Here is a 57,671-nt window from a genome sequence, read left to right as displayed (position 1 = left end):
ATGATATCGCGCTGATCTTCACCTCACAGAACTTAGAACAGAGCGTCAATGTTATCGAGAGCCTGGTCACGATGCACAACGGCTATCGCAGCAACACGCGCATTGTGGTGTTCTATGACGATGAGCGGGTGGTGAACCTGTTGTCGGTGCTGGGGATCACGGTTGAACTGATCCCCGCGCGCATGCCGCTTTATTCGCTGCAAGAAAAATTGCAGCAGCTGTTTGAAAGCCGCACGCCCGGCGGCATCCGGGTGCAGAAAACCCGGGAACTCAGCCCGGCGGAAAGCGATGTGTTGTTCAACCTGCTGCGCGGCGACAGTCTGTTGCGCATCGCGCAAAAGCGCGGCACCCATCCCAAAACCATCTTTTCACAGAAATACAGCGCCATGCGCAAGCTGCGCCTGCGCAGCATGAGCAGCATTTTTGTTGCCGCCAAATAATCTGAAGGGGCGTTCTCACGCCCCCTTCCTTCCAGCCTGCCCGCCTGATAAACGCGTCTTCTCCGCCGCCGGTTAGGTTAAATTAATGTAACAACAGGTAAACAAGCAGTAACAGCCACATCCTGCCGCCGCAATTTGGTTACTCTTCCACCACGGGATTTCCCGCTGGCATGATGGCGCTTTCCGCTTTCTTCGCCGCTTCTATCAGCATTGTCGTCTGGATTAAAAATAAACATCAGGAGATGTTAAAGGTTGATGACACAGTTGTCTGATATCCCGAGATACCCGGGCCTAGCATAACGAGGGGCGCTCCGGCGGCTAACGCCGCTACGACCCCATCGCCACGCTCTCCCTAATAACACGCTTTGTCAGCTGTCTGAAACATCAGGAGATGTTATGAAATCATCCTTATTCAGCCGTTATACCTGCTTTATGCTGAGCATTATCTTGGCGCTGGCCTTCTTTTTTATGGCCCTGGACCAGCCCTGGTTCTGGCTGCCCGCCCTGTTTTTCATTGCCCTGACCGCGCTGGGCCTGTATGACCTCAGCCAGCAGCGCCACGCCATCTGCCGCAACTACCCGATCATTGGTCGGCTGCGTTTCTTCTTTGAATTTGTCCGCCCGGAACTGCGTCAGTATCTGCTGGAAGAGGATGACGAACAGATCCCCTTCTCACGCACCCAGCGTTCGCTGGTCTACCGCCGGGCGAAAAACCAGATGGGGGATAAACCCTTCGGCACCATTATCGACGTGTACAAAACCGGCTATGAGTGCATCGGCCACTCCATGTGCCCGGTGCCGGCCGCCGACCCTACCAGCTACCGCATCACCATCGGCGGCCCGGACTGCACCCAGCCCTATTCGGCCTCCATCTTCAACATTTCTGCCATGAGCTTCGGCGCGCTGTCCGCCAACGCCATCCGCGCGTTAAACCTCGGGGCGGCCAAAGGCAACTTCTACCACGACACCGGCGAAGGCAGTATCAGCCGCTACCACCGCGAGCACGGCGGCGATCTGGTCTGGGAGTTGGGCAGCGGCTATTTCGGCTGCCGCACCGCCGACGGCCAGTTCGATCCGCAGCGCTTCGCCGAGCAGGCCGCCAGCCCGCAGGTGCGCATGATTGAAATCAAGCTCAGCCAGGGCGCCAAGCCGGGCCACGGCGGCATTCTGCCGGCGAAAAAGGTAGATGCGGAAATCGCCGCCACCCGCGGCGTGCCGGAAGGACAGGACTGTATTTCCCCTTCATCACACAGCGCCTTCCGCACGCCGATCGAAATGATGCACTTTATCCAGCAGCTGCGGCAGCTCTCCGGCGGCAAGCCGGTCGGCTTCAAGCTGTGCATCGGCCACCCGTGGGAGTTTGTCGCCATTGTCAAAGCGATGCTGCACACCGGCATTCTGCCGGACTTTATCGTGGTCGACGGCAAAGAGGGCGGCACCGGCGCCGCGCCGCTGGAACTGTCCAACTATATGGGCATGCCGCTGCGCGAGGGACTGCTGTTTGTGCACAATACGCTGGTCGGCTGCGGCCTGCGCGACCGCATCAGGATCGGCGCCAGCGGTAAAATCATCAGCGCCTTTGATATCGCCAGCGTGATGGCGCTCGGCGCCGACTGGGTGAACTCGGCGCGCGGCTTTATGTTCGCCGTGGGCTGCATTCAATCCCAGAGCTGCCACACCAACCACTGCCCGACCGGCGTCGCCACGCAGGATCCGCTGCGCCAGAAGGCACTGGTGGTGCCGAATAAAGCAGAGCGGGTGTACCACTTCCACCAGAATACGGTGAAAGCGCTGGCCGAAATGCTGGCGGCGGCAGGCATCAGCCGTCCGGAACAGCTGACCGCGCACCATATGCTGCGCCGCATCACCTCGACGGAAATCAAGGTCTACGCCGATATCTACTACTACCTGGAGCCGGGGGCGCTGCTGGAAAAAGAGATTAAAAGTGAGTTTTACGCCCGCATGTGGCGCATGGCGACGCCGAGCAGCTTTGATCAGGCGGTCACCCTGCCGGCCTAGCGTCAATACTGCGGGAGATAAAACCCGGCGCAGGGCGCGCCGGGTTAGGAGAGAGGATTACTGCTTGCGCACCGGCGCGTCGCCGGCCACGTAGTAATCCGCCGTGCTGCGCGGCAGCGGCGTACGCTGACGGATGCGGTCGGCGATTTTCTCGGCGATCATAATGGTGGTGGCGTTCAGGTTGCCGGTGATGATCAGCGGCATAATGGAGGCATCCACCACGCGCAGCCCTTCCATACCGTGCACCCGCCCTTGGCCATCTACCACCGCCATCTCATCCTCGCCCATTTTGCACGAGCAGGACGGGTGGAAGGCGGTTTCCGCATGTTCACGCACAAAGGCGTCCAGCTGCTCATCGGTCTGCACCTCCGGCCCCGGGCTGATTTCACGGCCGCGGTACTCATCCAGCGCCGGCTGCGCCATGATTTCGCGCGTGATGCGGATTGCATCGCGGAACTCCTGCCAGTCCTGTTCGGTCGCCATATAGTTGAACAGGATGCTCGGATGCTGGCGTGGATCCTTCGACTTCACCTGTACCCGGCCGCGGCTCGGCGAACGCATGGAGCCGACGTGCGCCTGGAAGCCGTGCTCTTTCACCGCGTTACTGCCGTTGTAGTTAATCGCCACCGGCAGGAAGTGGTACTGAATGTTCGGCCACTCGAACTCTTTGCGGCTGCGGATAAAGCCGCCGGCTTCAAACTGGTTGCTGGCGCCGACGCCGGTGCCGTTGAACAGCCATTCCGCGCCGATTTTCGGCTGGTTGAACCATTGCAGCGCCGGGTACAGCGATACCGGTTTTTTACAGGCGTACTGCAGATACATCTCCAGGTGATCCTGTAGGTTTTCGCCGACGCCCGGCAGATCGTGCACCACGTCGATATCCAGCTGTTTCAACAGGGCCGCCGGGCCGACGCCGGAGCGCTGCAGAATCTGCGGCGAGGCAATGGCGCCGGCGCACAGCAGCACTTCTTTGCGCGCACGCGCCGTATGCAGGTCGTTGCCGTCGCCCTTCAGGTAGCTGACGCCCACCGCGCGCTTGCCGGCGAAATCGATACGATCGGTCAGCGCATGGGTGACGATGGTCAGGTTCGGTCGCGAACGCGCCTGGTCCAGGTAACCGCGCGCGGTGCTGGCGCGGCGCCCTTTCGGCGTGACGGTGCGGTCCATCGGCCCGAAGCCCTCCTGCTGATAACCGTTCAGGTCGTCGGTGCGCGGATAGCCGGCCTGTACGCCCGCCTCCACCATCGCGTGGAACAGCTCGTTATTGCCGGCCTTCGGCGTGGTAACGCTGACCGGGCCGTCGCCGCCGTGGTAGTCGTTCGGCCCGATATCGCGGGTTTCCGCCTTGCGGAAGTACGGCAGACAGTCCAGGTAGCTCCAGTCTTCCAGACCCGGCGCCTTCGCCCAGTTGTCAAAATCCATCGCGTTGCCGCGAATGTAGCACATGCCGTTAATCAGCGAGGAGCCGCCCAGCCCCTTGCCGCGCCCGCACTCCATGCGGCGGTTGTTCATGTGCGGTTCCGGATCGGTTTCATACGCCCAGTTATAACGTCGGCCCTGCAACGGGAAGGCCAGCGCCGCGGGCATCTGCGTACGAAAATCCATCCGGTAATCCGGGCCGCCGGCTTCCAGCAGCAGGACGCTCACGTCGGCGTCTTCGGTTAAACGGGTGGCTAATACGTTACCGGCGGAACCGGCCCCGATAATGATGTAATCGTATTCCATCAATTATCTCCTTTCATTGATATAGCTGAGTGATGCAAACGGCCTGCCGGCCCGCATACTGTGCGGTCAAAATGGTATTGCTTGACGTAAAAAGACGGGCATAGCCCGGGCATTCTGGCCGCGGCAAACGGTGCCGCAGCCTGAATGCAACGGTGGGGATCAGAACACGGAACCGAAATCGCCCAGTTCAACCTGTACCGATTTGATTTGCGTGTAGTGTTCCAGCGTGGTCAGGCCGTTTTCACGACCGACGCCGGAGTGCTTGTAGCCGCCGACCGGCATTTCGGCCGGCGATTCGCCCCAGGTGTTAATCCAGCAGATGCCGGCTTCCAGCTGGTGGATCACCCGGTGGGCGCGCGCCAGATCGCGGGTCACCAGACCGGCAGCCAGGCCGTAGGTGGTGTCGTTGGCACGCTTGATCACTTCCTCTTCGCTGTCGTAGCTGAGGATGCTCATCACCGGCCCGAAGATCTCTTCGCGCACGATTTCCATCTCGTCGCTGCAGTCGGTAAATACCGTCGGCGCCACGTAGGCGCCCTTGGCGAACTCGCCGTCGGTAACGCGTTCGCCGCCGCACAGCAGGCGCGCGCCGCTGTTTTTGCCGCTTTCAATAAAGCGCAGCACGGATTCCATATGCGGGAAGCTGACCAGCGGGCCGAAGTTGGTGTCCGGGTTGGTCGGGTCGCCCAGGCGGATGCGCTGCACGCGCTCGAGGATTTTGCTTTCAAACTGCGCCTTCAGCGCCGCCGGTACGAATACGCGCGTGCCGTTGGTGCACACCTGGCCGGAGCTGTAGAAGTTGGCCATCATGGCGATGTCCGCCGCGCGGTCCAGATCGGCATCGTCAAACACGATCAGCGGCGACTTGCCGCCCAGCTCCATGGTGACCTCTTTCAGCGTCGAGCTGGAAGCGTTGGCCATCACCTTCTTGCCGGTTTTCACCCCGCCGGTGAAGGAGACTTTGGCGATGCCCGGATGGTCGGTCAGGTACTGGCCCACTTCCGCGCCGCTGCCGGTCACCACGTTGAACACGCCGTCCGGCAGGCCGGCTTCGGTGTAGATTTCCGCCAGCTTCAGCGCCGTCAGCGAGGTGACTTCGCTCGGTTTGAAGATCATCGCGTTACCGGCGGCCAGCGCCGGCGCCGATTTCCACAGGGCGATCTGAATCGGATAGTTCCAGGCGCCGATGCCGGCCACCACGCCCAGCGGTTCGCGGCGGGTGTAAACAAATGAGGAGTCGCGCAGCGGGATCTGCTGGCCTTCGATCGCCGGGATCAGGCCGGCGTAGTACTCCAGCACGTCGGCGCCGGTGACGATATCCACCGCGGTGGTTTCCGACAGCGCCTTCCCGGTATCGAGGGTTTCCAGCGCCGCCAGTTCATCGTTGCGTTCGCGCAGGATATCCACCGCGCGGCGCAGGATGCGCGAACGCTCCATCGCCGTCATCGCCGCCCAAACCTGCTGTCCGCTGGCTGCGCTCGCCACCGCACGGTTGACGTCTTCAGCGCTGGCGGCCTGCACTTCGGCAATCACTTCGCCGTTGGCCGGGTTCACTGCGTTGAAAGTTTTACCCTCGGTACTGTCTACATAGGCGCCATGAATATAGAGCTTCTGTAAGCCAAAACGGGACATAGGTTCTCCTTTTATTACTGTCCTCAGGGCGGCGTATGCCCCCGGAGCTGAAACATAATGTATTCGTTGGTCAGCGCGATGGCCTTGGCCTGATTAAACTCGGTGCCGCGCAGCGCGCTGCGCAGCCACAGGCCGTCAATCAGGGCCGCCAGCCCTTTCGCCGCCAACCGCGCCTGCGCTTTGGGCAGCGCGCGCTGAAACTCGGCGCTCAGGTTGGAATACAGCCGGCGTCCGTTAACCTGCTGTAACCGGTTGAGCTGCGGCTGATGCAGGCTGCTGGCCCAAAAAGCCAGCCAGGTTTTCATCGCCGCGCTGTTGATCTGGCTGTCGTCAAAGTTGCCGGCGACAATCGCCTGCAGACGCGCAGCCGGACTCTGGTCGGTCTGTGCCTGTAACCGCCGCCGGACCGCTTCGCCCAGGTGGCTAATCAGGTAGCGCATCGTCGCTTCCAGCAGGCCGTTCTTATCCTTGAAGTAATGACTGATGATGCCGTTTGACACGCCGGCCCGGCGCGCAATCTGCGCAATGGTGGCGTCGTGCATTCCGACATCGTTTACTGCGGCCAACGTGGCATCAATCAACTGCTGCCTTCTTATTGGCTGCATTCCTACTTTTGGCATGGCTCCGACTCTCAAAACAGGTCTTCTGTAAGGCGACGTTTCCTGAGCCAGTATGGCAGTTTTTAGCAAGAATTAAGAAACGGCGCAGGTCTATTAAACTTTTTTTTGATTGAACGTTCAATAAAAATTGCATATATTTTATTACCGCTTGGTTACTAAAATGTACTTTTCGGTTGTGGAACTGGCTGATTTTTGTGAGGTATTTAACAAACCTGACCAAAATCAGTGGCTGTAAGCGGTTCCCGCCGCGCAGTGTTTTTTTGCTGCGCTAATAGTTGCGGCGGTAATTTTAAGAAAGCGAAGGTAATGATTGCCGTCGGGCTGTCTGCCGTATTTCGCCGGAGGTGAACGCCGCCGGCGGAAGGCTCGATTCTACTCAGTTGTTAAACACCAGAGGAAGACGATGACAACACACGACACCTCCTCAAAACCACAGCAGGACCGACTCAACCCTGTGGTTTTCTTCATCTCCGCGGGGCTGATCCTGGCCTTCTCGCTGATGACGATTTTCTTCACTGATTTATCCGGAACCTGGCTTACCCGCACCCTGAACTGGGTGTCCAAAACCTTTGGCTGGTACTACCTGCTGGCCGCCACCCTGTATATCGTCTTTGTGGTCTGTATCGCCGCCTCGCGTTTCGGCGCGATCAAACTCGGGCCGGAACAGTCCAAACCGGAATTCAGCCTGATGAGCTGGGCGGCGATGCTGTTCGCCGCCGGCATCGGTATCGACCTGATGTTCTTCTCGGTCGCCGAACCGGTGACGCAATATATGATGCCGCCGGAAGGCCAGGGCCAGACGCTGGAGGCCGCTCGTCAAGCGATGGTCTGGACGCTGTTCCACTACGGCCTGACCGGCTGGGCGATGTACGCCCTGATGGGGATAGCGCTCGGCTACTTCAGCTACCGCTATAACCTGCCGCTGACCATCCGCTCGGCGCTGTACCCGATCTTCGGCAAGCGCATCAACGGCCCGATCGGCCACAGTGTGGATATCGCGGCGGTGGTCGGCACCATCTTCGGCATCGCCACCACTCTCGGCATCGGCGTAGTGCAGCTGAACTACGGGCTGAAGGTGCTGTTCGACCTACCGGAAAATCTGACGGTGCAGAGCGCGCTGATCCTGCTGTCGGTGGTGATGGCGACCATCTCGGTCACCTCCGGAGTAAATAAAGGCATCCGCATTCTGTCGGAGCTGAACGTCTGGCTGGCGGTCGGCCTGATGGCGTTCGTGCTGTTCTTCGGCGACACCGAGTTCCTGCTCAACGCGCTGGTGCTCAACGTCGGCGATTACATCAACCGCTTTATGGGCATGACGCTCAACAGCTTCGCCTTTGACCGTCCGGTGGAGTGGATGAACAACTGGACGCTGTTCTTCTGGGCCTGGTGGGTTGCCTGGTCGCCGTTTGTCGGCCTGTTCCTGGCGCGTATCTCCCGCGGCCGCACCATCCGTCAGTTTGTGGTCGGTACGCTGATTATCCCGTTCGTGTTTACCCTGCTGTGGCTGTCGATCTTCGGCAACAGCGCGCTGTACCAGATTATCCACGGCAACACCGCGTTCGCTCAGGAAGTGATGCAGTATCCGGCGCACGGCTTCTACAGCCTGCTGGCGGAATACCCTGCCTTCACCTTCAGCGCTTCGGTCGCCACCATCACCGGCCTGCTGTTTTACGTCACCTCGGCGGACTCCGGCTCGCTGGTGCTCGGCAACTTCACCTCGCGCCTGAGCGATATCAATAACGATGCGCCGAACTGGCTGCGTATTTTCTGGTCGATCACCATTGGCCTGCTGACCATCGGCATGCTGATGACCAACGGCGTCTCCGCGCTGCAGAACGCCACGGTGATTATGGGGCTGCCGTTCAGCTTTGTGATCTTCTTCGTGATGGCCGGCCTGTATAAATCGCTGAAGGTCGAGGATTACCGCAAGGCCGGCGCGCTGAGCACCTCGGCGCCGACGCCGGCCTCCAGCAATGAAGTGCTGAACTGGAAACAGCGCCTGTCGCGCGTGATGAACTACCCGGGCACCAAATACACGCAGAAAATGCTGGATCGCGTCTGCCGTCCAGCAATGCAGGAAGTGGCGCGCGAGCTGGAGCTGCGCGGCGCGAAAGTGGAGTTCAGCGAAGTGCCGCCGGCGGAAGAGGAGCGCCTGCCGCACCTGGAGCTGCTGGTACATCTGGGGGAAGAGCAGAACTTTATCTATCAGATCTGGCCACAGCGCTATTCGGTACCGGGCTTCACCTATCGCGCCCGCTCCGGTAAATCGCACTACTACCGGCTGGAAACCTTCCTGATGGAAGGCACCCAGGGCAACGACCTGATGGACTACAGCAAAGAACAGGTGATTGGCGATATTCTCGACCAGTACGAAAAACACCTGAACTTCCTGCATATTCACCGCGAAGCGCCGGGCAATACCCTGACCTTCCCGGATATGTAACGCCGCCACAGCGGCAGCGATCCAAAGGCGCCGCAAGGCGCCTTTTTTATGGCCTCAGCGCGGCGCTGCCGGCAACGCCCTGGCCGTCGTCGCCGATCAACATATAGCTGACGCTCTCCGGCCGGCCAACGCTGCGCTCATCCACATCCAGCGTTTTGCTGGCGAACGGCGCCAGCATGCCGATCGCCAGCGCCGTCTGCCGGCCGCCGCCGTTCAGCTGCGCCTGGCCGTAGGTAGCGTACAGCGGCGTCGGGTTACTTACCGTCAGCATCAGCCTGCCCGGCTGCCGCGTCAGGCTGAAACGCTGACTGGCCGCCAACTGCGCCGCCCTTTTCTGCAGCCCGTCCGGCCGGTAGAACAGCTTCAGCTGCAGCCGCACCGCCACCTTAAGCGCCGACACGGCCGGCGGCAGGCGCGCGTCGGTCGGCGGGATCTCATACACGTTCAGCCAGTACAGTGATTCGCGATCCACCGGCTGCGCCACCTGCGTCGCCAGCAGGCGCAGGTTCTTCTTCTCGCCCGGCTCCAACCGGAAGATGCCCGGCAGTGGCATCACCGGCACCTCGCCCGCCGTTTCCGGCGTTCCGTCCGGCGCGCCGTCATCCACCCAGGTCTGCACCACCACCGGATAGTCGTTGCCGTTGACCAACAGCAGCGCACGCTCGCGGTCGCCGCCGGCAAAGACCACCCGTGACGACTCGACAATCACCCCGGCATTGACATCACCGGCCAGGCTGAGCAGCGCGCAAAAACAGAACGTCAGAGATTTCATCATCATTATTGCACCTGAATGATCACCTGCGCACTGGCGCTGACGCTGCCGGCGGTGACCGTTTTCCCCGGCAGCGCCCGCAGCGTAGCGGTTAAGGTTTTGCTGTAACTGGTCACCCCGTTGGTGACCGCGCCGGCGCTGGCGTCATCCAACACCGGATACCAGCCGGCGCGGTTGCCGGCGGCCACCGCGCCGCTCAGGGTACTCAGCAGGTTTAGCGTGGCGCCGCCAGGGCGGGAAATCTGAATGCCGACGCCGGTGGCGACGTTCCGATCGACGCCGTAGCCGTCCGACAGCAGATAGCTGACGCCGGATCCGGCGGTGCCGACGCCTTCCGCCACCGCCGCGGCGGCATTTGCCGGGTTGACCAGAATGCCCATCGCCGTCTGGTTGGCGGCGACGCCGCTGGCAAACGCGCCGACGCCGGTGGTCGCCGGCGTGCCGGTCTGACAGTCGAACTGGATGGTGATCGGCATCTGGCGGGTTTCACCGGCGCGCAGTTGAGGGGCGGTAATCGGCGTAAAACGTACCAGCGGCGTCACATTGGTTACCGAGCAGGTGGCGGAGCGGCGAATATACAGCCGGTTATACAGGTTCACCGCGCCGGGCCAGACGGCGTACCAGCCGCTAAATTGCAATAGCGAATCCGCACCGACGCTCAAAGCCGGCGACAGTCCACCGCCCTGAAAGGCGATATAGGTCGCCGGCTGCGACTGCGGGTAAACGCCGCTGGCGGTCATCGGCCCGGTCGAGTTGCTCAGGCGGAACAGCTCCACCTTGGTATCGCTGAAATCCCTGGCCTTCACCAGAATCCAGCCCTGTGAATCCGTTTCCAGGTTGGTTAACGGCCGCGCCTTCCAGTAGCGGGAGTAATATTCGCCGGTCGCCAGATTGGTGGCCCGCAGCGCCATGCCGTTGGCGTAGGTGCGGTAGGTTTCCGGCAGGCCGGCCACCGCCCCAACCTCCACCTTGCCGGCCCACTCCGAGTCACCGTTGGTGGCATAGTATTCATACAGCTTACCGGCCTCATCGGCGGTGCAGCGGAACAGGATCTGGTCGGCGCTGTAGCTGCCGGAGCCGGCCTCCAGCGCGCTGACAGTGCCGCTGGCGATCAGCGTGCCGTCCGGCTGAAACAGGCTGTTATTGATATTCACCGTCGTCGGCAGCGTGCCGATCGAGCCGGAGGTGTCGGTCGAACCGCTCCAGGCGGCGCCGATACCCTTGCTCGGATCGGTGTAGTAGTTTGAACTGACGTTAGTGTTGGTGGCGGTGATCCGGTAGCAGATCGCCTGCGCCTGACCGAGCCACAGACTGCCGGCCAGCGTCAGCAGCACGGCGCGCGAGAATATGTTCATCATCATTATCCGTTCGTCACTGGCTCACGCAGGGCAACGCCAGACGATAAAGCGACTGTTTCACAGCCTGACCGCGTAAATCGTACCGCAGCGTGCACTGCGCCTCGGCCGACTCACCCCATTTCACCCGCAGCACGCCGCGTTGCTTCAACGCCCGGGCATAGATCTGATTACCCTGGCCGACCAGGCCAACCACTGCGTTACCGTCATCGTAAACGTTGGCACCGAGCGGCAGCGCGCCGCCGGACGGGCTGAGTTTGATCAGCAGCGGGTAGCCTTCCAGCGTCTTGAAGCGCACTTTCACCGCCGCCCCGGCGTACGGCGCGATGCGCTGCTGGTTCTCCGTCAGTTCAGCGTTAACGTTCTCCGCCCCTTTGGCGTCCAGCGTGACGTCGTTGTAACGGTAAGGCACCAGCGACGGTACAATGGCATAGCCGAAACGGTCGATCTTCGCCCCCATACCGTTCATCACTTCCGCGCCGCTAGCGCCCTCCGCTTCCACCAACGCAAAGGTATCGCTCAGGTACGGCCCGAGAGTCACGCCGCCGGCATGCGCCACCAGTGCGCCGCGCGCGCTCAGGCCGCCTTGGGTGTAATGTTTGCCGTGGGACAGATTGGCCCCCAACGTAGCGACCGCGGTCTGCTTGGTCAGATTGGCGCCGAAGCTGCTGCCGGCGCCGCCCGTGTCATAGGCACCGTTCAACGCGTAGCTCAGGCTCTGGTCATCACCCAGCGTGCCGGACAGCGCCGACTGATAATGGCTATAGCCGCGATCGCCGCTCTGATGGCTAACGCCGGCCGACAGGATCGGCGAACGCGAGCCGCCGCCCAGCGGCAACGACACCGACAGCATCACCACGTTCTGCGTCGTGCCGCCCGCCACGTAGCTTGCATCCTGCAGGCCATAGCGGGTGCTGCCGGTCTGCTGACGGCTGAGCGACAGGTTATAGCTCAGGTTGCGATAGCTGTGCGAGTATGCCAGCTGGTATTGCGTATCGCGCCCGCGGCCGCCGCGGTAACTGCTGGTCGAGCCGGAAAAATAGAGCTGGCCGTACGTCCCCAACCCCTGACTGACGGTGGCAACAAACTGCTCGCTCTGCTGGTAGGTGCTGGAACGCCAGACCGCGTCGCGGTCACGCGCATTGCGCAGCCCCAGCACGTCGCCCAAATCGCGGTAGCCTTCGGTGGAGTAGCGATAGCCCGCCAGCGCCAGCGTGGTGTTGGTCGGGGTAAAGGTGCGGCTGTAGGTGGCGCCGACGCGCCAGCCGTCCAGCGTATCGCCCCACATATCGGCGCGCGAATACACCGCGTTGATACCCAATGCGCCGAAGCGGCTGGCAAGCACCGCGCCGCCGAGCAGCGCCTGATAGCCGTCGGCGATGCGCACGCCGCCGTTGGCGGTCAGCGCGTTGCTCACCCCGCTCTGGTAGCTGAGTTCGGCAAACAGATCGTCGTTGTCGCCAAGGTTGCGCACCTGCCCGGCCGACAGGTTGAAGCGCGCACGCCCCGGGCGCAGCGAGTCCGGCACCGCCGAAAACGGTACGGTAAATGACGATACCCGGCCGTCAGCCTCCTGAATCTCCACCACCAGATCGCCCTGGTAACTGGTGGGATAGAGGTCGTCAATCACAAAGGCGCCCGGCGCCACCGTGGTCTGATAAATCTGCGTACCGGCCTGCGTAACGCTCACTTTGGCGGTGGTGGCGGCAACCCCGCGGATGGTCGGCGCGTAGCCACGCTGCGACTCCGGCAGCATGCGGTCGTCGGTTTCCAGCCGGACGCCGCGGAAGCCGAGGCTGCTGAACAGGCTGCCGGAAGTAAAGCTGTCACCCAGCGTCAGCTGGCCGTTGATCGCGGGCAGCGGCCGCTGCAGGTAGGTGCGCACCGATTTCCAGCGGCTGAGCGCGGCGCTGTGATCGCTGGTATAGCGGGTATAGCTCGACTGTTGACGCAGCTGCCACAGCCCCAGATTAAAGCCGCTGTTCAGCCCGAGATAGATCGAATCGCTGGTCGTGCCGCTGTTCTTGCTGCGGTAATAGTTGCTGTCATAGTTGACGAACCCCAGCGTTTCGCCGGCGGACAGTTCGGCAAGCGGCACCGAGCCACGCGCTACGCGCTTCATCAGCGCCTGCGGCACGGACACATCCAGCCGCAGACGGGCAAAATCAAAGCGGCTGCTGGCGCCAGCAACCTGTTGCTCCAGAGGTAGGCAGGCATTGGTGGTCGTCTGTGCGGCACGGCTTTTGATGCTGTCCGGTAAAATGCCGGCGGCGATCAGCGCGTCGCGGCTGAAACAGGGAACCACCGTCTCCTGAGCGGGCAGCGCGGCAAACCTCAGCGTCTGGCGGGAGAGAAAAGCGCCGTTGATAAAAATATCGACCTGATAGTCGCCCGGCGCCACCGTGTGCGCACGGTTAAAGCGGGCCAGGCTCTGCTGTCCCGCGCTGCCCACCAGCATACTGTCGTCAAATTCATACTGGCCGGCACCGGCCGCCAGCGGCGTCAGCAGCCCCAGCGTCAACGCCAGCGGTTTTAGGCGCGCGCCGCAGCCGGGCATCACGCCTGGCGACGCACTCTCCCGTGCGCTACCGGAATATGTGATTGTTGTTTGCATCCCTTCAGTCCCTTACGTGCAACTCCGCAGCGCGCGTTTTACTGACTCAGGCGCGCTTCCACCTTGATATGGCCACCGTAGTCATTAACCAGGGTAAACGTGACTTTCTGCGCGCCGGCCGGCGACAGCGTACGCTGCAACAGCGGCCAGCTGGCCTGCGACCTGGGGGCGATCATATCCGTCTTGAACGGCACGTCCCGGTTGCCGACCTGCACCGCTGCGCCGATCACCGAGGCGTAATAGCTGGAATCGTTATAGGCGTTGAGCCGCCACTGCCCGTCCTGCTGACGCAGGGAAAAACGCAGCTGTCCGCCGACGCCGTCGGCGCTGCCCGGCAGATTCTTCGGCCGATAGAAAATTTTCACCCGGTTGCGCAGCACCACCAGCATCTGGTTCTCGGCGCCGCTGACGGCGTTTTTCGGCGGGATCTGCGCCGAATTCAGATAGAACACCGACTCGCGGTCCTGCGGCAGATCCTTACCGGTAAACACCAGCCGGACCGACTGGCCGCTCTTTGGCTCGACGCGAAACAGCGTCGGCACCGTGACAAACGGCCCGTCGGCATTTTCCGGCGTCGACGACGGGTTATTCACGTCGGTCCACATCTGCATGACATAGGGGATATCCCCCTGATTGGTGAACTGCACGGTCTGCGACTGGGCGTCCGCCGGGTAAATCACCCGGGTGTTCAGCATAACCACGCTGGCCATGGCCGATCCGGCCAGCAGCGCGCTGGTGAGACAAAGTGACAGACAAAATCCCTTGATCGTCATATAAGCGGCCTCGCAAAACCCCCTTCCGCACCGGCGGAAGGGGAAACACCATTACTGATACGATACGGCGTACTGCACGCTACCCAGCACCGAACCGGCGGTCGCACCGCCTTCAGAGTAGTAACGCACGGCAAAGTCGTAAGAGGCGGAGGTGGCGCCGGCCGCCAGGTTCAGCCCCGGCGTCCCCGCTTGGCCGCTCAGATCCAGCGGCGTAGCAGGGGTCGCCGGGTCAATCAGCTCCAGCGAAACGTTGGTCGCGCTGCCGGTATTACCCATGCGGCCGTCGCTGGTCAGATTGTTGGCCACGAATACCGTTTTAACGGCGGTGGCGTTTGCCGCATCGGCGGTACAGCCGGTCAGGCCGATGGTAAACGGCGTCTGGCCCGCGGTGGCGCCGGCGGTCGCCAGGTCAGCCTTGGAAACCGTCGGCAACAGCACCACCGGCGTGGAGGCATTGCCGTTGATGCTTACGGTACAGGTCTGGTCTGAGACCTCGCCCTGAAACTGGATGGTGTTGGTGGCTGAGGCGACGCCGGACAGCGTCATGGCGGCAACGGCGAGAGCGATTTTGCTGATAGTCATAGAATGTAATTTCCCTTCAAGTTGAATATGAGGCGGGTCGTTGAACAATGTTCCCTTCCGCCGGTTCCTGGGTCGTGCACTTTCCTTTGGCGACTGGCGGTTTATCCCCGCAACAGCACGCTGTAAAGCGGGAAAAAACTGACTACATCGCGGCCGGCCAATCCTTGAAAGCGCATCAGGCGCCTTCGGTTGATTGGCCTGATTTGACGAGACAAATCTTATATCGAAATTCAATCGATAGACTCATTAACCAACAAATAACAAATATTTAGATTTAAACTCCACCGACAAGTGAATTACATCGATTCTTAATAAAAAAACTCTGCCAGGTGCGTTTCCACCGTAGATTCAGCTGCTGATATTTAGGCTTAATTAGCCGGAATATTCACCGCTGACGGGCAGGCATGCGGAGCCCGTGAATAACCCGCAGGCAATGCGGATAAAACAGGCATCACGACGGGCTATCCTCCGAGCCATAGACGCTGCCGGAATGGCGATGTGGTGTTGCGGTGATTTGGTGATGCGACAATGCGGGAGGAAAGAGTTGGCGGCACGGGAAGGCAGGGCTAACAGGCTGCGCGCACCAATGCCGGACAGCCCCGCACATTACCGGCCGTTCAGCACGGCCAACGGGTACGCAGCGAGAGCAGCAGGTGGATAAAACCGCATTGATTCAGGCCAAGCTTATGCATGATGTTCAGCTTATGCGTGCTCACCGTTTTGTAGGAACGGTAGGTGGCCGTCGCGATGCTTTTGACGGAGAAGCCCGCCGCCATCAACGCCAGGATGCGCCATTCGCTGTCGGACAGCTGCCTGAACGCCGTGATCTTCTGCCGGCCGGCAATACAGCGCCGGATAGTCGGGCTGAGATAGTGCACGCCATGATGCGCCGCAGAGATACCGTCCAAAATCGCAGCCAAACCGTCGCATTTGGACACCAGCACGCTATCCGGGCTCGACGACAACAGACGCAAAACGCTGTGATTTTTGATATCCGTCAGCACTATCCAGGGCGTATTCGGCCAGAAGGCTTTCTCATGCAGGATAAAATAGAGGCCGTCATAGAGGCACTCCTGCGCGCCGTACAGTTCCATGATCACCGTTTGCCTGGGTTGTTGCGACAGCACCGTCTTCAGCTCGCTAAGGCTGGCAACCGACTGCGTCACTGTACTCAACGGGCGTAAAAAAGCCTCCAACCCCATACCGACCCATGGCATCGCATCATATAAAATAAAATTACGGTTCTGATCGTTATTTTTCATTTTCCCCTCGCGCGATGACATTTATCGACCACGCTGCGACGCTCAATGGTCAAATAATAAATGAATCATCTAAAAAAATAATATACACCTGCAAAATAATTTACGTTTACGGCAGCCGCTATGTTAATTAATCGTTATGATGTGATAAATTAAAGCACGGCTGGAGTATTATTATGCAGCGCAGGCTAAAGTAGCGGCCGCTCTTTTTGACTATGGCAAACCTCAACGCGGTATTCACGCTCCACCCGGCACGTCAAAATAAACAGCCGGGAAACGCCTTTAATGTAGGTACCCACCTGATTACTGCTGAGCAGCAGTAAATACTCGTCATTCTGGCACCATTGCGGATTGGCGTTAATATACGCCAGCATATCGTTAACCTGTTGCTCGTTGCCATACATTGTGGCGCGCGGCGCCGATAAAAAGATCTTGCAGTTATTCACCTCGCCAATCAGACGTTCCTGCCTGACCTCACTGTTACGATAAATCAGCCAAATGCCGACGCAGATAACCAGCAGCAGCAATCCCCCAAGTGCCACGCCGCAACGTAAACGCCGCCCGGCAGCGCACCGGGACCCGGTGCGGACTTCACCCTGCTCAAGCGCGGCGGCCTGCGGCGGCGTGATGACCGTCTCATCCGCCTCCAGCGTAATATTATGCGCCAGCATAAAGCCGACTTTGGGTACGGTAATAATGACCTCGTCATCAATACCCAACGTTTTTAACACCCGCCGTAATTTGCTCACGCACTGGTTAAGGTTGTTATTACTGGACACCATGCCGTAATCATCCCACACCTTGCGGAATATCAGTTCTCGGCTGACCTGTTCGCCGTGGTGAGTAATAAGTAAAAGCAATAACCGCTTTGACGGGTTAGAAATAGCCAGGGCTTCTTCCGGAAAACCTGCTAATCCCAGACTGCCACTGTCCGTATCAAAAAGAATCTGTCCATTAATTCTATATTTCATATTTCCTACTATACTTAAGCATTCGCCGTTAGCAAAGAATGCTATACGGATGTTAACCGGAAACCACGTTAATTGCGTAAAATTCCTCGTTGATTATAAAAGAAAACGTTGCGTTCAAAATGAATAACAGCGGGAATCCAATACCTTTTCTCATCGCCGACAACAATTAGGAATTTTCTTGCCATTTTCGGTTAGAGTATACAAAGGCGGTCAGAATGGATATATTCAAAAGTCAATATCGGTAAAGTTAGTTTTTTATAGGGCATTTAATAAAATTTTAAGCTTAAAAGTAAGGTTAAGCCCTAACTAACCGTAGGATTTAATGTGAATATCGTGCACAACTTCGGGTATTCAGCCCCGTGCGCTGCGGGAAAAGGCGGCCGCACCGGCCCGCATCCACGCTGCCGCCGGCAGCGCGCCAAAGGTCGGGCCAGAAAGCACCAGGATATTGACCGGCTATTCGCCGGTCATATGCAGGGTAATATTCGCCTGCTGAATAGCAGTCTGGGCGGCATCGGGCAGATAACTATCGGTAATAATGGCGTCAAACACCGCGATCGGCAGTGCCAGATAGGTAGCCACCTTGCCATATTTAGAAGTATCGCTCAGCAGGATGCGCCGCCGGCTGGCGTCGACAATGGCCTTTTTCACCGCCACTTTATCCTCGCTTGGCGTTGACAGGCCGCGCATACTCCAGGATGAGGCGGAAATAAAGGCCAGATCGATAAACAGCTGGCGCAGCGCCTGCGCCGCGGCCTCGCCCACGCAGGAGCGGTTTTCCCGGCACACCGTGCCGCCGGTGTGGATCAGTTCGCACTGGCTGTTTTCCAACAGGTAGGCCGCAATCACAAAATCATTGGTAACCACCGTTAAATCGCCGCGCTCGCCGATCTGCTTCGCCAGCGCCAGCGTAGTGGTACCGGCATCCAGATAAATACAGCTGTTGGCCGGGATCAGGCTGGCTGCCAGCGCGCCGATCGCCGCCTTCTGCTGGCTGAACATCCCTTCCTTATCCTGATGCGACGGCTCAATCGCCAGCCGCTCGGCCGCCTGCACCCCGCCGGATACCGCGATCACCGCCCCCTGCTCTTCCAGCTTCTGCAGATCGCGCCGGATGGTCATATGCGACACCGCCAGCCGTTCCGTCAGTTCGGCGATGCTGACCGCGCCGCGTTCGGCAACCAGGGCCAAAATTTGTTGGTGGCGTTCTACCGGGATCACAGGACCTCTCCTTACTGCTGATAATTATTGTGATTTTACGTCAATTTTCGTGCGCTGACAGCAAGCGCCGCACCGGGGGTAAAGTAGGCAAAAGCGATAATCTGTCAGATAAACAAATGATTAGCGTTTTATCTCTGCGAATACGTCGTGACTCACACAGCATTCATCGTTAATTTTTGTGAAGACGGTCACCCTACAGGCGCTTAAAAACGCTTACATTTAACACATGAGAACAAAATATCACTAAAATTAACACGGAGTCTGTATGACACAACCCGCCAACTACGCCGTCTGCATCGTGGGCCTCGGCTCCATGGGCATGGGCGCCGCACAATCTTGCATCAACGCCGGCTTAACCACCTACGGCGTCGATCTCAATCCACAGGCACGCGCCGCTCTGGAGCAAGCGGGTGCCAAGCAGGTGGCCGCCAACGCCGATGCGTTTGCCGCCGAACTGGACGCGGTGATGCTGCTGGTGGTGAATGCCGTCCAGGTCAAACAGATCCTGTTTGGCGAACGCGGTCTGGCCGGCCAGTTGAAGCCCGGCACGCCGGTGATGGTCTCCTCGACCATTTCCGCCGCCGATGCCACCGATATCGCCGAGCGGCTGGCCGCGCAGGGGCTGAGCATGCTGGACGCGCCGGTATCCGGCGGTGCGGTGAAAGCCGCCGCCGGCGAGATGACGGTGATGGCCGCCGGCAGTGACGCCACCTTCGCCCGGCTGCAGCCGCTGCTCGACGCCGTAGCGGCTAAAGTGTACCGCGTCGGTGACGAAATCGGCCTCGGCGCCACGGTGAAAATCATTCACCAGCTGCTGGCCGGGGTGCATATCGCCGCCGGCGCCGAAGCGATGGCGCTGGCCGCCCGCGCCGGCATTCCGCTGGATGTGATGTACGACGTGGTCACCCACGCCGCCGGCAACTCCTGGATGTTTGAAAACCGCATGCGCCACGTGGTCGACGGTGACTATACGCCGAAATCGGCGGTGGATATCTTCGTCAAGGATCTGGGACTGGTGGCCGACACCGCCAAGGCGCTGCACTTCCCGCTGCCGCTGGCCTCCACCGCGCTGAATATGTTTACCTCCGCCAGCAACGCCGGCTACGGTAAAGAAGACGACAGCGCAGTGATCAAAATCTTCACCGGCATCGAACTGCCGCAAAAACAGGAGTTGCCATAATGTTGCTTGGCGTAATTGCTGATGATTTTACCGGCGCCACCGATATCGCCAGCTTTCTGGTGGAAAATGGCCTGTCGACGGTACAGCTGAACGGCGTACCGGACAGCGACGCCGCCGTCGACGCGCAGGCGGTGGTGATCAGCCTTAAATCGCGATCCTGCCCGGCAGAGCAGGCAGTCGCGCAGTCGCTGCAGGCGCTGGCCTGGCTGCAGCGCCAGGGCTGCCAACGGTTTTACTTCAAATATTGTTCCACCTTCGACAGCACCGCCCGCGGCAATATCGGTCCGGTGACCGATGCGCTGCTCGATGCGCTGGGGGAAAGCCAGACGGTGATTTCACCAGCGCTGCCGGTCAACGGCCGCACCGTGTATCAGGGCTACCTGTTTGTGATGGATCAGCTGCTGTCCGAGTCCGGCATGCGCAACCACCCGGTCACGCCGATGACCGACAGCAATCTGCTGCGGCTGATGGAGGCGCAGGCCGCCGGCCGCTGCGGACTGATTGACGCCGCCGTCATGGACACCGGCGCCGACGGCGTACGCGCCCGCCTGCAGCAGTTGGCGCAGCAGGGCGTACGCTATGTGGTGCTCGATACGCTGAATGAACAACACCTGCTGACCCAGGGCGCGGCGCTGAAGGCGATGAAACTGGTCACCGGCGGCTCCGGCCTGGCGATCGGTCTGGCCCGCCAGTGGGCGCAGCCAGGCCAGACGCAGGCTCAGGCCGCCGGCGCGCCGCAGGGGGAGAAGGCCGTGGTGCTCTCCGGCTCCTGCTCCACCATGACCAATAAGCAGGTGGCCCGCTATCGCCAGCAGGCGGCAGCGCAGGCCATCGACGTGGCACGCTGCATCGGCGAGGACGAACGCGCGCGCTATGCCCGCGAGCTGAGTGCCTGGGTGCAGGCGCAGAGCGGCGATCTCGCGCCGCTGCTGTACGCCACCGCCGAGCCGGAAGCGCTGCGGCAGACGCAGCAGCAATACGGCGTGGACGCCGCCAGCCAGGCGGTCGAAGCGCTGTTCGCCGCGCTGGTGCAGTTGCTGCATCAGGCCGGTTTCCGGCGTTTTATCGTCGCCGGCGGCGAAACCTCCGGCGTGGTGACGCAGGCGCTGGCTATCCGCGGCTTCCACATCGGCCCGTGCATTTCTCCCGGCGTACCCTGGGTGCGCGCCATTGAACAGCCGGTCTCCCTGGCGCTGAAATCCGGTAATTTCGGCGACGAAAACTTCTTTGCCCGAGCACAAACGGAGTTCCCGTTATGACGCACACCACCGAACAACAGGCGCGCGAAGAGATGGTGCGCCTCGGCGCCTCATTCTTCCAGCGCGGCTACGCCACAGGCTCGGCGGGCAACCTGTCGCTGCTGCTGCCGGACGGCAACCTGCTGGCCACGCCGACCGGCTCTTGCCTCGGCGAGCTGCAGGCGGAACGCCTGTCCAAGGTCAGCCTGCACGGCGAGTGGATCTCCGGCGACAAACCGTCAAAAGAGATCAGCTTCCACCGTGCGCTGTACCTGAATAACCCGGAGTGCAAAGCGGTGGTGCATCTGCACTGCACCTATCTGACCGCCCTCTCCTGCCTGCAGGGGCTGGACACCCGCAACGCCATCAAGCCTTTCACCCCTTATGTGGTGATGCGCGTCGGCCAGGTGCCGGTGGTGCCTTACTACCGGCCCGGCGACGAGCGTCTGGCCGAGGATCTGGCGCGGCTGGCGCCGTCCTACCGCGCCTTCCTGCTGGCTAACCACGGGCCGGTCGTTACCGGTAAGGATCTGCGCGCCGCCGCAGACAACACCGAAGAGATGGAGGACGCGGCGAAGCTGATTTTCACCCTCGGCGACCGCCCGATCCGCTATTTGACCGATGATGAAATTGCCGAGTTACGGAGCTGATGATGCCTAAATTTGCCGCCAATTTATCGATGATGTTTACCGAACTGCCGTTTCTGGAGCGCTTTGCCGCCGCGGCCGACGCCGGCTTTAAAGCGGTCGAATACCTATTCCCCTATGACTATCCCGCCGATCTGCTGGCGCAACAGCTGCGCCGGCACGGTCTGCTGCAGGTGCTGTTCAACACCGCGCCGGGCGATGCCGCCGCCGGCGAATGGGGACTGGCGGCGCTGCCGGGGCGTGAAACCGAGGCGCGCGCCGATATCGATCGCGCGCTGGAGTATGCGCTGGCGCTGGGCTGCCCCAGCGTGCACGTGATGGCCGGCGTGGTGCCCGCCGGCGCGGATCCGGCGGCCTATCGCACGGCCTTTATCAGCAACCTGCGCTATGCCGCCGACGCTTTCGCCCCGAACGGCATTAACGTGATGATTGAGGCGCTCAGCCCGCAGGTGAAACCGAACTACCTGTTTTCCAGCCAGCATCAGGCGGCGGCGCTGCAGGCGGAGGTCGATCGCCCTAACCTGTTTATCCAGTTCGACTTTTTCCACGCGCAGCTGGTGGACGGCAATATCAGCGGCCTGATGCAGACGCTGGCCGGACGCTACGGCCATATCCAGATCGCCGGGGTGCCGGACCGCCACGAGCCGGACGACGGCGAACTGAATTACCCCTGGCTGTTCGCACAGCTGGATCGTCTCGGCTACGACGGCTGGGTCGGCTGTGAATACCAGCCGCGCGCGGCCACTGACGCCGGGCTGGCGTGGGTCAGGCCCTATCTGTAACCGTTAACGCCAAGCACACCCTATAACAATACGTGCGCCCGTATCGCCGGCTCACCCGGCGATCGCGGCGCCTGGGCTTCTGTACCCCGCACAGACGGGGAACCTGCTTAAAGGCAACACCATGTCTACCACAATGTTACTGTTTATAGCGCTGGCCGGAGTGATGCTGCTCCTGCTGCTGGTTATCAAGGCCAAAGTCCAGCCGTTTATCGCGCTGTTGGCGGTCAGCCTGCTGGTGGCGCTGGCCGCCGGCATTCCGACCGGCGAAGTGATGGGCGTTATGACCGCCGGTATGGGCGGCGTGCTCGGTTCGGTCACCATTATTATCGGCCTCGGGGCGATGCTGGGCCGCATGATCGAGCATTCCGGCGGCGCGGAATCGCTAGCGCAGCGCTTCAGCCAGGCGCTGGGCCCCAAACGCACCGTCGCCGCGCTGACCATGGCGGCCTTTATCCTCGGCATTCCGGTGTTCTTCGACGTCGGCTTTATTATTCTGGCGCCGATTATTTACGGCTTCGCCAAGGTGGCGAAGGTGTCGCCGCTCAAATTCGGCCTGCCGATGGCCGGCGTGATGCTGACGGTGCACGTGGCACTGCCGCCGCATCCCGGCCCGGTCGCGGCCGCCGGCCTGCTCGGCAGCGATATCGGCTGGCTGACCATTATCGGCCTGGCGATCTGCGTGCCGGTCGGCATTATCGGTTACTTCGTCGCCGGCTACCTGAACCGCAAGGCCTACCCGCTGTCGATCGAGGTGCTGGAGCAGCTGCAGCTGGCCGCGCCGGAGAGCAACGCGCCGATCAGCGATCGCCTCAACCCGCCGAGCGCCGGGCTGATCGCCGCGCTGATTATCATCCCTATCGCCATTATCATGTCCGGCACCGTCTCCGCCACGCTGCTGGAACCCGGCTCCGGCCTGCGCGACGCGCTGTCGCTGCTGGGGGCGCCGGCGGTGGCGCTGATGATAGCGCTGGCGCTGGCCTATTATTTCCTGGCTGTGCGCCGCGGTTGGAGCCTGCAGCACACCAGCGATGTGATGGGCGCGGCACTGCCGACCGCCGCGGTGGTGATTCTGGTGACCGGCGCCGGCGGGGTATTCGGCAAGGTGCTGGTGGAGTCCGGCGTCGGCAAGGCGCTGGCCGAGGTGCTGACCACCATCGGCCTACCGCTGATCCCGGCGGCGTTTATCATCTCGCTGGCGCTGCGCGCCTCGCAGGGTTCGGCCACGGTGGCCATTCTGACCACCGGCGGGCTGCTGTCAGAGGCGGTCGGCGGGCTTAATCATCTCCAGCTGGTGCTGGTGACGCTGGCCACCTGCTTCGGCGGGCTGGGACTGTCGCACGTTAACGACTCCGGTTTCTGGATCGTCACCAAATACCTTGGCCTGTCGGTCGCCGACGGGCTGAAAACCTGGACGGTGCTGACCACCGTGCTCAGCGTCAGCGGCTTTCTGTTTACCTGGCTTTTATGGCTGCTGGTATAGCATACTGAATTCCTATTCTTTTCCCCTGCGGACGCGCCGCGCGTGCGTCCGCACCTTGCGGAGAGCAGGAACAATGAATTCACCCTTAGTGACCACCGCCCCTCGCCTCACCACCGAACGCCTAATTCTGGACGCTTACACCCTGGACGATTTCGACGCCATCGCGGCGATGAGCGCCGATCCGCAGGTGATGCGCTATATTGGCGGCGGCGCCGGGCGCGACCGCGAAGAAAGCTGGGGACGTCTGCTGCGCTATCTCGGCCACTGGCAGCTGCTGGGTTACGGTTACTGGGCGGTGCGCGAGAAACACAGCGGCCAATTTATCGGCAGCCTCGGCTTCGCCAACTATCAGCGTGAGATCTCACCGGCGCTGGAGGCTCCGGAAATGGGCTGGCTATTGTGCACCGCAGCCCAGGGCAAAGGCTACGCCACGGAGGCCCTACGGGCGGCGCTGGCCTGGGGGAAAGACGCGCTGCCGGGCGGCAGAACGCAGTGCATTATCTCACCGCATAACCAGCCCTCAATCAGGGTGGCGCACAAGATTGGCTTTCGTGAGACCCACCGCGCCGAGTACCATCAGCGGACGGTGCTGGTGATGGAGCAAACGCTCTGAGCCGAGGCGCAGGCAAAAAAAATCCGCCCCGAGGGCGGATTTTTTGTCGTAAACGGCCGCCGATGGCGGGCCGCTAACGATAATTCTTAGAAACGGTAGCCTACGCCAACGCTCCAGATACCGATGTCGGTGTTGCGGATACGGCTCTGCTCGTAACCAACATCCAGAGCAACTTCCTGGATTGGGTTGAACTGCAGGCCAGCACCGTAGCTGAAGCCGTAGTCGCTGCTGCCGCCGCGACGAGAACCGTCCTGCGCGTTAGCAACGTTTTTACCGTAGCCCACACCGATCACGCCGTAGATGCTTGCCCAGTCGTTGAAACGGTAAGCAGGACCTGCGGTGATAGAGTTGTACTGAGCTTTGTTGTAAGTACCGTTCTCAGCACGATCTTTCTCTACGTGAGTGAAAGAGCCGATCACACCCAGTGGGTTGTTGTCGAACTCGTAGCGGTATTTCAGGTTGAAGCCGTCAGCTTTGTTGGCAACGCCTTGGAAATCGCCCTGAGCGTAGCCACCGGTTACGGTGCTCTGACCAGCGAACGCAGTACCTGCGGTCACTGCTAATACACAAGCTGCTACTGCTGAAAGACATGCAATTTTTTTCATAACCACCTCAAACGCGTTTTATTATTAAGTACATCCATTTGTCTATACGATGAAAATATAACAAAAATTAGCGTGAAACTCTGCCCCGATTTGAGTGTCTAACACTTGATATCGTGTAACAGAAGATTACAAGAATATTGTATCCGCTTCTTTTCGCTTAATTTTCGGACGTATTCTATCCTCTAGCGTGACAAAAATCACCTATTTAATATCCAGATTTTTCTTAATAAAATGCGCACTTTTTGTGCTAACGCACCAATTTTACTTAAACAAACCGTTTAAAAATCGCCTTCGCACGCTTTTCGCAGACAGAACGTCGGCGATTCATTACACTGCAATCTGTCTCATTTTCCTCCGATCTCCCCTGCTGCGGGAATGCATAATTAAGGCTTAAAAGGATGTCTTCGTCGGTTTCTGCAAAAGCGTCTTCTATACTGCTGCCGGTCTGCTTACTGCTGGTCGCCATGGTGTCAATTCAGAGCGGCGCATCGTTGGCGAAAAGTTTGTTTCCCCTGGTCGGTGCCGAAGGGATCACCACGCTGCGTCTGTGCATCGGCACGCTGATTCTGTTTATCATCTTCCGCCCGTGGCGCATGCGTTTTTGCGCCGGCACCCGCCTGCCGCTGCTGATTTACGGCCTGGCGCTGGGGGCGATGAACTATCTGTTTTATCTGTCGCTGCGCACCGTGCCACTGGGCATCGCCGTGGCGCTGGAGTTCACCGGCCCGCTGGCGGTGGCGATGTTCTCATCCCGCCGGGCGATCGACTTTGTCTGGGTGGCGCTGGCCATCACCGGGCTGGTCTTTCTGCTGCCGCTCGGCGACGGCGTCAACAGCATCGATCCCCTTGGCGCCGCCTGTGCGCTGGGCGCCGGCGCCTGCTGGGCGGTGTATATTATTTTTGGTCAGAAAGCCGGCGGCGATCACGGCCCGGGCACCGTAGCGGTCGGGTCGCTGATCGCCACGCTGGTGTTCGCCCCTATCGGTGCCTGGCACACCGGCGCGGCGCTGCTTAATGTGGATATCCTGCCGTTGGCGCTGGGCGTCGCCATTTTATCCACCGCGCTGCCCTACTCGCTGGAGATTATTGCGCTGCCGAAGATTCCGGCGCGCACCTTCGGCACCCTGATGAGCCTGGAACCGGCAATGGCAGCCTTTTCCGGCATGATTTTCCTTGGTGAACACCTGACGCAGGTGCAATGGCTGGCGCTAAGCGCCATTATCATCGCCTCCATGGGCGCGACGCTGACCATCAGGCCAAAACCGCGCATTGAAAGCCTGCCTTAGATCATCGGATTGCGGACGGCTTAACTGTTTTTCGCCGATAAAATAGCCACAATAAGTGTGGGAATTTTTATCGACGGAACGGAGAAGCTGAATGATCTTAAATAGTTTATTTAATCCCCGCTATGGACAGGGGCTGTCTTCAGATCTGGCTGACATTCTGACTCAGGTGCGTCAGCAAGATCTGCCTAACCTGCCCCTGGGACGCCACGATATTGACGGCGATCGCATCTTTATGGAGGTGGTCGAACTAACCACCGAGCCTGCCGAACAAAAGCGCGCCGTGCTGCACTACCAGTATCTGGATATCCAGATACTGCTAAGCGGCGAAGAGCGCATCGACTACGGCCTGCCGGGCAGCGAGATTCACTGTGAGGCCTATCAACAGCAGCAGGATTACCAGCGGGCCGATATTCGCCGTCCGTGGCAGACGCTGCATATGACGCCCGGCATGTTCGTGCTGTTTTTCCCGTTTGAACCTCACAAAACCGGCTGCCTGCTGCGCTGCCCGCAGCTGATTAAAAAAGCGATCGTCAAAGTGCACTATGAACAGCCGTATGATTTCTAACGTCCCAGCGTCAGGCCGCCGCGCCGGCCTGACGCCGCCCTGACTATTCCTCCGCGATCGGCTGTTCCCGCAGTTTGACCTCGCGGCCGCCCTGCAGCGCGCTGACCCGCTCTGCGGTCTGCTTAACCTGCCGGGCGTTCTGCAGCAGGGTGTAGGTCAGCGTGAACTGCGTGCTCTGCCCCGGCGCCAGCTGTTTGATACGCCCCTGCTCGCGCTCGATATGTACCGGATAGGCATAATTGGTGCCGGGTTCGATGCCGGTGACATAGCCCTGCCGCTCGGTGTCGGTATTTTTCCACAGCGTCAGCAGCGGCAACTGCCGGGTATTAAAGTCAATGGAGACGCCGCGGTCGCCCTGGCGGTTGCTGAGCATCGCCAGCGTTTTTCCCTCGGCGTCGGCATAGGGCACAATATTAAACACCATTTCATCAAAGCCCTGGGTCGGCCCCTGATACTGCGGCCAACTCTTCAGCCCGGCGCGGGCATAGGCATTAAACGGTGAAATCTCCTTGATCGGCGCACTGAAGCGCGCCCCCTCTTCCAGCAGCGGTTTACCGAAATTGCTGTGGTAGATAATTTGGTAGTCCCGCGGATAGTCCGCACGGTTGGTCAGGCGGTCCTCAATGGTAAAGGCGCTGCTTCCCGGCACGTAGCGCAGCTCGGTCCAGGTTTCCAGGTTGCTTTTCTTAAAGGTATTTTCCTTCAGCAAACCGCGGATGCGCACCGTATGCGGCGCCTGGTCATCAATCTCCACCAGCACCTTGGAGGCCGGCGTATTGCCGGCGCGGCCGTGCAGCGTATAGAGCGTGCCGTCTTCAACGCCCGGATGCCCGGTCCATTCAAAGCCGCAGCGCACCAGCATTTCATTAAAGCCGTCCAACCAGCCCAGGCCGTTACGGCTTTCCAGATTGATATAGGCCGGGTTCACCACCTCATCGACCGGCGAATCCCAGCCCAGCCGCACGCCGCCGCCGTTAACATGCAAAATATCCATGCCGCGCGTCGGACTGAGCGCGATGGTCAGGCCGCCGGGGCTGGTCAGGGTAATCACCTTGGAGCCTTCCTGTTTACCGCCGTGCAGCACCTGCTGACGCAGGCTGAAATCGGCGCCCGCCAGCTTCAGCTTGTGGCTGTCGGTTTGCCAGTTGCCCTGTTCAATGCCTTTTTCACTGTCGGTCAATACGATGGTTTGTGCGTTGGCATAGCCGGAAATCAAAGAGATAGCGACGGAAACTGCGGTTAGCGTCTTCATTATTCTGCCTCATGTAGTTAGCTGAAAGGTTTTAGCTAAAGCAGTGACAAAGTAGATTTTCACCGGCGCTGAAAATGCGAAGCGAGTCACTGTTCCTATCATGGGCCGTCAGCAAGGTGGCCAGACGTTATCTGCTGCAAACTTTATTGTGCATGGAAGTGGCCTGTTGCAGGTAAAGCGTGCCAGACATCACCATCAAGCTGAACGGTGTCAGCGCGGCGCCGCAGCCTGAAGGTTACCGCCGTACGCCGCATAGGGGAAAAACCTTCTCAAGGCATAAAACCCGCCTCAATGCAGGCTTATAAAACATAACCAAGACGGTCAAAGGCGGTAGATAAATTTATCCGTTAATTATCAACGCTTAATTAAACGCCGTATCAGAGCGGTGATTGAAGAAATAATCCCACACCAGCAGATTAAAAATAAAAATCCTTATTTATCAATCAATAACATAAACTCGAGAATTAACATTAATTTAACCAGTCAGCCTGCCACATAGCCCATACCTATTTAATCCATAGCCTTTATCAGCCGGTAAAATAACCCGGCGCTGCTATAATTATTTCGTAATAAATTTGGGACAACAATTTAAGAGGATATCTTTATGAGTACCGCAAAACTGGTGAAAACGAAATCTTCTGATCTGCTGTACACCCGCAATGATATGGATGAAAAAACCAAGCTGACGACCATCAGTATCCTGAACCACCAGCTCACGCAGTTTATCGACCTGTCGCTGATCACCAAGCAGGCGCACTGGAACATGCGTGGCGCCAACTTTATCGCCGTGCATGAAATGCTCGACGGCTTCCGCACCGCGATTACCGATCACCTGGATATCTTCGCCGAGCGCGTAGTCCAACTGGGCGGCACTGCGCTGGGCACCGTGCAGACCGTCAACGCGGCCACGCCGCTGCAAAGCTACCCGACGCATATCCACAGCGTGCAGGAACACCTGAAAGCGCTGGCCGACCGCTACGGCGTGGTGGCGAACGACATCCGCCAGGCAATCAGCGCCGTGGATGACGAAGATACCGCAGATATCTTTACCGCCGCCTCGCGCGATCTGGATAAATTCCTGTGGTTTATCGAGGCCAATATCGAATAACCCCGGGTGCCTCCGGCGCGCAACGCTTGAAATCGGCGAAAAAAACGCCATATTCTGTTGAGAAGTGTTTCACTGCAGGAGGTGGCTTATGGCAAGCGGATGGGCGGCAGACGGCGCGGTTCAGGATCAAATCGATTCCACCGTTGACGATGCCGTACAGCGCGCCCGGCAGGCGCTGGGGCACGGCGAAAGCGAGCATTACTGTCAGGAGTGCGGGGAAGAGATCCCGCTGGCGCGCCGCCAGGCGTTACAAGGCGTGCGCTACTGTCTGAACTGCCAGAGCGCGCTGGATAAAAAACACGCCGCCGGCAGTTTATACAACCGCCGCGGCAGCAAAGACAGCCAACTACGTTAATACCCGCCGGTCAGGGCCGCCTGACCGGTTTTTTTTGCGCTGCGACATCCCCTGCGTTGCGCCAAAAAGTTAGATTTAGTTATCAATATTGATGCCAAATTGTTAACTTTCGGTTGTTTCTCCACCAGTTTTTAGTTAATCATAAGCCAACGCCCCGATTGCGAGCGCCCGCACCTTAACGGGGCGCCGCGTGAGGGCGTACACATAATAACTCGCCGTAACGGCACAACATCACATCTTAACCCTTTGTTTTTATAGAAATCGCAGACGTGGCACGATTATTTCATAGCGATAATGCAATAAAAAAATGGGTCAACCACAACCTGTACAGGAAATTCCTCTCATGAAGTCACTGTTTAAAACCTCGCTGGCCGCCCTGTCGCTGGCCTTTGCCGTAAGTTCTCACGCAGCAGACAAACTGGTGGTCGCCACCGACACCGCCTTCGTTCCTTTTGAATTCAAGCAGGGTAATCAGTACGTCGGTTTCGATATCGACCTGTGGGCCGCCATCGCCAAAGAGCTGAAGCTGGACTACACCCTGAAGCCGATGGACTTCGGCGGCATTATCCCGGCGCTGCAGACCAAAAACGTCGATCTGGCGCTGGCCGGCATCACCATTACCGAAGAGCGCCAGAAGGCCATCGACTTCTCCGACGGCTACTACCAAAGCGGCCTGCTGGTGATGGTCAACGCCGACAATAACGACGTGAAGAACGTCAACGACCTGAACGGCAAAGTGGTGGCGGTGAAGAGCGGCACCGGTTCGGTGGATTACGTGAAGGAGCATGTAAAAACCAAGGACCTGCGTCAGTTCCCGAATATTGACAACGCCTATATGGAGCTGGGCACCAAGCGCGCCGACGCGGTGCTGCACGATACGCCGAACATACTGTACTTCATCAAGACCGCCGGCGCCGGCAAATTCAAAACGGTAGGCGACTCGCTGGAAGCGCAGCAGTACGGCATCGCCTTCCCGAAAGGCAGCGAGCTGCGCGAGAAGGTCAACGGCGCGCTGAAAACGCTGCGTGAAAACGGCACCTACAACCAAATCTATAAAAAATGGTTCGGTACCGAACCCAAATAGTCACGTCTGACCGCGTGTTCATCGCACACGGCGCCGCCACCGCGCGGTCCGCCGTGTGCGGCTGTGTCTGATCCCCACCGTTGGGGAACACCGGGAGTAAAACACCATGCAGTTCGACTGGAGCGCCATCTGGCCCGCCCTGCCCATTCTGTTAGAAGGCGCCAAGATGACCCTGTGGATTTCGGTCCTCGGTCTGATCGGCGGCCTGATTATCGGCCTTGTCGCCGGTTTTGCCCGCACCTACGGCGGTTGGATCGCCAACCATATCGCCCTGGTGTTTATCGAAGTGATCCGCGGTACGCCGATCGTGGTGCAGGTGATGTTTATCTACTTCGCGCTGCCCATGGCCTTTACCGACCTGCGTATCGACCCGTTCACCGCCGCGGTGGTGACCATTATGATCAACTCCGGCGCCTACATTGCCGAGATCACCCGCGGTGCGGTGCTGTCGATCCATAACGGCTTTCGCGAGGCCGGTCTGGCGCTCGGCCTGTCGCGGCGTGAAACCATCCGCCATGTGATCATGCCGCTGGCGCTGCGCCGCATGCTGCCGCCGCTGGGCAACCAGTGGATTATCAGCATTAAGGACACCTCGCTGTTTATCGTTATCGGCGTCGCCGAGCTGACCCGTCAGGGGCAGGAAATCATCGCCGGCAACTTCCGCGCGCTGGAAATCTGGAGCGCCGTCGCCGTCATTTATCTGATCATCACGCTGGTGCTGAGCTTTGTGCTGCGTCGTCTGGAAAGAAGGATGAAAATCCTGTGATTGAATTTAACAACGTCTCCAAGCACTTCGGCCAAACCCAGGTGCTGCATGATATCGACCTGAAGATTAATCAGGGGGAAGTGGTGGTGATTATCGGGCCGTCCGGCTCCGGCAAATCCACCCTGCTGCGCTGCATCAATAAACTGGAGGAGATCACTCGCGGCGATCTGATCGTTGACGGTCTAAAGGTCAACGATCCGAACGTTGACGAGCGGCTGATCCGCCAGGAGGCGGGGATGGTGTTCCAGCAGTTCTACCTGTTCCCGCACCTGACGGCGCTGGAAAACGTCGCCTTCGGGCCGATCCGCGTACGCGGCCTGAGTAAAACCGACGCCGACCGGCTGGCGCGCGAGCTGCTGGCGAAAGTGGGACTGGCGGAACGCGCGCATCACTACCCGTCCGAGCTGTCCGGCGGCCAGCAGCAGCGCGTGGCCATCGCCCGCGCGCTGGCGGTGAAGCCGAAAATGATGCTGTTTGATGAACCCACCTCCGCGCTCGATCCCGAGCTGCGCCACGAGGTGCTGAAGGTGATGCAGGATCTGGCTGAGGAAGGCATGACCATGGTGATCGTCACCCACGAAGTCGGCTTTGCCGAGAAGGTGGCCTCGCGGCTGATCTTTATCGACAAAGGTCGCATCGCGCAGGACGGCGATCCGCATCAGCTGATCAACCACCCGCCGAGCCAGCGTCTGCAGGAGTTCCTGCAGCACGTTTCCTGAGGCAGGCTGCCACACCCGCGGGGCCGCTTTGCGGCCCCGTTATCTTGCCGCTAACTCTCGGCCCAGTCAGAGGTTGCCAGCAGCGTGCGGCGCATACTTTCAACGGCGGGCGAATGGCTCTCCGTCCGCCAGATAAACTGGGTGACGGCGCTGCCGGCGGGCGTAGCGGACAGCCCCGGCGGCAGCTGCAGCAGCTGCAACACGCTTTGCGGCAGCAGGCAGCAGTAGTTGCCCGACGCGACGCAGGCCAGCATCGAATGGTAAGAGCCGACCGCCTGCACCTCGGGCGGCCGCTCCCCCTTCCCGCCGGCCAGCAGGCGCAGGGCGATCTCTCGATAGGTGCAGCCGTCAACGAAGGCGGCCAGTTTTCTGCTGGGCGCGGAGCCTTCCGCCGCCGCCGCCGACTGCAGCAGCATCAGCCGTTCGACAAACATCGGCAGGCAGGACAGCCCCTCGGGGCACAGCGCCTCGCCTTCCTCGTTAACCGGCAGCGCCACCAGCGCGCAGTCCAGCTCCCGGCTTTGCACCTTTTCCGTCAGCTGGCGCGTCGGCAGCGTGGTAAAACTCAGCTGCACCGCCGGGCACGCCCGGCTGAAGGCCGCCAACGGCTGCGCCAGCCGGCTGGCGGCGGCACACTCCATCGCGCCAAACGCCAGCGCGCCGCCCGGATGATGGGGATGCAGGGACTGGCGCGCTTCCTCCGCCAGACTGAGAATTTTGTTGGCATACGCCAGGAATTTCTTGCCCTGCGGCGACAGCCGCAGCGTGCGGTTCTCGCGGATAAACAGCTGAACGTCCAGCTCCTCTTCAAGATGCTGAATACGCGTCGTCACGTTGGACTGCACCCGCCCCACACGTCGGGCGGCGCGGTTAATGCTCAGCTCTTCCGCCACCACCCTGAAGATTTCCAGTGAAGTATGGTTCATCTTTCATTCTCATTTTGAAAACGATATTGATTTTTAAGTCTCTACACGAGATTTTATCTACCTTACCGTGAACTCAGACAGGTGTAACGATGAAAAACGCTTTGTGTACCCGGCTTAATCTGCAGTACCCGCTGGTGCAGGCGCCGATGGCGGGCGTCTCCACCCCCGAACTGGCGGCGGCGGTCAGCAACGCCGGTGCGTTAGGCTCCATCAGCGTCGGCGCCGCCACGCCGGAGCAGGCGGAAGTGATGATCGGCAAAACGCAGGCGCTGACGGCCGGGCCGATTAACGTCAATGTGTTCTGCCACCCGCCGGTACAGCGCGATGCGGCGCTGGAACAGGCGTGGATTGAACGCTTCACGCCGCTGTTCCGCCAGTACGGCGCCGAACCGCCCGCCGAACTAAGCGAAATCTACCAGACGTTTCACGACAACGCGCGCATGCTGGAAGTGCTGTTAACCCTGCGCCCGGCGGTGGTCAGCTTCCACTTCGGCCTCCCCTCCGCCGCGTTTATCGGCCAGTTAAAGACGCGCGGCATCGTCACCTTTGCCAGCGCCACCACGCCGGCAGAGGCCAGACAGATCGCCGACAGCCAGATAGATTTTATTGTGGCGCAGGGCATTGAGGCCGGCGGGCACCGCGGCCAGTTTAATCTGCAGGAGGACGACCGCCGGTTAACCACCTTTACCCTGCTGCAGGCGATACGGCAGGTCACCGACGTGCCGGTGATTGCCGCCGGCGGCATTATGGACGGTGCGGGAATGGCTGCGATGCTGAAGCTGGGCGCGGCCGGCGTCCAGCTGGGCACCGCGTTTATTCTGTGCCCGGAGTCCGCCGCCAATCCGGCTTACCGTCGCACTCTGCAAAGCCCGCAGGCCGCCCATACGGTGATGACCTCCGCCATCTCCGGCCGGCCGGCCAGGTGCATCAATAATGCGTTCTGCCAGTTTGCCCGCGACATCGCGCCGGACAGCATTCCGCCCTATCCGCTGACCTATGCGCTGGGCAAAGCGCTCGCCGCCGCCGCCGCCGCACAGGGCGAAGCGGGTTTCGGCGCCCAGTGGGCCGGCCAGGGCGCCGCGCTGGCGCGGGAGATGCCCGCCGCGCAGCTGGTGCAAACCCTGGTGGCCGAGTGGCAGGCCGGCTGACCTCAACGATGCCCGCCCGTCAGCGGGCGTCCTCAATCCACCGTTTCCTCCTGCTTGACCGAACGGAAGGCCTGCATCAGCTTCACCACGTCCTGCATGCCCAGATTGACCTGATGGATCACCGCGCCGGCGTCGCGGGTCAGCGTCACGCCGCCGCCCGCCTGCGCCACGCAGGTCGCCATGCCGTCAATCGCCGCCGCCACGCCGTGCTGGATCGCCTTGGTCATGCCTTCAATCTCCACCGCCGCCTTGCGCGACTGTTCCGCCAGCGCACGCACCTCGCCGGCCACCACCGCAAAGCCGCGCCCGTGCTCCGCGGCGTGCGCCGCCTCAATCGCCGCGTTGATCGCCAGCAGGTTGGTCTGGGCGGCAATTTTCCGCATCGCCGCCACCAGCGTATCGATCTGCTGTGAATAGTCCCCCAGCTCGCCGATCAGCTGCGAGGTGTGCTGCGCCGCCGTTTCCACCTGCTGCATGCCGTCCACCGCCCGCTGCACAATGTCCGCCCCCTGCGCCGCGCTGCGGTCGGTATCCAGCGACAGCTGATGCACGTCGCGCATCAGCGCCTCCTCCTGCTGTTGCTGCTGCATCACGCGGGTAATGTCCTGCGCGATCTTCACCACTTTCACCACCCGCCCTTCGTTATCCAGAATCGGGTTATAGCTGGCTTCCAGCCAGACCCGCGCGCCCTGCCGGTTCACCCGCTCAAACCGGCCGGTAATATACTCGCCGCGCGCCAGCCGCTGCCAATGCTGCTGATAGTCGGCGCTGGCGACATATTCGGCCGGGCACAGCATGCGGTGCGACTGCCCGCGCGCCTCCGCCAGGCTATAGCCCATCAGCGCCAGCATATTGTCGTTGGCGTCTAAAATAACGCCCTGCGGGCTGAAGGTGATCATCGCCATCGAGCGGCTCAGTGCGGTCAGCAGGCTGACATGCTCCTGGTCGCGCACAATGCGCGCGGTGACGTCGCTGGCAATCTTGATAATCTCGCACACCCGGCCACGGCGGTCGAACACCGGCGTATAGGTGCCCTGCAGCCACAGCGGCTCGCCGTTTTTCCGTCGCCGCTGCACCGTGTCGCTAATCGCCTGCCCCTCGGCAAGCCGCTGCCAGTGCCGCCGGTAGTCCGCGCTGGCGGCATACGCCGCCTCACAAAAAATACGGTGCGACTGGCCGACCACCTCCTGACGCGTATAGCCCATCAGCTGTAAAAACAGATCGTTGGCGCGCAGTATCGTGCCGTCGGGAGTAAACGCGATAGTGGCAACGGCGCGTTCAATGGCGGCCAGCTCGGCAGCCTTGCGGGTGGTTAACTGTGTAAAACGTAACGGCATAAGTGGGACCCTTATTTTGCGGAATGATGAATATTCAGAACGCATTGCTATTTCCGCGCGTCGTTCCCACCACAACGCGCGCTGCCGGACGGAGAACACACCGTGTCACCGCCGGCAGGGGAATCACCGGAAGTTGAATAATTGACAAAAGTTATTATTTAATAAGGAATTAGGCTGTGCCTTTGTTATTTTTACCGATCGCGCTGAGCATAACGCAAGCCGGAAAAAAAGGAAGGAAAGTCAGGAAATTTCTTTGCGCCGGCGCGACTGCCGGCGCATCAACGGGACGGGATCAGCGCCAGCGCTCGGCGGCCCAGGCGGCCTGCTGCTCCGCGGTGTGGAACGTCCAGGCGACAAAGCGACTGATTTTTTGCCCCTGCGCCATTTCAACGGTGCGCACCTCCGCCGCCCCCGCCTGCCGCAGCGCCTGATACACCGCCGGCAGCGTGCTGCTTTTGGAGATCAGCGAGGTGAACCACAGGCAGTTTTGCGCCTTGCTGACGCTCTCCGCCACCATCGCGCAGACAAAGGCCTCTTCGCCCCCATCGCACCACAGTTCATTATTCTTGCCGCCGAAGTTCTGCACCGGCTGCGCCGCCAGCTCGCCCTTGCCCAGCTTATGCAGCTTGCGCCGGGTGCTGGCGCGCGCCTCTTCGGCGGAGGCGTGGAACGGCGGGTTGCACAGCGTGGCGTCGAAGCGCTCGGCGGGGCCGATAATGCCGTCAAAGATCCGCGTCGGCTGCTTTTGCTGCCGCAGACGCACGCTGTTTTTCAGCGACGGGTTCATCGCAACGATCATTTTGGCCGACTGCAGCGCCCCGCTTTCCACCTCGGAGCCGGTAAAGCGCCAGCCGTATTCACGTACGCCGACGATCGGGTAAATACAGTTGGCCCCGACGCCGATATCCAGGATCGCCACGCCCTTGCCGCGCGGGATCGCGCCGCCGTTGCCGGCCGCCAACAGATCCGCCAGGTGATGCAGGTAGTCGGCGCGGCCGGGGATCGGCGGGCACAAATAGCCGGCCGGAATATCCCAGTGTTCAATACCGTAAAAATGCTGCAGCAGGGCGCGGTTAAGCATTTTCACCGCCGCCGGATCGGCGAAGTCTATCGACAGGTCGCCCCACTGATTCGGCGCGACAAACGGCGCTAATGCCGGGCAGCTGGCGATAAGCTGCGGGAAATCATAGCGGGAACGGTGGCGGTTGCGGGGATGCAGGCCGTTTTTCTGCTGCGGAAAAGTTTTCTTTTTTTGCACCTGACGTACTCTTACTGGCGTGAACTGCGGCATAAGATAGCATATTCGCCGGGCAAACTTGCAGCCGGCGGGAAACGCGCCAGAATAAAGGGATTTTAGCCGCCACTCAGCCCGGGAGAACACCGACAGTATGAGCAGTGAATCACGTTATTACTATGAACCCGCCGCCGGCCACGGCCTGCCGCACGATCCGCTGAACGCGATTATCGGGCCGCGCCCGATCGGCTGGATTTCCTCCGTCAGCGCCGACGGGCAGCGCAATCTGGCGCCCTACAGCTTCTTTAACTGTTTTAACTACCGGCCGCCGATCATCGGCTTCGCCAGCTCCGGCTGGAAAGACAGCGTGGCCAATATTGTCGAAACCGGCGAATTCGTCTGGAACCTGGCGACCCGCCCGCTGGCCGAGGCGATGAACAACAGCTCGGCGTCGCTGCCGCGCCACGAGGATGAGTTCGCCTTCGCCGGTCTGACGCCGCTGCCCGGCCGCAAGGTCAGGGCCGAACGGGTGGCGGAAAGTCCGGTGCACTTCGAGTGCCGGCTGAGCCAGTGCATCCAGCTGCAGAGCGCGGCCGGCGACAAGGTCGATACCTGGCTGGTGCTGGGGGAAGTGGTGGCGGTGCATATCGAGCGCGCGCTGCTGGATGAGCACGGCGTCTATCAGACCGCCGCCGCACAGCCGATCCTGCGCGCCGGCGGGCCAACGGCGTACTACGCCATCTCTGACAGCCACCGCTTTGATCTGGTGCGGCCGGACGCGCTGAAGTAGCGCGCCCGCCGCGCCGCTTACTGCCGCGCCTCTATCGCCGCGGCAAAGTCACGGCACATCTGCGCATCGCCGTCGGCGTTGTCCGCCAGCACGCGATCGCCGTCCACCACGCGGATATGCGCCTCCAGGTTAAAATCCGCCGCCGGCTGCGGACGCGCCGCCGCGGCCGCCATGCTCTGCTGCGCCGTCAGCCAGGCCTGCTCCACCGTCTGGTTGCAGGCCGCCGCCAGATAGTCCGGGTTAAAGCCTTCGCCGGTCAGGCTGCGCAGGGTGTCGTCGTGGCTGACGCCGTTGCCCGGCAGCCAGTAGTGATGCGCCAGATCGGGGCCGATAGCCGGGTTATCGGTCAGGTAACCGTCGCGCTGCAGGAAGAAGTGGCGCGTCTGCTCCACCGCCATCAGCGCCAGCAGATAGCCCTGATACGAACAGGCGGACTCCAGCGACAGCAGGTGCGGGATCGCCAGCGTCGGCCGCGGGCTGCCGCTGACGCCGAGGATCCGCTGCTCAACGTCGCGCGCCAGCTGCGTTATCGCCTGCGGCGTACGCTGCTCGTCATCCCACTGATACAGCGCCCACTCAAAGTACGGCACCAGCAGAATATGGCGCTCGTTAAAGGCGCGCATCGGCTGACGCGCATCGATGCCGGCCTTGATCAACGCGTCCGGCACCGCATCGCCGGCGGCGTTTTTGGCATAGCGCTTCAGCCAGTCGGCGTCGTCCAGCAGGCTGTCGCAGAACATTGACTGGGTTTCCGCATAGGCCATCGAGGTGGGCGGGAACTCCTGCGAAAAGCACGGCGCGTTCTGGGCGATATTGGCAAAGTGCGCCGCGTGGCCGCCCTCGTGGAACAGGGTATTCAGGCCGGAGGCGCCGCTGCCCACCTGCCCCGGCTGCGCCAGGCTGGTGAAGTTAATCTGCGCCGGCAGCCACTGCCCCTGCTGCACAAACGGCGGCACCGGGCCGTGCATAAAGCCGTTTTCATATTTGCCCGGCCGCACCAGCAGATCCAGATTCAACGCCGCGCCGCGGAAGCTGATATGCAGCCGCTTGAAGCTGTTGACCCAGCGCTCCAGCGACTGCGAGAACGGGAAGTACGGGTCGAGCTGGCGCGTGACGTCGCCGGCGCTGGCATAGCGGATATTCCACGGCTGCAGCGCCTGCTCGCCCTGCCGCTCCGCCAGCTGCCGCAGGCTGTTTGCGTTGGCCTCGCGGGTCTGCTGCTCGAAGCGATCGAGGATGGCGAACAGCTGTTCCGGCGTCATGCGCTCGGTTTTATTCACCTTGTAATCGAAGTAGTTGCGGTAGCCCATCTGGCGCGCAAAGCGGTTGCGCAGACCAATCAATTCCGGCAGGCCGTTGTGCAGCAGCCACTGCTCCAGATCGCGCAGCGCGTCTTGCGAGCTGCGCCGGTACGCTTCATTTTCGTTGGTCGCCTGATTGGTCAGCAGCTCACCCAGCGACGCCGCCACCCGCTCGCCCTGCGCGTTGAGGTGGGTGACCGGGTAGGCTTTGCGGCGATCGAACAGATCGGACTCGGCGGCGATGATCTGATCCAGCAGCTGCTGCGCGGCGGGATCTTCCACCGCGTTGCAGTCAAAAAAGCGCAGCCAACCGTTCAGGCCATGCTGCAGCGCGCGCAGCGCCTCGCTCGGCGCCTGGTTTTCCAGCTGCGCCAGCAGCTGACGGATCTCCGCCAAACGGCGCGGCTCGCCGATAAACCGCTTATAGGCGCTTTCCGCCGCGGTAAAGCGCGCCGACACGTCGTCCGCGCCGGTGCCCATATACTGCTGCCAGAACAGCTCCTCCTTGGTCTGGTGCACCCGCAGATAGTCCTGATTTAACTGATTAAAGTAATCGAGAGCCTGTTGCATAGCCGTCCTTCCTGTCGCGGAGCGGCGCCAATCCGCCCCGGAGGTGAAAAGTAAAATGCCCCTTACGCCAGCCGCGCCAGCCCCTGCTCCAGCGTTGCCGCCTGACCGGTGGCCACCAGACAGCAGGCCACCTGCAGCGCCAGCGCCTGCGGGATCGCCACCTCGCCGGCCAGGCAGCGCTCAATCCAGCGTGCGGTGGTCTCGGCGTCTTTCGCCGCCGGTAAGTCCGGCGTTTCATTCAGCGCCGGACGTTCCAGCAGCACGCGCTGTTCGCCGTCGGCAATAAAGTGAATCTGCGGGCAGCGCTGCGGGTTGGCGTAGGCTTCGCCTTCGGTGCCGTGCATCAGCAGGCCACGCGCGCCGATCTGGCGGAAAAACGACCCGACGCGGTCCACGTATTCCGGGTGGGAGACGCTGGCCAGACGCAGCACATCATGCTCGCCGAACGGCGTCGCCAGCTTGGCCAGCGTATGGGCGCTGTTGCGCACCCCCATGCGCCAGCGCAGGCCGAGCTGATGCTCCAGCGCCGGCGACAGCGCGGTGACCGGCATATACACCGCTTCACCGCCGTCGAGCCGCCGCTGCGCCGCGGCCGCATCCGCGGCTTCCTCAATCCCCAGCGCCCGGAAGATTTCCCCGCTGGTGACGCGGGTGGCGTCGTCCACCACGCCGTGCACCACCACCGGCAGCCCGACCCGCGCCAGCAGCAGAGCCAGCAGCGGCGTCAGGTTGGCCTGCTTGCGCGCGCCGTTGTAACTCGGCAGCACCACCGGCATCGGCCGCCCCGCCGGCGGCTGCAGCTGCGCCACCTGCTGCTGCATCGCCTGGTAGAAACCGATCATCTCTTCTTCCGCTTCGCCCTTGATGCGCAAAGCGATCAGCACGCCGCCCAGCTCCAGCTCCGGCACCTCACCGGCCAGCATCGCCTGGTACAGCTGACGCGCCGTTTCCCGCTCCAGACTGCGCGCGTGCAGCTTGCCGCGCCCTATTTCTTTGATAATTTTGCTGTAATCCATAAGGCTTTCCTTCAATGCGATGCTAATTAGCATACGCTATCTGCCGTGGCGCTCAACCTCATCCATGCGCTGCGCGCGCGGTAAGAAAATGCCGGCTGCCAACGTGCGCCGGAACATGAAGATGACTCATGTTGTTATGAAATTAACTCGCTTTCACTCATCCCGGGGCTCTGGCATAAATTACTCAATATTAACGAATTGACAACATGACGGCTGATAAGCGGGAAACCAGCGCTCCCTGGCACCGCAGGCAGCACCTTCAGCCCTCACGTCAGAACCCGGGATGCCAGATCACCATGAAGCAACAGTTTACCTTTACGATTAAGCGCAGCCAGTTTGATGAAAACTACAACCCTGCCGAAAGCACGCGTATTACCACCAACTTCGCCAATCTGGCCAGAGGGAAAAATCGTCAGGAAAACCTGCGCAATACGCTCACCATGATGAATAACCGTTGCAATAATCTGGCCTATTGGGATAACCCGAAAAGCGACCGCTATGCTATTGAGCTGGACATTATCTCCGTTGAGATGCACGTAGAGGGGAGCAGTACGCCCTTCCCGGTGATTGAAATCTTGCAAACCCATATCGTCGACAAGCAAACCAGCCAGCGTATTGCAGGCATTGTCGGTAATAATTTCTCGTCCTACGTGCGCGATTATGACTTCAGCGTGCTGCTGCTGGATCACAATAAAAACAAGGCTGACTTCAATATTCCGGAGAATTTCGGCGCGCTGCACGGGAATATCTTCAAATACTTCGTCAACTCACGCGAATATCAGGAAAACTTTAAAAAATCGCCGGTGATCTGTTTAAGTATCTCAAACAAAGACACCTATCACCGGACGGGCAACCAGCACCCGATATTGGGCATCGAGTACCGGCAGGATCGCTCTTCGTTGACCGACCAATATTTCAACAAAATGGGCCTGCAGGTGCGCTATTTTATGCCGCCAAACAGCGTGGCGCCTTTGGCCTTCTACTTCTCCGGCGATTTGCTGAGTGATTACACCGATCTGGAGTTGATCGGCACCATCAGCACGATGGAGACGTTCCAAAAGATTTACCGCCCCGAGATTTACAATGCCAACTCAGCGGCCGGGCTGTGCTATCAGCCGAGCCTGAATAATCAGGATCATTCGCTGACCAAAATTGTCTATGACCGGGAAGAGCGCAGCCGACTGGCTATCGAGCAGGGAAAATTTACCGAAGAGCACTTTATCAAACCATACCAGAATATTCTTGAGCAATGGTCTGCTAACTACGCGCTTTGATTAACTGAAAATATAAAGGCTATCTGATTATGAAAACATTGCTCCCTACTTCCACCGCCGGCAGCCTGCCTAAACCTTCCTGGCTGGCGCAGCCGGAGACGCTGTGGTCCCCTTGGAAGCTGCAGAATGAAGCGTTGATTGAAGGCAAACAGGATGCGCTGCGCCTGTCCCTGGAAGACCAGCTGCGGGCCGGTATTGATATCGTCAGCGACGGCGAACAGACGCGTCAACACTTTGTGACCACCTTTATTGAACATCTGAACGGGGTGGATTTTGAACAGCGTCAGGTGGTTAAAATTCGTAACCGCTATGACGCCAGCGTGCCGACCGTGGTGGGCGCCGTGGAACGTCAAAAGCCCGTTTTTGTGGATGACGCCAAATTTTTACGCCAGCTCACCACACAGCCGATTAAATGGGCCCTGCCCGGCCCGATGACCATGATCGACACGCTGTATGACAACCACTATAAAAGCCGTGAAAAGCTGGCCTGGGAGTTCGCCAAGATCCTCAATCAGGAAGCCAAAGAGCTGGAGGCGGCAGGCGTCGACATTATCCAGTTTGATGAGCCGGCCTTTAACGTGTTCTTTGATGAGGTGAACGACTGGGGCATCGCCGCGCTGGAAAGGGCCACCGAAGGCCTGAAGTGTGAAACGGCGGTGCATATCTGCTACGGATACGGCATCAAAGCCAATACCGACTGGAAAAAGACGCTGGGCTCCGAGTGGCGCCAGTATGAAGAGGCGTTTCCCAAGCTGCAGAAATCCAATATCGATATCATCTCGCTGGAATGCCATAACTCACGCGTTCCTATGGATCTGCTGGAACTGATCCGCGGTAAAAAAGTGATGGTCGGCGCCATTGACGTGGCGACCAACGTTATCGAAACGCCCGAAGAAGTGGCCGACACCTTACGTAAAGCGCTGCAGTTTGTCGATGCCGACAAACTCTACCCGTCGACCAACTGCGGCATGGCACCGCTGGCCCGCCAGGTCGCCAGCGGCAAGCTGCGTGCGTTAAGCGCCGGCGCGGAAATCATCCGCCGCGAGCTGTAAGCCGGCACGCGTTTACAGGCGCACCCCATATCAGGCGATCGGCAGCGATCGCCTGATTTTTTCTGCTTCAGGGTGCCGGCAGCCGGCACGTCATTCCCCCCGAGAACAAAAGGGAGGAACTGATAACAATTGCAACAATAATCATAAGAAGCACTTGACCATTTAACGTCCATCCCCCCGCCAATTTCCCCGGTTCGCGACCTGATGTATCGCGTGTTCAGCGCAATCGCCGATCGCCATCCCCCTGCGATGACCTAGACACCATGCCGGCCGCCAGCGTATGGCGTCAGTCAGGTCAAAACTAGCCATACCGGCGATGCTTTACTATAGTTAAAATAATCTTAACATTCGTGTGATATACCGTCCCTTATTGAAGGCCTTTTCTATGCGGATTAGGGCAAACAAGAACGGGACAATCAGAAAATAATAATAATCAAGTTGATGACATTATTAGCACCATTAAGAAGATTGCGTTTAATTGATGTACTATTTAAATATTAAGATGGGGGTTGCATGCTACACGTAAAGATTTTCGAAAAAAATGAAATTTATGGCAAACATGTTGTCAACTTACTCAGCGAATTGCACGAAAAAATATTCTTTCCTCCCGATAATATCACGTCAGATGACATCATCTCGGCGTATATTCACCCCGGTGCGGCCATCAGCAAAATTGCCATTTATTATGATGATAACATCCCCGTTGGCTTTATGTGCATGCAGCGATACGAAACAGAAATAAACAACAAAAAGTCAAACATTTTCCGCAGTCAGGTTGGGTTATTGAAAGATTATAGAAATAAAAACATCGTTAAATTAACCTATTTAAAATTTGTGATTTCAGAAATGTTACACCGCCCAAGAAAATCACTCTTCTTTGAACTGTGCATCCACCCTTCCAGCTATTGTTCAATGCTCAAGAAAGGCTGCAACAGAAATAAAGTATGGCCGACCAAGGAAAATGCACGGCAAAATACTCCGATGAAAGATCTATGCGAGACATTGCTCAATAAGTTTGCTCTGGAGATAAAAAGAGAAAATGGCGTATTCATTCATAACGATGGACTAGGGCCAACCCGCGTTGAAAAAAAACCGAAAGGTGGGATAAGTAGCGACGCTCAATTTTTTATAGAGACCAACCCCGGCTATGTAAACGGCGATGGACTGGCCATCATTGTAAGCCTTTCCGTGAAAGATATACTGGTTAACATCTTCCACCAGATGCTGAGTAAAATAAATCGTAGCTTGATGACGAGGCCGCTGCATGGCCGAGAGGAATCCCCTCAAGAGAAACCGAATGAAATATAACGATCGCTGCCGCTTTTGCGATGGGCAGACATGCATGACGGGAAAGCACGCCGCTTGCCGCCATGGGGTTTGATGATCGGGCGCTCAATCAGAAGCGATTGAGCGCCCCTCATTATTGATAAACCATAATGCCCCAAAGCAGACTCACCGTGGCGTTTCAATACCGCCTACATATTGCTCAATTTCTGCTGTAACGCTTTATCAGGGGATAATACGCGCCGCCCGCAGTTGCGCGAACAGGCTGAAGAACATCTCGTCGGTTGCCTGCATGCGGGTGAAGCCTGCCCGGCGCAGCTTGCTGCCATCGCCAAACATGTCGTAATCCCAGCCAAAGACAAAATCGGCAAAACTCCCGTCGCTCAGCCGTAAAATATCCGCCTGCGCCAGTTGCTGTCCTACGGCAAGTTCACGCCACGCCGCACGGTAGTCCTGAAACAGCTGGCTAAATGACAGCCTGACCGGCGGCGCGCACTCCAGCTCAAACCACTGCGCGATGCGCGGCCACAGCTCGTTCCAGCGCCAGACGTCGCCGTTATTGACGTTAAACGCCTGATTCTCCGCCGTCGGCGAAGTAGCCGCCCACTGCGTGGCTTCCGCCAGCAGCACGGCGTCGGTATGATCAACGATGCTGCGCCAGGTGTGCTCTGAAGCGGGAAAGCGCAGCGGTAAGCCCTGCGCCTTACACAGCGACGCATACAGCGCGATGCTCAGCACCAGATTCATCGTGTTGCCGGGCAGCGCGCTCCCCACCACGCCCGGCCTGATGGCATTCCAATGCCACGCTTTCCCGCGCTGAAACTGGCTGAGCCAGGCGAGCTGGGCGGCGTTGAACTCTGCGCCGGGCACGCCCGGGTCGCTTTCACGCGCCGGGGTTTTGAATGGCCCGAGATGTGCGCCATATACCTTGTAGCCCTGCATCAGGCTGACGGTCTGCAGCGGCGCGATATTCTCCATATTCGTCACCAGGTTGCGCAGCATGGTGACGTTCGGCTCCACCATCTCTGTCCAGTTCGCGGCGTTCACCCAGGCACTGTAAAAGATATGGCTGACGTTACCAAGCGGCTGCAACGCCTGCGCGCTGTGCTGCGCATCCAGCAAATCGACGTTAACCAGCGGAATGCCGGCTGGATGGGAGGAAGCATGACGGCTCAGGCCAATGACTTCCCACCCGCTCTGCAAAAGCGTGCTGACCAGTTGGCTACCGACCACGCCGCCGGCGCCGGCGACCAGCGCGACCCTCTGTTGCTGCATCTTGTTCATGGTATTTCTCCGGGAATGGTGACGGATCCAGTGTGATATATTATTTTTTCCACACATAGCCCATGAAACTGATGACACTTATAAGTAGAATCATTAAATGAATAATAAGCTCAACGCCATTGCTACCTTCTTACGTGTCGCAGACGCGGGTTCTTTTTCCGCCGCGGCCCGCCAGCTCGGCATGAAACAGTCGGCGGTCAGCCAGCAGATTGCCGCCCTTGAGGCGGAGCTCGGCGTGGTATTGCTGCGCCGCACCACCCGCGTGATGGCGCTCACCGAGCAGGGCGAGCGTTACCGACGCGATATGATGCTGGTGCTGGACGCCATGCGCGAAGCGGAAAGCCGCCTGAACCCGACCGATCATCAATGGCAAGGCAGCGTGCATCTGCAGTTGCCGAGCGGTCTGGGGACGCTTTTTTTACCGCATCTGCTGGCGCTGCAGAACATGCATGCGGGGTTGCACCTGACGCTGTCGCTGGATGACCGCATCGCCGATCTGGTCAGTGAAGGCGTGGACGTCGCGCTGCGGCTGGGCACCGAGCCGCCGGAACCCCACGCGGCGCGCATGCTGGCACGTATTGAAACGGCGCTGTTTGCCGCCCCCGGTTTTGCCGCGGTGCATACTCTGAGCGAGCTGGCGGCGCATCCGCACGTGCGGTTCAGCGGCATCGCGCCGGATGCCCCGCTGCGCCTGGTCAGCGCTGATGAAACTGTCGATGTGAAAGTGAATACCGTGTTCCGGGCCAACACCAGCGAAGCGCTGCTGCAGGCGATAAAGTCCGGCGTCGGCATCGGCGGCATGCAGCTGCCGCTGGCGGCCAGGGCGCTGCAGTCTGGCGAGCTGGTCAGCGTATTGCCGGACTACCGGTTGCCTGACCGCTTCCTCTATGCCGTCTATCCCGACGCGCGCTTTATCCCGCAGCGGGTCAGAAGCCTCATCCGCGTGATCGAGCAATGGCTGCCTGAAATAACGGGGAATGGCTGAAGGGAAGATCAGTCAGAATCAGGGCGTTTCACTGCCAGGAATTCTGCAATCGCCGCCGTTACCGCCTGCGCCGCTTCGGTCGGCGGATGATGGCCCACGCCGGCCAGGATCAGCAGACGGGCTGCAGGGATCAGGCCCGCCATCTCCTGACTCAGTGCAACGGGGGTGGCCGTGTCCTGTTCACCACAGATAATCAATGTCGGCGCCGTGATATCTGGCAGTAGCGCGGTGATATCCCCGCGTTCAAACACCGCGGCATCCAATGCAAGCGCTAACCCTGCGCGACCGTGCGACAGCATGATGCGGCGCTCCCGGGCGGCCTCTGCCTGATGATTCTGCAGCCATCGTTCGCTGTTGATATAACCCTGAAGGCGTTTAAATAAATCGCCACGCTCAGCATCTGAACCGCTGAGCAGAATGCCGCGCTGCCTGCGCCAGTTTGGCAGACGTTCCGGGTATTCCACTCTGGCGCTGGTGCCGATCAGCACCAAACCGGACACCCGCTGCGGATAGCGTGCGGCGAGTCTGATGGCGACCATGCCGCCCTGACTCTGGCCAACCACGGTCACTTTGCCCAGCGACAGCTCCTGAATCATTAACGCCAAATCGCTGCTCAGGTCGTCAAGCGTCCAGCCGGCGGGATGGTACTCGCTCTGGCCGTGTCCCGGCATATCCAAAACAATACAGCGGTACGACTGACTCAGGGCCGCAACCTGTGCAGAGAAAATTTCATGGTTGGCGAACAGCCCGTGGGCAAACAGCAGCGTCGGCCCTTCGCCGATATCGCGGTAACGATACAGCGTGCCGTTAATTCTCACCTGCTGAAGCTGCCATTCATCATCGACATCAAACGCCCTGCCAAGCAGCGCAGAATCTTCAAACATTTGATAACGGGTAATTTTCGACGCTGATACCTTAAAATGAATAATCATATCGCTGCCCACCGCATTTCCCGTACTCAGTACGATATGACGAAAGCGACCCAGCACCAGCACGCTGTCATGATGGGCAATCATGTCACTGATGGAAAAATCCAGCGGCCTGAAGTGCTGCGGAAAAGCGTGCAGCCAGTGCCTGACCTGCTCCGGCCCCTGCAACAACCCGACGGTGGATACCTCCGGCACGCCGTCAATATGCCACACGACATTGTCATCAAGCAGGCTGACCATATCCTCCACCTTGCCTGCGGCAAAGGCCGCCAGATAGGCCTCAACGGTCTTTTTTGCGCTCAGCGCTTGTGTGTCATGGCTATGGGGTGTTTCCATCTGATTGTTCCTCGTGAAAAAGCATGAATACCACGATGAAAGTTTATTTTTTCCATATTTTGAAAACTACAGATAAAATCAGCCAATTATTTTCCAAAAATAGAAAATGGCATGCGTGGAATAAATATGGACTGGAACGACTTACGCTTCTTTTTAGCCGTCGCGCGCACCAACAGCCTCACCAAAACGGCCGTTAAGCTGAACGTCAGCCAGTCGACGGTGTCACGCAGGATTAGCGCGCTTGAAAGCAGCTTACAGACCTGTCTGTTTCTCCATCACCAGACCGGCTACTTTCTTACCGATGCCGGGCAGGAGGTGCTCCGATATGCCGAAGAGGTGGAAGGCAAGGTCATAACGCTGGAGAAAAAAATCTCCGGCCGGGATCTGACGCCGGCCGGAACCGTACGCCTGGCGACGGCGGTGACGCTGGCAAACCACCTGATTATTCCGGCGCTGCCGCGCTTTCAGGCCCGCTATCCCGGCATCACGCTGGAACTGATCACCGGGGTCAATACCGTATCGGTAGTGCGCAATGATGCCGATATCGCACTGCGGCTGGTTCGTCCCGAGCAGAACAGCTTAAAAGTACGCAGGGCCGGCGTGGTAACCTCTGCGGTGTACGGCGCCGAGGCCTATCTGCGCGCGCATCCTGCGCCCGCCGATAACCCAGCGGCAGGCCGCAACTTTATCACCTGGGACAGGTCATTCAGCCACCTTCCCGCCGCCAGATGGCTCAATGAACGCTTCCCCGACCGGACGTCGGCATTAGCCTTAACCAGCCTGGTCACCCAGATCGGCGCCGTAAAAGCGGGCCTGGGGCTGGCGGTGCTGCCCTGCTTTATTGCCGCACAGAACCACGACCTGGTGGAGGTCATCCCCACGCAGCAGGTGTTTGCCGAGGATCTGTGGCTGGTCAGTCATACCGACCTGGTCGCCTCGTCGCGGATCAGGGTCGTCGCCGACTTTTTAATGGAGATTATCGCCGAGGCGCATCTGGCATAAGCTGGCCGGCTCACCTATCCGCGTCTGCTATGATGAACGTGATGCCGACATAAAATCCGTCAGGGCATGAATTGCCGCTAAACGATTTTTTTCCAATACCAGCATGTGTGTCGCTTCACCAATTTCCACCCAGCGTTTTTCTGGTGAACCCGTTGCCAGCAGGAACCACGCCTGCATCAAATCAATGGGGACATCAATATCCCATTCGCCGTGCATCAGAATGACGGGAACCCGTATATCCTCCGGCCGGTAGTAAGGCTTATCGGCCGTCCAATATTCCCGGATATCCTGAATTGGGCCATTGCTTGATTTAAACGAGGTATCCGCACGTAATTCGGCGTCCGGTTCCGCGGCCAGGGTATGCACGACCCACGCGTCAAAAGCGCCTTCAGGGATCAGGCCGTCACGTTTGTCGGCAGGCGCTGCGCTAAGCCAGTGCCGATGCGCCGCATGCATATTAACGATGCGCCAGGCGCCCAACGCTTCCCCGCTATCAATGGGCACCGGCTTATTGCTGAGCCACTGCGGCGCGAGCAGGCCAAGACGGCGCACTTTTTCATTATTTTTCGCCGTATAGGTTGCAGCAATGGTGCCTCCCCAGGACATGCCAAAAATATTAAGCCGTTTCAGTTGCCTGGTGCGCAACAGAAAGTCCGCCGCATAGGTGAAATCACGCAGCGCCGTCTCGGTACGCCCCAGCGGCAAACCCGGCTGTGCCGGCTCTGCCATCGCCTGCGGACGGGTTGAGCCGCCATAGCCCCGCACATCGACGGCGTACACATCGAATCCGGCGTCAGCCAGATGATCCATAAAGGACTTTCCCGCAACCGGCGTATCATAAAGACTGCCGGACGAATATGTTGCGCCGTGCACCATTAATAAGGTGTTTGACTCATCATAGCGCCGGTTTTTATCCGGACATTTTCTGATAACGTTCAGCGCGATACCGGCAGTATCAGAAGGGATCAAAAAGCGTTCGCTGAAAATTTCCTGCTTAGACATGATTGCGCCTCACCTTATAACGATAACCACTGTAATTGGCCTTCGGCATTCGTTTCGATCCTGCCCGCTGAAGCGCCGGGGAAATGGGTCGTGAAGACGGTTGCCCGCGTCGCGACGGCGAACTCCAGCGCCTTGCGGCGCGAATGCAGGGACTGTTCGGGAAATTCACAAAACACCGAATTCCACTGCGGGAGCGCTATTTGTAGCGGATGATGCATAACGTCGCCCCAGAAAAAGGCCGTTTCTCCTTCCGAGGTAAAACTCAGCGACAGGTGATCGTAACTATGTCCCGGTGTTGAATGGAGCTGAAAACCTGCCAGTGGAAAATCGTCATCGCCGTTTATCAGCGTCCCCATGCCGGCGGCAACAATCGGGGCTACGCTGTCTTCATGGACGAACTCGCTCGGCTGACGTACGTTGTCAGGATCGGCGTAATAAACAAACTCTTTCTGCGAAAAGATATAGCGGGCGTTCGGAAAGGTAGGCACCCAGCGTCCCCCGCTCTGCACCGTATTCCAACCAACGTGATCGACGTGCAGATGGGTATTGAAGACATAATCCACCTGCTCCGGCTCGACGCCGGCTTCACGCAGCCGGGCGAGATACGGCACGTCCAACTGGTGGAACAGCGGGTTGCGCGGCCGCGATTTCCCGTTGCCGGACGCCGTATCAATCAGCAGGGTAAGGCCGTCGACCTGCAGCAACCAGCTGTGGGTGCTTTGGGCCAGAGAAGAAAACTCGCCGGAAAAACAGTATGCAGGCAATGCTTTGGCCGCATCTTGCGCGATATCATCCTGCCATTGCGGATAGAGAAACGATCCCGCTACGTTTTCCAACGCCAGCTCCGGGATTTTGCTTATCCGCGCGCGGCCGATTTTGTGCGTCGTAATAGCAGACATAACTTTACTCACCTTAGTGTTCAACCTATAACAGGCTTTATACTTGCCGGTTTATCCCCGCCGAACAAGACGGGCGAAAGGGATGGATGGTTGCTGATTTTGCAACGATAGTCTGAGGTACACAGATTGGATAGGCTTACAATGATGCGCTCTTTCGTCCGGGTGGTGGATTCCGGCTCTTTTGTCAGTGCCGCCCGGCTGCTCAATATACCGAAATCGACCGTCACCCGGCATATCCAGGCGCTGGAACATGAGCTGGGCGCAAAGCTGCTGAACCGGACTTCACGTACGCTAAACCTGACCGAACAGGGGCAGATTTACTATCAGGGGACGTTACGGCTGCTGGAAAACCTCGACATTCTGGATAGCAACGTTCAGATGTCCGCCATGCAGCCGCGGGGAAAAGTCCGCGTAGAGGTACCGAATGCCCTGGCCTATTGTCTGGTGATACCGGCGTTGCCCGATTTTCTGGCGCGTTATCCCGATATCCAGCTTGAGCTTAGCGTCGGCAACCGGACGGTCAATCTGATCGAACAGAATATTGACTGCGTTATACGGATTGGAGAGTTGTATAACGACGCCCTGATTGCCCGCTCTTTAGGGGAATTGGCGCGGGTGACCTGCGCCAGCCGCAGCTACCTTGAACGCAGCGGACAGCCGGCGCATCCCGCCGATCTGGCGCAGGGGCATACGCTGATACAGATTGTTTCCCCCCGCACCGGCCAGAGGGTGGTGAATGAACTGTATCGCGACAGGCAGGTGGAAAGAATAAACGCGCAGTGGCAGTTTGCCGTTAATGATTCAATGGCCGCACGTACGGCCGCGCTTAACGGTTTGGGTGTAGTGACGACATACCGCTTTCTGGTTGAGGAATACCTGTCAAACGGCCAAATGGTCGAACTGTTTGCTGACTGGAACATCCAGCGCATACCGGTGCATATCGCCTGGCCGGAAAATCGCCAGCTGCCCTCCAAAGTCCGCATTTTTATTGACTGGGCCAGAAGCCTGTTCAACCAGGGGGAATGAGTTCGCAGCGGGGATATGGCAGTAGCTGCCAGCAGGCGCGTTTATGCCGCGCATCGTATTTGCTCCCCTCCTCCGGTATGTGCCCGGCCGGCAGAGGCCTTTTCGCCGGGGCGAGCGCGCTGAACAACCAGCACCACCTTGCCCTGCAAACTGTCCGCCCCGTAACACTGAGGCAATAATCACCGCCATCACGGCCGGCGCGGACGTCGGGATGGCGTCGAGTTTTATGACCAAGCCCTGAGTGGAACGGGGAGAGCCGGCGCTTTAATCCGACGGTGCGTGCTTTTCTGAACCAGCTTTTCGAGGTACTTAGGGAACTGTGAGCGGTCAGCGCCGCAAATACCCGCCCGCTATCGGCAGAAACCAACCGAGGGGAGGCGGCTATGAGCTGTGAGTTCAATGGGTCGATGCAACGCTATCCTTAACCAAGGGGGATGTTGCCATGAAAGGAAGAGCTCGGATTAACTACACGCCAGAGCAGAAGGCAATGATCTGGGACAGATATAAGCAAGGTGATTCTCTACATGATATTGCGCTGCAAGACCTGGGGCGCATTAATGCCCAAATCCTGTGTGATCCTGAACGATATCGGGGGCAAACGCTGGAACTGGCCAGCCAGGCATTGACCGGTGAAGACTTGCAGCGTGCTTTCTCAGATGCCGCCAGTCATCCTATTCATTATCACCGCTTTCCTGACGAGCTGTTAGCGCAGAACACTTTTCTTCGCCAGCTCACGGCGTTGGTAGACAATGGCATTGTCGCAGGCTCGGCGGATATACCGGCGCTCGAACAGGAGTTCGGTATGATGATGACGCTGGAGCAATGGCTGGCCGGGCCCGCCAAGCAGAGCTTTAACGCGGCGCTTAACGCCCCACAGGCCAATCTCGTCCTGCGATAGGTCGATAGCCGGAGTTGCCCGCCTCCGGCTGCTTTCTCATGGTACTTCATAGTTTAATCCCGCAGGGGCGCTGACGTTAACTAGCGTATTAAAGATTGGCTTCTGGATAAAATATTAATTAAATTTAATATCAGTCGGTTACCGGAATTTTCCTGTTAATCCATGCCAGAACTGGTGTCAGCGCCTCGTCAGAATTCTTTTCATAAATTAGCCCGTGACCATTGCCAAAAACGCCATGGTCAGGTAAATGAAGTAGTTCAACTGAGGCCCCGGCAGCATTCAGAAAATCGGCTGTCGGAGGACTGGCGACTGCGAAATCAGAAGCTTCTGCCGTAACAATCAGAATCGGCTTTTCTGCCAGTGAAGGTAAACGGAAACTGCCCGGCTCTGCCTGCTGTAAGTCGCTGGCATGTTCAAAAGGTGGTTCAAATTTTAATGGCGCCGCTGCAGGTCCCCAGCTCATCATTCCAATGTTCGGGATCTGGGCAAAGGGTGGACCCATAGGTTCAACAGCCACGATCATTTTTACCCGATCCGGACAACGATCTGCTGTCAGCCAGCCATCCGGGCCGGAAGCGGAGTGCGTGACCAGAATAGCAGGTCCGATACGCTCCAGAAGTGCTGCCATCCGGTCTGCATCCATGGTCTGAGACAATGCTAAATCAGCAGGCAGGGGGCCATAGCCTGCAATAAATTCATCCATCGAATCAGCATCGTCCTCAGCGAAAGGCCACTGAGTATGCCGCTCATCTGTACCGGGGAAATAAATCTGCTGCCCCCCCTCATATGAGAAAGCAGGCCCCATCTCGCCTGTCGTTTCCACATGGAACGGTGAGCGCCCATGACCAGGTCTGTCAATCACCAGTACCGCGAAGCCATCTTCAACAAATCGCTGCGCCCAGCCGGGTCTTCCATCTGGAGTATCAAACCATTCAGTGCCCTGGAAGCCGCCTCCATGCATGAGCACTACCGGATAAGGGCGCGTAATCTCTTTTGGGGCTTCCCATTCGACGTACATCGGCCCTCGCTGAAAGGTCAGCCCGTTTTGCTCAATGCGCTCGCCTGGGATCCAGAAGTGCCCCCGACGAACCGAGCGTACCGGTGCATTAACCCACGGAGTAAATTGAGTTTTTTGCTGCATAAAGTGTTCCTTGTTTTATAGCGGAATGCCGCGTAAACGGACTGGGCTGATATCAGTAAAATGAGCGACATCATCCATGACTTCCGTCGCCTCTGATGAGGAAAAGGCAGTATGAATAGCGGCTTCGTCGCGGAATATGCACTCACAGATAACCAGCGTGCCGGTTTGCAGGATTTCCGGATAGAAAACTGAAATACTCATTAGGCCATACTGAGCAAAGGATTTTTTCACCAGCGGCAGATGACGGTTTGCGTAGTAGTCACGATCAAAATAAGAGTTCAGGTTGCCCTGATAGGTCACATATAGAGTTACCGAGTCCATCGTTCTCACCTGTTGAGCCTGTAAATTACGTTTGTTGAAAATCAAACATATATGTATCGATCGGTATAATATTGATGGTGTTTATTTTTGTCAATTAGATATGTATCGGTTAGTATATAATTAAAGATTGATTATGAATAAGGTAAGGTAATGAAAGCGGCGGGAAGGCCAAGAACTTTTGACAGAGATGATGCCGTTGAAAAAGCCATGTATCTGTTCTGGCAATACGGTTATGAGTCGACATCACTCGCCGTGCTAAAGGCAGGAATAAGCAACGGGATTTCCTCGCCAAGCTTCTATGCAGCCTTCGGTTCGAAAGAAAAACTGTACCGGGAATGTATACAGCGCTACCTCTCAACCTTTGGGCAGGTTACTCAACCTCTCTGGAACAACGCTCTCCCCGCACGGGAAGCGCTGGAAGCTACGCTGCGTCAATCGGCACGAATGCAGTGCGAGCCTGGGCATCCTTCAGGTTGCATGATAGGTTTGGGTGCAATGAGTGCAACATCTGCTGAAAATGCAGCTGCCGCTGAACCTCTTACCCGTTCACGTAAGCGCACCCGTGAAGGCATCTTCGCAACGGTTCAGCGTGCAGTTAACACGGGTGAGCTCAGGCGAGATGTTGATATCGACGCGCTGGCAGCGACTTTCAGCACATTTCTATTCGGCTTGTCCATTCAGGCGCGGGATGGTGCAACGTCAGAGCAGCTAAATGGCGCAGTCTCGTTGATCATGCACTTGTGGGACCAGAATTCGGCTTGAACTCTGCGTCGTTAACAGCAGCGCTTCATCCTGGTCATTAAAGTAGTTATCTATTTAATAAAACTGACGAGCAAAGGGTTAAGTTGTTGCGGACACTCTTCTGGTAGCCTGTGCCACAATCAGGCATGACATGTTCTCCAACTTGTGTTGCATCGCATTTCATCTGGTCCGCCTGATACTGATCCATACCGCCATGCCCACCGCCGCCAATTGCCATTACCGGCATAGTAAGTTTAGTTTCTGACAGCTTTTTGTGTTGTCCCATGGATATAGCTAGTCGCGACTCATCAATTTCTGATAACCGCTGGGCGTGATCCCAACTAAGCGACTAAAGATGCGCCTCATTACATCGGGCCCGGAAAAACCACACTCAGCGGCAAGCGTCTTCGCTGGCAATTTTTGTTTTTCGATAAGCAACTTTGCTTTTGATACGCGTTCGCGTTCCAGCCATTGTGCCGGTGCAAAGCCGGTTTCCTGCCTGAATATCCTCGTAAGGTGCCTCTGGCTGAAGCCGATGTGTTCTGCCATCATGGCAACCGAAGTCACCTCTTTGATATTCGCAATAGCCCATCTCTGCAGATCCTGAAGAGCACTGCGACCATCAAGCGAAAGCACGCTGCCTCTCATAAAGTGGGACTGGTTAACCGGCCGGCGGAAAAACATGACCAGTTGGTCCGCGACTTCTTTCGCCACACCCTTGCCAAGATCTTCCTCTACCAGACGCAGCGCCATATCGAGGCCAGAGGTTACGCCTGCTGCCGTCCTGATTCGGCCATCGGCAACATACAATGCATCTGCCTCTACTATGACTTCAGGATGCTCTATCGAAAGCGCATCCGCGCAGGCCCAGTGCGTGGTCACTCTCTTCCCATTGAGCCTTCCAGTAAGCGCCAGAAGCAATGCACCCGTACACACTGAACCAAAACGTTTGCTTGACTCACACAGCGCGTTGATTTCGGCCAGTACGCGCGCGTCCGGCTGGTAACGAGCAATTTCCGGCGCTCCGGCAACAAGGAACGTTTCAGCCAATAATCCGTCACAATCGGACAGTGTTGTATCTGCCAACAGTTTAATCCCGGACGAGGACTGAATAATAAGGCCAGTGACGGAAATGACGTGAAGCATGTAAAAGTTGCGTTTGAGTATCCGATTGGCCTCAGCAAAGACATCCATTGGTCCGCAGACATCAAGCATCTGAACACCCGGCACCGCGAGGATAGAGATGTTATGGCTCATTTTACCTTCCCGAAGTCCTGAATCATCTTTATGTCCCAAATAGTCTTTAAGTCTCACTTCAGGACATGAATATTAGGGCTTACTCTACAGTTCTACAACAGAGAAGAGGAATTTCCTATGAGTCGCACAAATGAAGATATCAGCATTCCAGACACCAAAATGGCCCGTGAAGCCACCGAGTTCATTCGTGACACCGAATCCGATCTGCTTTTTAACCATTCAAGCCGTGTGTACCACTGGGCAGCCCTCGCAGGGCAGAAAAGAGGAATTAAAGCCGATGCTGAACTTCTGTACATCGGATGTATGTTCCATGACATTGGCCTTACTCATGAATATTGCAGCTGCGATAAACGTTTTGAAGTAGATGGGGCAAATGAAGCTCGTAAGTTCCTGGAAGGTTACGGTATCGAGGCGCTGGACATTGATAAAGTCTGGACCGCTATTGCCCTGCATACCACGCCGGGTATTCCGGAGTTCATGGCACCTGAAATAGCTCTGCTCACGGCAGGCGTTGAAATGGACGTGCTGGGAATTGATTATCAAAAATTCTCACAGGAAGAAATCAGCGCAGTGACCCAGCAATACCCGCGTACGCCTGACTTTAAGGAAGACATCATTCAGGCCTTTTATGACGGAATCAAACACAAGCCACAAACTACATTTGGTAACGTGAAAGCAGATGTACTGGCAAACAAAGACGCCCAGTTCAAACCTATGAACTTCTGCAGCATTATCCGTCAGTCACGCTGGCAGGGCTGAAGCCAACCTTTTGATAGGCACCTGACGCCCCGAATCAGGTGTTTTTTTATATGGATAGGAGTTAGATGCTGGATTTAATAATGGTTCAATGTTGAAAACGCCCGCTTCCGGCACGAAGCGCACCGCCTGAAGCTCAGCGAGGTTTGCCATGAGCGACAAGCGGCCATTATGGCTCAAAAGTGCTTTCTGATGGTCCCACAGCCCTGGCATCACGCTCTTCGTTATGTGCTCATAACAACCATGATATCTTGCTTACCCGTCAATAAAAACGAACACAAGTAGACATAACTTTGCATGATCTATCACGCAATGCTACTTTGATTTACGTAACGCGTAAGCGCTCAGATTTATTCGTTCAGCACGACTATTGATGACCAGGCAGTCAGGAGGAAGCATGATAAAGCTGATTATTACGGATCTTGATGGCACATTTTTAAACAGCCAGGGGGACTATGACCGCGATTTATTTGCCAAAACGTGGGCGAATATGTTGTCTCACGGGGTATATTTTGCTGCATGTACTGGCAAACAATGCGAACGAGTGGAAGAGCTTTTCGGGGAATTCAGTAAAGACATCTGGATAGTGGGTGACAGCGCCACACGCATCAAACATAAGGGTAACTTTGCCTTTCAGTCCCTGATTGATAATGCTACAGGCCGGGCAATCATTAACACACTCGAGGAAGTGAGTTCCACACATGTCATCATTGCCTGTACTCCGGAAGGCGCGATTGTGCGTTCTGATGTTCCACAGCATCTTAAGGATAAAGTCAGACGCTCCTATGCCCGCATGATAGAAACCGTGGACTTTGACACGGTAGACAGTGATTTTGTCAAAATCACTGTTTTTGATGAGGAAGGAAACTGTCCGCAGACTCGCCCACATCTAAATCCGTTTGAGGATGATGTGTACATCGTGGTTTCTGAAGCATCATGGATCGATATTGCCGGGTATGGAGTACACAAGGGGAGCACCGTCCAAAAACTTCAGGAAATCCTGAATGTCAGCCCGGAAGAAACAATGGCCTTCGGTGACGGCTACAACGATTTGGA

General features: G+C 58.5%; 54 protein-coding genes (2 of these 54 running past the window's edge). 28 read left to right on the top strand and 26 right to left on the bottom strand.

The window, feature by feature from the left end:
• On the top strand, positions 1-440 hold the 3' portion of the coding sequence (locus tag D781_RS06880; protein ID WP_015671590.1) for a LuxR C-terminal-related transcriptional regulator. Its footprint begins 151 nt before the window's first position; 440 of the gene's 591 nt are visible here — the last part of the coding sequence; its start codon lies beyond the left edge, outside the window; it ends in the stop codon at positions 438-440.
• 396 nt (positions 441-836) lie between these two features.
• Positions 837-2,459 (top strand): FMN-binding glutamate synthase family protein, encoded by a 1,623-nt coding sequence (locus D781_RS06875; protein ID WP_015671589.1) that lies wholly within the window; start codon positions 837-839, stop codon positions 2,457-2,459.
• A 57-nt stretch (positions 2,460-2,516) separates the two neighbouring features.
• Here the strand turns inward: D781_RS06875 and betA are convergent, their stop codons facing one another.
• From betA to betI, 3 genes are all read right to left on the bottom strand, one after another.
• Positions 2,517-4,184 carry a choline dehydrogenase gene (betA, locus tag D781_RS06870; protein ID WP_015671588.1) on the bottom strand — a complete coding sequence of 556 codons (1,668 nt, stop codon included), beginning with the start codon at positions 4,182-4,184 and terminating at the stop codon, positions 2,517-2,519.
• A gap of 159 nt (positions 4,185-4,343) precedes the next feature.
• Positions 4,344-5,816, bottom strand: a complete 1,473-nt coding sequence (betB, locus tag D781_RS06865) for a betaine-aldehyde dehydrogenase (RefSeq protein WP_015671587.1) — start codon at positions 5,814-5,816, stop codon at positions 4,344-4,346.
• 23 nt (positions 5,817-5,839) lie between these two features.
• Complete coding sequence (gene betI, locus D781_RS06860; RefSeq protein WP_015671586.1) at positions 5,840-6,436, bottom strand: transcriptional regulator BetI; 597 nt, start codon at positions 6,434-6,436, stop codon at positions 5,840-5,842.
• Positions 6,437-6,839: 403 nt separating this feature from the next.
• Between betI and D781_RS06855 the strand changes: the two genes are divergently transcribed.
• Complete coding sequence (locus D781_RS06855) at positions 6,840-8,879, top strand: choline transporter (protein WP_015671585.1); 2,040 nt, start codon at positions 6,840-6,842, stop codon at positions 8,877-8,879.
• A gap of 46 nt (positions 8,880-8,925) precedes the next feature.
• On the opposite strand, the gene D781_RS06850 is transcribed toward D781_RS06855, so the two are convergent.
• The 8 genes from D781_RS06850 to ygbI all read right to left on the bottom strand — a co-directional run bounded on the left by D781_RS06850 (position 8,926) and on the right by ygbI (position 18,426).
• A complete protein-coding gene (locus tag D781_RS06850; RefSeq protein WP_015671584.1) occupies positions 8,926-9,657 on the bottom strand; it encodes a molecular chaperone in 732 nt (243 codons plus the stop codon).
• Positions 9,657-11,012 carry a fimbrial protein gene (locus D781_RS06845; protein ID WP_233494119.1) on the bottom strand — a complete coding sequence of 452 codons (1,356 nt, stop codon included), beginning with the start codon at positions 11,010-11,012 and terminating at the stop codon, positions 9,657-9,659. The genes D781_RS06850 and D781_RS06845 overlap by 1 nt, the downstream gene beginning before the upstream one ends.
• Positions 11,013-11,022: 10 nt before the next feature.
• Positions 11,023-13,620 carry a fimbria/pilus outer membrane usher protein gene (locus D781_RS06840; protein ID WP_015671582.1) on the bottom strand — a complete coding sequence of 866 codons (2,598 nt, stop codon included), beginning with the start codon at positions 13,618-13,620 and terminating at the stop codon, positions 11,023-11,025.
• 38 nt (positions 13,621-13,658) lie between these two features.
• On the bottom strand, positions 13,659-14,393 hold the full coding sequence (locus D781_RS06835; protein ID WP_015671581.1) for a molecular chaperone: 735 nt from the start codon (positions 14,391-14,393) through the stop codon (positions 13,659-13,661).
• A 51-nt stretch (positions 14,394-14,444) separates the two neighbouring features.
• Positions 14,445-14,975 (bottom strand): fimbrial protein, encoded by a 531-nt coding sequence (locus D781_RS06830; RefSeq protein ID WP_015671580.1) that lies wholly within the window; start codon positions 14,973-14,975, stop codon positions 14,445-14,447.
• Between the two features lie 617 nt (positions 14,976-15,592).
• Complete coding sequence (locus D781_RS06825) at positions 15,593-16,237, bottom strand: response regulator transcription factor (RefSeq protein ID WP_015671579.1); 645 nt, start codon at positions 16,235-16,237, stop codon at positions 15,593-15,595.
• A gap of 185 nt (positions 16,238-16,422) precedes the next feature.
• Positions 16,423-17,205, bottom strand: a complete 783-nt coding sequence (locus tag D781_RS06820; protein ID WP_015671578.1) for a winged helix-turn-helix domain-containing protein — start codon at positions 17,203-17,205, stop codon at positions 16,423-16,425.
• A 456-nt stretch (positions 17,206-17,661) separates the two neighbouring features.
• The gene (gene ygbI, locus D781_RS06815; protein WP_015671577.1) at positions 17,662-18,426 is read right to left on the bottom strand and encodes a DNA-binding transcriptional repressor YgbI; all 765 of its coding nucleotides are present in this window, start codon (positions 18,424-18,426) and stop codon (positions 17,662-17,664) included.
• Positions 18,427-18,691: 265 nt separating this feature from the next.
• Here ygbI and ltnD point away from each other — a divergent pair, with 265 nt between their 5' ends.
• From ltnD to D781_RS06785, 6 genes are all read left to right on the top strand, one after another.
• On the top strand, positions 18,692-19,606 hold the full coding sequence (gene ltnD, locus D781_RS06810) for an L-threonate dehydrogenase (protein ID WP_015671576.1): 915 nt from the start codon (positions 18,692-18,694) through the stop codon (positions 19,604-19,606).
• A complete protein-coding gene (gene otnK, locus D781_RS06805; RefSeq protein WP_015671575.1) occupies positions 19,606-20,865 on the top strand; it encodes a 3-oxo-tetronate kinase in 1,260 nt (419 codons plus the stop codon). The genes ltnD and otnK overlap by 1 nt, the downstream gene beginning before the upstream one ends.
• The gene (locus D781_RS06800) at positions 20,862-21,494 is read left to right on the top strand and encodes an aldolase (protein ID WP_015671574.1); all 633 of its coding nucleotides are present in this window, start codon (positions 20,862-20,864) and stop codon (positions 21,492-21,494) included. Before otnK ends, D781_RS06800 begins: the two co-directional genes overlap by 4 nt.
• Positions 21,495-21,496: 2 nt before the next feature.
• A complete protein-coding gene (locus D781_RS06795) occupies positions 21,497-22,273 on the top strand; it encodes an HPr family phosphocarrier protein (protein WP_015671573.1) in 777 nt (258 codons plus the stop codon).
• A 121-nt stretch (positions 22,274-22,394) separates the two neighbouring features.
• Positions 22,395-23,753, top strand: coding sequence for a GntP family transporter (locus tag D781_RS06790; RefSeq protein ID WP_015671572.1), 1,359 nt, complete (start codon positions 22,395-22,397; stop codon positions 23,751-23,753).
• Between the two features lie 73 nt (positions 23,754-23,826).
• Positions 23,827-24,366, top strand: a complete 540-nt coding sequence (locus tag D781_RS06785; RefSeq protein WP_015671571.1) for a GNAT family N-acetyltransferase — start codon at positions 23,827-23,829, stop codon at positions 24,364-24,366.
• An 86-nt stretch (positions 24,367-24,452) separates the two neighbouring features.
• Here the strand turns inward: D781_RS06785 and ompX are convergent, their stop codons facing one another.
• Positions 24,453-24,971 (bottom strand): outer membrane protein OmpX, encoded by a 519-nt coding sequence (gene ompX, locus D781_RS06780; RefSeq protein WP_015671570.1) that lies wholly within the window; start codon positions 24,969-24,971, stop codon positions 24,453-24,455.
• A gap of 398 nt (positions 24,972-25,369) precedes the next feature.
• Here ompX and rhtA point away from each other — a divergent pair, with 398 nt between their 5' ends.
• Positions 25,370-26,257: a threonine/homoserine exporter RhtA gene (gene rhtA / locus D781_RS06775; RefSeq protein ID WP_015671569.1), complete on the top strand. Its 888-nt coding sequence runs from the start codon at positions 25,370-25,372 to the stop codon at positions 26,255-26,257.
• Positions 26,258-26,348: 91 nt separating this feature from the next.
• Entirely contained in the window at positions 26,349-26,822 is a 474-nt protein-coding gene (gene nanQ, locus D781_RS06770) for an N-acetylneuraminate anomerase (RefSeq protein ID WP_015671568.1), read from the top strand.
• Positions 26,823-26,865: 43 nt separating this feature from the next.
• Here nanQ and D781_RS06765 read toward each other — a convergent pair whose 3' ends face one another.
• Positions 26,866-28,074: an aldose 1-epimerase family protein gene (locus D781_RS06765; protein WP_015671567.1), complete on the bottom strand. Its 1,209-nt coding sequence runs from the start codon at positions 28,072-28,074 to the stop codon at positions 26,866-26,868.
• A 604-nt stretch (positions 28,075-28,678) separates the two neighbouring features.
• Between D781_RS06765 and dps the strand changes: the two genes are divergently transcribed.
• From dps to glnQ, 5 genes are all read left to right on the top strand, one after another.
• Positions 28,679-29,182, top strand: coding sequence for a DNA starvation/stationary phase protection protein Dps (gene dps, locus D781_RS06760; protein WP_015671566.1), 504 nt, complete (start codon positions 28,679-28,681; stop codon positions 29,180-29,182).
• An 88-nt stretch (positions 29,183-29,270) separates the two neighbouring features.
• Positions 29,271-29,537: a DksA/TraR family C4-type zinc finger protein gene (locus D781_RS06755; protein ID WP_015671565.1), complete on the top strand. Its 267-nt coding sequence runs from the start codon at positions 29,271-29,273 to the stop codon at positions 29,535-29,537.
• Positions 29,538-29,880: 343 nt separating this feature from the next.
• Positions 29,881-30,621: a glutamine ABC transporter substrate-binding protein GlnH gene (glnH, locus tag D781_RS06750; RefSeq protein ID WP_015671564.1), complete on the top strand. Its 741-nt coding sequence runs from the start codon at positions 29,881-29,883 to the stop codon at positions 30,619-30,621.
• 106 nt (positions 30,622-30,727) lie between these two features.
• Positions 30,728-31,387, top strand: coding sequence for a glutamine ABC transporter permease GlnP (gene glnP, locus D781_RS06745; RefSeq protein ID WP_015671563.1), 660 nt, complete (start codon positions 30,728-30,730; stop codon positions 31,385-31,387).
• On the top strand, positions 31,384-32,106 hold the full coding sequence (gene glnQ, locus D781_RS06740) for a glutamine ABC transporter ATP-binding protein GlnQ (protein ID WP_015671562.1): 723 nt from the start codon (positions 31,384-31,386) through the stop codon (positions 32,104-32,106). The genes glnP and glnQ overlap by 4 nt, the downstream gene beginning before the upstream one ends.
• A 50-nt stretch (positions 32,107-32,156) precedes the next feature.
• Here the strand turns inward: glnQ and D781_RS06735 are convergent, their stop codons facing one another.
• A complete protein-coding gene (locus tag D781_RS06735; protein ID WP_015671561.1) occupies positions 32,157-33,032 on the bottom strand; it encodes a LysR family transcriptional regulator in 876 nt (291 codons plus the stop codon).
• Between the two features lie 89 nt (positions 33,033-33,121).
• Here D781_RS06735 and D781_RS06730 point away from each other — a divergent pair, with 89 nt between their 5' ends.
• Complete coding sequence (locus tag D781_RS06730; protein WP_015671560.1) at positions 33,122-34,180, top strand: nitronate monooxygenase; 1,059 nt, start codon at positions 33,122-33,124, stop codon at positions 34,178-34,180.
• 32 nt (positions 34,181-34,212) lie between these two features.
• Here D781_RS06730 and D781_RS06725 read toward each other — a convergent pair whose 3' ends face one another.
• The gene (locus tag D781_RS06725; protein ID WP_015671559.1) at positions 34,213-35,517 is read right to left on the bottom strand and encodes a PAS domain-containing methyl-accepting chemotaxis protein; all 1,305 of its coding nucleotides are present in this window, start codon (positions 35,515-35,517) and stop codon (positions 34,213-34,215) included.
• A 292-nt stretch (positions 35,518-35,809) separates the two neighbouring features.
• Entirely contained in the window at positions 35,810-36,775 is a 966-nt protein-coding gene (gene rlmF, locus D781_RS06720) for a 23S rRNA (adenine(1618)-N(6))-methyltransferase RlmF (RefSeq protein ID WP_015671558.1), read from the bottom strand.
• 130 nt (positions 36,776-36,905) lie between these two features.
• Here rlmF and D781_RS06715 point away from each other — a divergent pair, with 130 nt between their 5' ends.
• Positions 36,906-37,541 (top strand): flavin reductase family protein, encoded by a 636-nt coding sequence (locus D781_RS06715; RefSeq protein WP_015671557.1) that lies wholly within the window; start codon positions 36,906-36,908, stop codon positions 37,539-37,541.
• A gap of 17 nt (positions 37,542-37,558) precedes the next feature.
• On the opposite strand, the gene D781_RS06710 is transcribed toward D781_RS06715, so the two are convergent.
• Positions 37,559-39,412 carry a M3 family metallopeptidase gene (locus D781_RS06710; protein ID WP_015671556.1) on the bottom strand — a complete coding sequence of 618 codons (1,854 nt, stop codon included), beginning with the start codon at positions 39,410-39,412 and terminating at the stop codon, positions 37,559-37,561.
• 62 nt (positions 39,413-39,474) lie between these two features.
• Positions 39,475-40,428 carry a DNA-binding protein YbiB gene (ybiB, locus tag D781_RS06705; protein ID WP_015671555.1) on the bottom strand — a complete coding sequence of 318 codons (954 nt, stop codon included), beginning with the start codon at positions 40,426-40,428 and terminating at the stop codon, positions 39,475-39,477.
• 296 nt (positions 40,429-40,724) lie between these two features.
• Here ybiB and D781_RS06700 point away from each other — a divergent pair, with 296 nt between their 5' ends.
• The 3 genes from D781_RS06700 (at position 40,725) to D781_RS06690 (ending at position 44,062) form a co-directional block, all read left to right on the top strand.
• A complete protein-coding gene (locus tag D781_RS06700) occupies positions 40,725-41,702 on the top strand; it encodes a DUF1852 domain-containing protein (RefSeq protein WP_015671554.1) in 978 nt (325 codons plus the stop codon).
• A gap of 29 nt (positions 41,703-41,731) precedes the next feature.
• The gene (locus D781_RS06695) at positions 41,732-42,754 is read left to right on the top strand and encodes a methionine synthase (protein ID WP_015671553.1); all 1,023 of its coding nucleotides are present in this window, start codon (positions 41,732-41,734) and stop codon (positions 42,752-42,754) included.
• Positions 42,755-43,267: 513 nt separating this feature from the next.
• Complete coding sequence (locus D781_RS06690; protein ID WP_015671552.1) at positions 43,268-44,062, top strand: hypothetical protein; 795 nt, start codon at positions 43,268-43,270, stop codon at positions 44,060-44,062.
• A 201-nt stretch (positions 44,063-44,263) separates the two neighbouring features.
• Here the strand turns inward: D781_RS06690 and D781_RS06685 are convergent, their stop codons facing one another.
• The gene (locus D781_RS06685) at positions 44,264-45,322 is read right to left on the bottom strand and encodes an SDR family oxidoreductase (RefSeq protein ID WP_015671551.1); all 1,059 of its coding nucleotides are present in this window, start codon (positions 45,320-45,322) and stop codon (positions 44,264-44,266) included.
• Between the two features lie 97 nt (positions 45,323-45,419).
• Between D781_RS06685 and D781_RS06680 the strand changes: the two genes are divergently transcribed.
• Positions 45,420-46,307 (top strand): LysR family transcriptional regulator, encoded by an 888-nt coding sequence (locus D781_RS06680; protein ID WP_015671550.1) that lies wholly within the window; start codon positions 45,420-45,422, stop codon positions 46,305-46,307.
• Between the two features lie 8 nt (positions 46,308-46,315).
• Here D781_RS06680 and D781_RS06675 read toward each other — a convergent pair whose 3' ends face one another.
• Entirely contained in the window at positions 46,316-47,572 is a 1,257-nt protein-coding gene (locus D781_RS06675) for an alpha/beta fold hydrolase (RefSeq protein ID WP_015671549.1), read from the bottom strand.
• A 111-nt stretch (positions 47,573-47,683) separates the two neighbouring features.
• Between D781_RS06675 and D781_RS06670 the strand changes: the two genes are divergently transcribed.
• Positions 47,684-48,574, top strand: coding sequence for a LysR family transcriptional regulator (locus D781_RS06670; RefSeq protein WP_041411744.1), 891 nt, complete (start codon positions 47,684-47,686; stop codon positions 48,572-48,574).
• Between the two features lie 27 nt (positions 48,575-48,601).
• Here D781_RS06670 and D781_RS06665 read toward each other — a convergent pair whose 3' ends face one another.
• A complete protein-coding gene (locus D781_RS06665) occupies positions 48,602-49,576 on the bottom strand; it encodes an alpha/beta fold hydrolase (RefSeq protein WP_015671547.1) in 975 nt (324 codons plus the stop codon).
• A gap of 14 nt (positions 49,577-49,590) precedes the next feature.
• The gene (locus D781_RS06660) at positions 49,591-50,487 is read right to left on the bottom strand and encodes an MBL fold metallo-hydrolase (RefSeq protein ID WP_233494117.1); all 897 of its coding nucleotides are present in this window, start codon (positions 50,485-50,487) and stop codon (positions 49,591-49,593) included.
• A 129-nt stretch (positions 50,488-50,616) separates the two neighbouring features.
• Here D781_RS06660 and D781_RS06655 point away from each other — a divergent pair, with 129 nt between their 5' ends.
• Complete coding sequence (locus D781_RS06655; protein WP_015671545.1) at positions 50,617-51,501, top strand: LysR family transcriptional regulator; 885 nt, start codon at positions 50,617-50,619, stop codon at positions 51,499-51,501.
• 442 nt (positions 51,502-51,943) lie between these two features.
• Positions 51,944-52,399 carry an NmrA family NAD(P)-binding protein gene (locus D781_RS06650; RefSeq protein WP_080062347.1) on the top strand — a complete coding sequence of 152 codons (456 nt, stop codon included), beginning with the start codon at positions 51,944-51,946 and terminating at the stop codon, positions 52,397-52,399.
• A gap of 130 nt (positions 52,400-52,529) precedes the next feature.
• On the opposite strand, the gene D781_RS06645 is transcribed toward D781_RS06650, so the two are convergent.
• Together D781_RS06645 and D781_RS06640 are read right to left on the bottom strand one after the other, a co-directional pair.
• Positions 52,530-53,540, bottom strand: coding sequence for an alpha/beta hydrolase (locus D781_RS06645; RefSeq protein WP_015671544.1), 1,011 nt, complete (start codon positions 53,538-53,540; stop codon positions 52,530-52,532).
• A gap of 15 nt (positions 53,541-53,555) precedes the next feature.
• The gene (locus D781_RS06640) at positions 53,556-53,861 is read right to left on the bottom strand and encodes an EthD family reductase (RefSeq protein ID WP_015671543.1); all 306 of its coding nucleotides are present in this window, start codon (positions 53,859-53,861) and stop codon (positions 53,556-53,558) included.
• Between the two features lie 150 nt (positions 53,862-54,011).
• Here D781_RS06640 and D781_RS06635 point away from each other — a divergent pair, with 150 nt between their 5' ends.
• Positions 54,012-54,623 carry a TetR/AcrR family transcriptional regulator gene (locus tag D781_RS06635; RefSeq protein WP_015671542.1) on the top strand — a complete coding sequence of 204 codons (612 nt, stop codon included), beginning with the start codon at positions 54,012-54,014 and terminating at the stop codon, positions 54,621-54,623.
• Between the two features lie 273 nt (positions 54,624-54,896).
• Here D781_RS06635 and D781_RS06630 read toward each other — a convergent pair whose 3' ends face one another.
• Positions 54,897-55,859, bottom strand: a complete 963-nt coding sequence (locus D781_RS06630; protein WP_015671541.1) for a DJ-1/PfpI family protein — start codon at positions 55,857-55,859, stop codon at positions 54,897-54,899.
• Positions 55,860-55,976: 117 nt separating this feature from the next.
• On the opposite strand from D781_RS06630, the gene D781_RS06625 reads away from it, so the two are divergent.
• Positions 55,977-56,618 (top strand): HD domain-containing protein, encoded by a 642-nt coding sequence (locus tag D781_RS06625; RefSeq protein ID WP_015671540.1) that lies wholly within the window; start codon positions 55,977-55,979, stop codon positions 56,616-56,618.
• Here the strand turns inward: D781_RS06625 and D781_RS23585 are convergent.
• Positions 56,601-56,828: a hypothetical protein gene (locus tag D781_RS23585; protein ID WP_124014434.1), complete on the bottom strand. Its 228-nt coding sequence runs from the start codon at positions 56,826-56,828 to the stop codon at positions 56,601-56,603. The two genes, D781_RS06625 and D781_RS23585, sit on opposite strands and share 18 nt — an antisense overlap.
• Positions 56,829-57,012: 184 nt before the next feature.
• On the opposite strand from D781_RS23585, the gene D781_RS06620 reads away from it, so the two are divergent.
• A protein-coding gene (locus D781_RS06620; protein ID WP_015671539.1) for a Cof-type HAD-IIB family hydrolase crosses the window boundary here: on the top strand, positions 57,013-57,671 show its 5' portion. Its footprint extends 142 nt past the window's final position; 659 of the gene's 801 nt are visible here — the first part of the coding sequence; it begins with the start codon at positions 57,013-57,015; its stop codon lies beyond the right edge, outside the window.

This window comes from Serratia sp. FGI94 (assembly GCF_000330865.1).
Classification (GTDB): Bacteria; Pseudomonadota; Gammaproteobacteria; order Enterobacterales; family Enterobacteriaceae; genus Serratia_B; species Serratia_B rubidaea.
The sequence above is the reverse complement of the archived record's forward strand: the minus strand, read 5'-3'. Positions and strand labels throughout refer to the sequence as shown.

Coding starts and splice junctions, on each gene's coding strand:
- D781_RS06875 (WP_015671589.1), top strand. CDS start 837: ATGAAATCATCCTTATTCAGCCGTTATACCTGCTTTATGCTGAGCATT.
- betA (WP_015671588.1), bottom strand. CDS start 4,184: ATGGAATACGATTACATCATTATCGGGGCCGGTTCCGCCGGTAACGTA.
- betB (WP_015671587.1), bottom strand. CDS start 5,816: ATGTCCCGTTTTGGCTTACAGAAGCTCTATATTCATGGCGCCTATGTA.
- betI (WP_015671586.1), bottom strand. CDS start 6,436: ATGCCAAAAGTAGGAATGCAGCCAATAAGAAGGCAGCAGTTGATTGAT.
- D781_RS06855 (WP_015671585.1), top strand. CDS start 6,840: ATGACAACACACGACACCTCCTCAAAACCACAGCAGGACCGACTCAAC.
- D781_RS06850 (WP_015671584.1), bottom strand. CDS start 9,657: ATGATGATGAAATCTCTGACGTTCTGTTTTTGCGCGCTGCTCAGCCTG.
- D781_RS06845 (WP_233494119.1), bottom strand. CDS start 11,012: ATGATGATGAACATATTCTCGCGCGCCGTGCTGCTGACGCTGGCCGGC.
- D781_RS06840 (WP_015671582.1), bottom strand. CDS start 13,620: ATGCAAACAACAATCACATATTCCGGTAGCGCACGGGAGAGTGCGTCG.
- D781_RS06835 (WP_015671581.1), bottom strand. CDS start 14,393: ATGACGATCAAGGGATTTTGTCTGTCACTTTGTCTCACCAGCGCGCTG.
- D781_RS06830 (WP_015671580.1), bottom strand. CDS start 14,975: ATGACTATCAGCAAAATCGCTCTCGCCGTTGCCGCCATGACGCTGTCC.
- D781_RS06825 (WP_015671579.1), bottom strand. CDS start 16,237: ATGAAAAATAACGATCAGAACCGTAATTTTATTTTATATGATGCGATG.
- D781_RS06820 (WP_015671578.1), bottom strand. CDS start 17,205: ATGAAATATAGAATTAATGGACAGATTCTTTTTGATACGGACAGTGGC.
- ltnD (WP_015671576.1), top strand. CDS start 18,692: ATGACACAACCCGCCAACTACGCCGTCTGCATCGTGGGCCTCGGCTCC.
- otnK (WP_015671575.1), top strand. CDS start 19,606: ATGTTGCTTGGCGTAATTGCTGATGATTTTACCGGCGCCACCGATATC.
- D781_RS06800 (WP_015671574.1), top strand. CDS start 20,862: ATGACGCACACCACCGAACAACAGGCGCGCGAAGAGATGGTGCGCCTC.
- D781_RS06795 (WP_015671573.1), top strand. CDS start 21,497: ATGCCTAAATTTGCCGCCAATTTATCGATGATGTTTACCGAACTGCCG.
- D781_RS06790 (WP_015671572.1), top strand. CDS start 22,395: ATGTCTACCACAATGTTACTGTTTATAGCGCTGGCCGGAGTGATGCTG.
- D781_RS06785 (WP_015671571.1), top strand. CDS start 23,827: ATGAATTCACCCTTAGTGACCACCGCCCCTCGCCTCACCACCGAACGC.
- ompX (WP_015671570.1), bottom strand. CDS start 24,971: ATGAAAAAAATTGCATGTCTTTCAGCAGTAGCAGCTTGTGTATTAGCA.
- rhtA (WP_015671569.1), top strand. CDS start 25,370: ATGTCTTCGTCGGTTTCTGCAAAAGCGTCTTCTATACTGCTGCCGGTC.
- nanQ (WP_015671568.1), top strand. CDS start 26,349: ATGATCTTAAATAGTTTATTTAATCCCCGCTATGGACAGGGGCTGTCT.
- D781_RS06765 (WP_015671567.1), bottom strand. CDS start 28,074: ATGAAGACGCTAACCGCAGTTTCCGTCGCTATCTCTTTGATTTCCGGC.
- dps (WP_015671566.1), top strand. CDS start 28,679: ATGAGTACCGCAAAACTGGTGAAAACGAAATCTTCTGATCTGCTGTAC.
- D781_RS06755 (WP_015671565.1), top strand. CDS start 29,271: ATGGCAAGCGGATGGGCGGCAGACGGCGCGGTTCAGGATCAAATCGAT.
- glnH (WP_015671564.1), top strand. CDS start 29,881: ATGAAGTCACTGTTTAAAACCTCGCTGGCCGCCCTGTCGCTGGCCTTT.
- glnP (WP_015671563.1), top strand. CDS start 30,728: ATGCAGTTCGACTGGAGCGCCATCTGGCCCGCCCTGCCCATTCTGTTA.
- D781_RS06735 (WP_015671561.1), bottom strand. CDS start 33,032: ATGAACCATACTTCACTGGAAATCTTCAGGGTGGTGGCGGAAGAGCTG.
- D781_RS06730 (WP_015671560.1), top strand. CDS start 33,122: ATGAAAAACGCTTTGTGTACCCGGCTTAATCTGCAGTACCCGCTGGTG.
- D781_RS06725 (WP_015671559.1), bottom strand. CDS start 35,517: ATGCCGTTACGTTTTACACAGTTAACCACCCGCAAGGCTGCCGAGCTG.
- D781_RS06715 (WP_015671557.1), top strand. CDS start 36,906: ATGAGCAGTGAATCACGTTATTACTATGAACCCGCCGCCGGCCACGGC.
- D781_RS06710 (WP_015671556.1), bottom strand. CDS start 39,412: ATGCAACAGGCTCTCGATTACTTTAATCAGTTAAATCAGGACTATCTG.
- ybiB (WP_015671555.1), bottom strand. CDS start 40,428: ATGGATTACAGCAAAATTATCAAAGAAATAGGGCGCGGCAAGCTGCAC.
- D781_RS06700 (WP_015671554.1), top strand. CDS start 40,725: ATGAAGCAACAGTTTACCTTTACGATTAAGCGCAGCCAGTTTGATGAA.
- D781_RS06695 (WP_015671553.1), top strand. CDS start 41,732: ATGAAAACATTGCTCCCTACTTCCACCGCCGGCAGCCTGCCTAAACCT.
- D781_RS06690 (WP_015671552.1), top strand. CDS start 43,268: ATGCTACACGTAAAGATTTTCGAAAAAAATGAAATTTATGGCAAACAT.
- D781_RS06685 (WP_015671551.1), bottom strand. CDS start 45,322: ATGAACAAGATGCAGCAACAGAGGGTCGCGCTGGTCGCCGGCGCCGGC.
- D781_RS06680 (WP_015671550.1), top strand. CDS start 45,420: ATGAATAATAAGCTCAACGCCATTGCTACCTTCTTACGTGTCGCAGAC.
- D781_RS06675 (WP_015671549.1), bottom strand. CDS start 47,572: ATGGAAACACCCCATAGCCATGACACACAAGCGCTGAGCGCAAAAAAG.
- D781_RS06670 (WP_041411744.1), top strand. CDS start 47,684: ATGCGTGGAATAAATATGGACTGGAACGACTTACGCTTCTTTTTAGCC.
- D781_RS06665 (WP_015671547.1), bottom strand. CDS start 49,576: ATGTCTAAGCAGGAAATTTTCAGCGAACGCTTTTTGATCCCTTCTGAT.
- D781_RS06655 (WP_015671545.1), top strand. CDS start 50,617: ATGATGCGCTCTTTCGTCCGGGTGGTGGATTCCGGCTCTTTTGTCAGT.
- D781_RS06650 (WP_080062347.1), top strand. CDS start 51,944: ATGAAAGGAAGAGCTCGGATTAACTACACGCCAGAGCAGAAGGCAATG.
- D781_RS06645 (WP_015671544.1), bottom strand. CDS start 53,540: ATGCAGCAAAAAACTCAATTTACTCCGTGGGTTAATGCACCGGTACGC.
- D781_RS06640 (WP_015671543.1), bottom strand. CDS start 53,861: ATGGACTCGGTAACTCTATATGTGACCTATCAGGGCAACCTGAACTCT.
- D781_RS06635 (WP_015671542.1), top strand. CDS start 54,012: ATGAAAGCGGCGGGAAGGCCAAGAACTTTTGACAGAGATGATGCCGTT.
- D781_RS06630 (WP_015671541.1), bottom strand. CDS start 55,859: ATGAGCCATAACATCTCTATCCTCGCGGTGCCGGGTGTTCAGATGCTT.
- D781_RS06625 (WP_015671540.1), top strand. CDS start 55,977: ATGAGTCGCACAAATGAAGATATCAGCATTCCAGACACCAAAATGGCC.
- D781_RS23585 (WP_124014434.1), bottom strand. CDS start 56,828: ATGCCAGGGCTGTGGGACCATCAGAAAGCACTTTTGAGCCATAATGGC.